Origin of the sequence: [Empedobacter] haloabium (assembly GCA_008011715.2) — a bacterium.
GTDB classification, from domain to species: Bacteria; Pseudomonadota; Gammaproteobacteria; order Burkholderiales; family Burkholderiaceae_D; genus Rugamonas; species Rugamonas haloabia.
On the sequence record CP136508.1, the window covers coordinates 2,241,159 to 2,298,282 of the forward strand.

A 57,124-nucleotide genomic window follows, 5' to 3' on the forward strand; every position below is an offset into this window, starting at 1 on the left:
ACCGCAAAGCGTAGAAGCCAGCTGCTCAAAATACCGGTCGTCCAGGCGGCTGCCGTCGTCCGAATGCAGCATCAAGGTTTGGCCCTGCCGGCATGCCGATACCACGAAGCGCAGCGCAAGACGTGTGTAGATTTCCTCGCTGTTGGGTGTCCTCGCCGGCACGAAGGTACGCTGGCTCAAGCGGGATGTTGTATACGGAGACAGGTCGCAGACGGAGTCGTCGCTGGGCTTACCATTGAGCGACACCGCGACCGCGGGACTAATGCCGATCAGAAGGATTGCGGCCGCGATGAGCGATCTTGGCATGGTTGGCCTCTTCAGGTTGATTGCGGCGTCAGACCGGATATGATGTGGAAAGAAGAAAGGATAGGACATGGCTCAATCGCGTTCAAGCGGATCGCTTCAAGCGCTGGCGCTTGGGGGGCTGGTCGGCATAGCGTTCGTGCTACGGGATGACTGGTTCACGCAGTTCGTTGCGGGTGTCATAGGAGCCGCCACAGCTTGGCTCGCATACCAGGTCATTCGTCTCTGCCGTCGCGGCGACTGGCCATGCCATATCGCTCGCAGTGAAATGAAAGACTGTCCTGGCCGAGATGCGGACCTCAGCGCATACCGTGTCGAGCGGGTTTTCATGGATGACGGCAAGCCCTGGTGAGGTCGCTATTTTCTGTCGCGGTGGGGACGGAGCTTCTCCGTGATCGCCCGGATCGTATCTCCTACAGAGTCCGAAACCGGATCGCGTGAATTTTCCATGTTCTTATACACCTTGCCGACCAAAGACTTTCCTTTTGCCGCGTGCGGCTGACCGTCGGCGTCTCGTTCGATGCCGTTGCGTTCGTCGAACTGCAGGTGCTGCCTCGTCACTTCGGTCTCGGTGTTGGTGCCTTGAATACCCATTTCCTTGCGCTGTTGGGCCAACTTTTCGGTTGTCGCGTCGTGCTCATCGGAGAACTGCTTTTCCACCGTCGTGCGGCTCGCAGCACCGTTGCGTACGCTGGGATGCGGGCCGGAATTTACTTTGCCGTCCACCGTTCCCTTCTGGGGGGCGTCAATGTGCAGCTCGCGCTTGTTCGCCGTGTGCTGCTTCGTCAAGCCGTCAAAGCCATTCGGCACGCTGTCTGGCGATACCCGTGTGGGCGGCAGCGCCTCGTTGCCGAGATAGCTCTCGAACCGCCTCATCATTGCACCGCTCGGCACTTGCTGGTCGCGTAGAAGTTCAAGGAAGAATGCGGAATGATGCGGGTCCTTCGCCATGTCCACGACGATATTGTCGCCGCGGGCAAACATGGACGAGATGCGTTCCGAGTATGCTTGTTCTGAACGCAGGGATGCCTCGGCGCGGGCGGCTCGTGCCGACGTGGTCGCGATGCGCTTGCTGTGTTCCTCGGCGACTTTGGTGTCGGAAAATATCGATGACAGCGCGCGGCTGTCCTTCGATAGGGACTGCGAAAAGTCTCGGAATTTGCTGATGTCCTGGGTGGAAAGCGAGCTGCGGACCTTCTGGTCCAACTGATCGAGCGTGGCTGAGTTTCCCGTCTGCGCCTTGAGCGCTCCGTGCCCACCCAGCATCGCTCCGGCACCCGCAGTAAGCGAACCACCGAGCGCGACCTCCGTGACCTGGCGCGTGGAGGCACCGGTCTGCTTGGACACGTTTGCGGCGATTTGCTGCAGCTCTCCCGCGCGCTCTGCTGCCGTACTGCTCTGGGACTGTACAGTGCCGTCGGAATGCATCACGCTATTGCCGGAGCTGTGCGCGTGCGCAATCACGTCCGCCACGGCAGTGGCGTGTTCGCGTGTCAATGCCAGGGATTCGGCCTTTGCTGCTGTCACGGAGCGCTGCGCATCGACGACCTCGTTCTTTGTCACCCCCACCGACATCTGCCGCGAAGCTGGGCCCTCGTTCATCAGGGCCTTGATGGCTGTCAGCCCGGAATTTACGTTCGTCGTGGCGACATTGCCTGTCACATCATTCTGGCGCGCGCTGAAGAAGGGCGACGACCGGTTGGGTGCAAGGGCCATCTGGTCCATGCTGACATTGCCCATGTTGGTGTTGCCGACCGCGGCGGCGTTCGTATTTGCGGTGAGCGTCGCCTGCAAGGTGGACCAGCCGGACACCAGGGCCGAGCCGAAGTTCTCCATTCGCTTCACGGCGAACCACGCGAACAGCGGAATGCTGGCCGTGAGGTAGCCGACCACTGCTTCGGTCGAGACGGCGTTGGAGTAGATCGCGCTGGACGTTGACAGAGACAGGGCTTTGAGGCCGCCCCCCACATCGGCCGCCGCTGCTAGTTCCTTGGCAGCGTAGATCGTCGCCAGGTAGTTGAGAATCGCGTACAGCACCGGCCACAGCTGGATAAAAATGAGCACTGCGCAGTAGTTCTTCAGGGCGACGATCGTATCCCTGCCGCTTGTCAGAAGGATCGCAAGCAGCAAGACAGGGAACAGGCCGTAGACGAAGGCCTCTAGCACGTTACGGATGATAGGCAGGCCTTGTTCTGCGACCTTGCCAGAATTGATCCAAGCCGCGTTTGTTTGCGCCAGGGCCTGCGCCCGACCCACGGCCAGCATCATGGCGGGAGCATCGTTGATCTTCTGGCCGACGAGAAGGCTGCTGTCGTTTACTGCGTTGATCAATGCGTTCTGCCGCACGATGTCGGCGGCGTTGGTCGCCGCGTCGGCTATGCGCGCCTTGATATACGTTTGCTCGATCTGCCCCGTCAGCACGGAGGCTACCACCGTCGCGGGCAGCGTCGGGTTGAGCTCCAGCGCCAGACCGCCATGCACGCGTTCCACCTGCGCTGGCATGTGCCTATCGAGCGTGCGATACACTTCGGGGCACGGCATCACGTGCGTCTCCCCGGATGCATCAGTGATCGTGCTGAAGCGTGCCGGATTCGGGTTTGCCATCAGGGGCCATACGTTACCGCTGTTTGCAAATGCCGCCGGCGATACAGTCCCATCGGCTAGGTCGTACATCGTGCAGCTGCCGATGAAATTGATCAGGTCGGTGCGGAAGCGCGGGTCGTTAAACACGACGGCCGACGCCTTGCGGATCAGCCGGTTGCCGAACATTAGGCCATTTTTCTGGTAGGTCAGCTCCGCAGTTAGCCCCGCGGAGCCTGGTATGGCCTGGAACGCGGTCTCGAATAGGCTGGTGACCGTATTGCCCACTGTACTGGTCAGCGAGGCCAGTACGGCCAGCCCAAGGGGGACATTATCGATCACACGCTCCGCGTCGCCACCAGTCTTGTCGATAATCCCGACCTGCACGCGCGGCACGAAAAGTACCGACATCGCCAGCGTCACCGATGCCAGCCATTGCCATCCGGCGAGCTTGTGCGGTGCGAATGCATATGCGCAGAACGCAGCGAAGAAACCACAAATCGCGCTGATCGCGAGAGCGCTCTTGAAGTCGTTGGCGCCGGCGATGGCCGCAATCGCGTTAAACACGCCGGCCAACGCATCGGCATCCTGGTACGCGTAGATTTCCCACATGGCTGGCTCCGAGTCTCCGCTAGCGAAGCCAGGCTACTTTCCGCCCGAGCATGTCGAGTACGTGTTGGGGCATGCCGCTGCGAAGCTGTCGCTCAAGCTGTTCGATCTGCGTGGAGATCGCTGTCATCGACGTGACTTTTTGGTAATACAACGATTTCTCGCGTGACAGTTGAGTGAGCAGGGCGATGGTTCGGTCGCGCAACTCGCGGGCCTTGGTCTCCTGCTTCTGGTCGAGTAAGAAGTCCTTGTCCAGGGCGTTCAGGCCCACCCGCAGGTTCTTGTCGAGGAACACGTAAGCGTAATCCGCGGCGATCACTTCCCGATAGCGCGCGATGAGGTCCTCGGACAGGTTCTTGGACTGGCTGATCGCCGCCACGGACAACATCCGATACACCGGTTCGGAGGTCTGATTGACGAAGCCAACTTCAGGCGAATCGTTCGGTATCGGCGTCCTGGTGAGGATCTTCTCGGCGATGGAGCGCATCAGCCTCTCGACGCGAGCCGTAAACGGGGTGTGCTTGTATGCTTCGTCGACTGTGACCACGTCGCAGGTGTCGTAGTTGTTGCACGCCAGGAGCTGCTGGGTGACCTGCCCAGCGCCGGCATCCGATTGCCCGTGCAAGAGGCTGGCAATCGAGAGCAATGTCGGTGCCACCGGTTCCGGATCCTGACCGTCCCTGTAGATGACGGTCCCAACCATGCTCATGATCAGTTCTCGCTCCTTGTCGTCGAGCTTGTTGCCCGTTCGCTTCAGTGCCTCCCACGTGAGGTTGCCCGTGAATGGGACTTTGTTCCGCACGCCCGGATTGTCGGATCTTTTGGCGGTGTCGAGGATCGACGATTTTTCGGTCTTGCATCGCTGCTCCGCATCCGCATAGTCCGACGCGACGCCGAGATTGACGGCGATATCCTGACATGCCTTGTTCGTGCTGAAGTTGGTCGCTTCCGCGGCGTTGCGCACCAGCGCGGTCGCGATCGAACACGAGTTCTTGTTCTGGCCGTTGATGATCTCCGCCAGATGATGGAAGCGTGAAGCGACGCTGCCTAGAAGTGGCGAAACCGAGTCCAGCGCGAGTTGGAAGGCGACGCCGGGCAGGGCGGAGGTCACGCTCTTCAGCATGTCTTTCAGCTGGGCCGACGAGATGTGGGAAAACGCTCCGCCGAACGCATCGATACCGCCGCACCCACCACGGGCCTCTGGCAGCGCTATCGCCACCAGCTGGTACGTCTTGTTGGGTGCCCGCAGCATCAGGTTGCCGCCACTGTATGTGTTAAACACCTGGCCGCGGAACGCGCCCGGCTGGGTGTAGTTGCCGATCATGCCCAGGTCCTTGAACATTTTTTCCGTCTCGGCGTTCAAGTCACCCGCAGCGAGCGGCAGATGGAGAGTGGCGGCTGCGGTCGCCGCCGCTATTTGACGAGAGATATGCATGTTCACTCCTGACGAGATGCGGCCACGGGTTTGTCAAGCTCCGGCCCAGACACCGTGGCGATGCGCTCCAGCAGTTCGCTTTCGGACAGCACACCGAAGCCCAGGGGCACGATCCGGCCGCTGGCAGGATGGGCCAGGAACAGCGCCGGCACCTGCTTCACGCCAAGCGTCAGCGCTATGCCGTTGTCCTTCCGTGGCCTGGGAAACTCGAGCAGGCTGCCGCCATCGGTACTCACGGCCGCAACCTGCAGGCCAAAGCGCTGGAACTCCTTTAGGACGGGCGCGAAAGCATGGCAATACGGGCAGTCGCTACGGAAGAAGAACAGGACGATGTGATCCTGGCCGAGGCTGGCGACACGAGCCTGCCGTGCCTCCATCTGCTGGCGCTCGTGCGCTTCTACGGCGTACGTTGCAGTTGGCCGGCTCTGCGCGCTCGGGTCCAGTTCGGGAGACATCCAGGCAACGCGTCGCGATACGTCCGCAAAGCGGGACGCCTTCCGAAGCACGCTGGCCTCCAGTTCGAGGTACGCTCGTACATTGCTTGCCGACGGCGCCATGATTGCGACAACCCGCGCGTCCTCGACAGCCTTCTGCAGCGCCTTATAGCGCGCAATGTGGGGGGCTAAGGAGCGTGCATCGCCTGCGAGAGGTCGAGGTGACGGCGGTTGTACAGGGTCCTCGTAGAAATGCCAGCCACGGCGTGGTTCGTCCATCAGCTGTTGGGCCACCGCTGGCATGCAACAGCACAACGGAACAAGTAGCAGCAGATGCCGGCTCATGGCTTGCTTTCGGTTCTAGAAGAGGGCGGACGGCCGTCCCTGCAGTAGTCGATGCCGAAATCGATCGGTTTTGGCGGCTCACCATCCGGTACGCTCAGGGCCGCGGGATCCGCCGTAAATCGCACATTGAGTCGGCGGCATCCTGCCTGGCGATATCGCTTCAATGTAGAGACCTCGATCTTCAGGGGCGCCCCGTGGGTGAAGGCGCGCGCAATCTCATCCGCCAGTTCGCCCACGAGTACGCCCCGCGCCGCGCCGTCGGGCGCGTCGATCGCCTCCACCATCAGTTCGCGCGGGCTGGCGACGCTCTTCAGCTCGGACGCTTCAGTCAGCGCGACGGGGATAGCTAGCAGCAGCGTCTTCAGCATTTGCCGCCTCCACGGATGCAATTCGCCGCCCGGCCTTTGTTCGTGGCACGCAACGCGGCGATGTCGGGCAGGGTGGGAACGATCGATGCATAGAATTCGGTCAGGTCCATCCGCGAGAAGTCGAGTGCCTGCAGCTGGGCAACGGTGAAGCCTTCACAGGCCGGCCTTTTTGGCTTGCCCCAGCCGATGCCCAGCTGTTCCCGGCCCTGCTCGTTGATTAGCCGTGCCAGCGTGGAGTTGAAACAGCACTTCGAAGTCGTCCTCTCGATGCAAGCGACGCATTTCCCTAGCACGCGGATGCAGCGCGAGCAAAAGCTGCCGATCCGATGACACAATTTGGCGCCTTCCTTCATCGCTAGCTTTCCCTCTTCTTCATTGCAGGACATCATGGACAGCGCCACGTACATCACAATGGCGATCGCCAGAGAGTACGGGTCAACCGCAATGCTGATGCCAGGGCCGCTATACAGCGGAACGGTGCCGGCCGGCAGGGGCGTCCCGCTTACAGCAATCGACACGCCGTAACTCTTGAATGTGCCCGAGAATCCCGCTCCCGTGAACAGGGCATTGAGGCCCTGCGTGAGGAAGCGGCGATTGTTCGAGTTCATCAGGATATCGAAGACGAGCCTTGATCCGATGCCGAACAGTGACTGGTTCGTAAAGCCGGCGCCAGCGCTGTCCGCATGGCAGCAGTTCTTGAGCAGGCGTTCCCTGCAGCGGTTGTCTTCACCGGTGAATACCCGCACCGTGGCGGGGTCGATATAGACTGCTGCCTCGCGCGCGGCCTCCATGTACGTCATGGCCTGCGCGAAATCGGGATCGTTTTTGTTGGTGATGTCAAAGCAGCGCTCGCCCACGCAGAATAGCCCGGGCGTGCAAATGCCGGTGGATGCGCAGCCGCTGTACAGGTCTTGCAGGCTGCTCGCCACGCCGAACGGGTTTCGTCTGATCGCTGTCGCCTGTTCGACTGCGGGGTCGGTCGGAGCGATCGTTTCCCGGGGGGCGTTGGCCAGCGCCGACGCGGCGACTTGGGCCTGGCACACGGGGTCCTCAACCGACACCGCGCAATGGGCGAGCCGTGACCGCGCCGCCGCGCGCAAGTCTGGGTCGCCGCTGAAGGCGGCCTCTGGAGGATTGGCGGTATAGCCAGGAACGACGGCCTGTGCGCGTTCCGTGGTGACCTGCCCATGGGCGAACGCGTTAGCCGCGCGTGCTGCGCCCAGGTCGTCAACCTGGCCGGCCGCTGTCGCCTGCTGTTCGAACAGCATGGCGGCCGCGGTGGCGACTACGATCAGCGTGCGCATCATTTCTCCATCTGCAGGCGCATCGTATCTGTCAGAGGCTTCCATCCTGGCCGCACCGCAGCGATCTGCTCAAGGGCGTAGCCGACGGACACGTCGCCAACAGCCATGGCGTATTCATCAGCAGGGCACTGCTCGGTCGCGCACGGCGGCTGGCTGACGCTGGCCCGCCGTAATAAGAAAGCCGGCACGGCTGTCACCCCATAGTGCTTGAACACCCGGGGATCGATCTGAAGCGGTGCCCCGGCGGCGCCGAAAACCTGACGGACGGCTTGCGCGGTCGCTGTCAACGAGTCTTCTTTCAAGCCGTTCAGCACGAGGACCGCACCGACTCGCCTGGCTTGCTCGGCCAGCCTTACCAGGGAGGCCGGGGGCATCGAGAAGCTCACCAGGATTAACAGGGCAGGGCCCGTTTCTTGAGATGCCACCGTGCCAGCAGCACGTTCATATACCGCTGCCAAAGCGGAAAGGTCGGTCGAGGACACACGTGCGGCATCGGCTGAAGATTGCTGCGAAGAGTCGTTGTACTGACGCGTGAGTCCCGCCTGTGCGCGTGCTGATTCGCAGATAACGACGGAGGCCGTTGTGAGAAGTGTGGTGAGCAGGTTGGCGGCTGCTGCCCGCATGAGCCTAATATCCAACACAGCAGTTCCTTTTACGAAAAAGCATGAAAGCGAAGTCTTCGCCCTTGATCGGATATTCTTTGCCAGCACCCCACAGCACCGTTGTTCGTCCGAAAGGCTGACAGCATTTCCCGCCGAGCTTGCCCGTATCGGCAATCGGATGGGTGAGCTGCAGTTTGTACGCGGTCTTGTCCATGATCGGTAAAAAGTACGGCCCGCACAGGCCCCGTTTGCCATGCCATCCCCAAGCCAGGAGCTCCCGGTGCATTTTCGCCGTCAGCCTCTGGGTAAGCAGCTCGCTTGTACGAACGCCGCCACCGTGCGTGCGCACGTGCCCGTCCAGCGGTAACACACTGCCTTGGCATCCAGCACACCAAAACAACTGTGGTAACGAAAAACCCGTAGTCGCGGCCACGCAGTCGGCGGCGCAGGCTGCGACGGCGACAGGGTTTGCGAACAGCACCGCTTCCGGGTTGAGGATCAGTGACAGCTCGTCGTCGTTCCACAGCGGATCAACCTCCGTCAGGTAGGCGAGATCGAAACTGCCCCGCTCCATGCACGGGAAATCAGCGATCACTCTCAGCCAATACATCACCGGGTTGGTGTAGAAGTGTGCCTGGTAGAAGGAGGAAGACTGGCCGCCGGCATCGGGCACCAACGCGGCGCTGGGCGACGGGATGCCCGGGTTCAGGTCAAGTCCTCCAAGAGAGACCAGGCAGAAGGGGCGGCGCACGACTTCCACATGCCGAGCCGGTTCCCAATACCCGATGGACAGTCCGATGGCCGGATTGACACCGCAACTGCAGACAGGATTTGACGGGTTGGCGATATCCTCCTGCTTTGCCAGGTTCGCCATCGTAGTGCCGCCAAGCGAGATGGGCAGGATGCAGCTCCAACAGATATCCGTGACCGGATTGGGGAACTTACCAATACACGTAGTGGCCAAGTCTCCAGCCACGCCATGGCAGTGGATAATGGCCGCCGTCCAGAAGGCGATCAAGTGGGCGCGCTTCATGGCACCACCTTCAGTTCTTCGATCCGCAGCCGGCTGCCGTCCTGGGCGACCAAGGCGGGTACCTGCTTGAGCCCGAGCTGGCGCGACAGCAGGCCGCGCTGGTCGTAGAACACTGGTATCCGCCACTCGCGCATGAGCTCCACATAGGATCCGCCGACCAGCACGACCTTCGGCGGTATCGGTTGCTGCAGCATGAGGCGGGCGATATCGCGCTGTCGTATATCTCGCGCATCGAAAAACAACAGCGGTCGGCGCATAGAGACCAGATCCAGCGGATTCTTGCGTGTTCCCCTGGCGAACAGCAGCCGGCCTGCGTGGTCCCGGACATCCTGCGAAAGCACGACGGACGGATCGAAGAAAAACGTGCGAGGCTGGACGCATGCGACGAGGCCAGGAACTGGTGGCGGATCATTGACGCTGCTTCTGGCCCGCGCACCGGCCTCATTGAAAAGTCGGGCTATCTCGCCCGTGGCGTCCTTCGCCTTCAGTCTCGATTCGATCATGACAAGAAGGTCCTGCTCGATGACAGGGTACGTCGGTCCCAGCGGCTGCGTACTGGCGGATGCCGCAGCTGACGGGAGCGTGATCACAGCACTCGCCAGGGCGGCGATCAGGATCTGCGCTCCCGGGGGCGGGAGTACGGTTCCAGTAAAAGTCATATCACACCTCACAAAAGTGGTCGAACGCGCGCCAGGATCTGTCGCCGTGCGACCAGTCCTGCGATGGCATAGCGCGAGTCGAAGCTGTCCGCATGCGTGCCGACGACGTAGAAGAACCCTGGCGGGATGGTGCCGGGCGATATCGGCTGCAGCGCCATCCGCGTTGAAGTCTGGCGCTTCGCATATCCGACTGGCCGGCCATTGACCAGGACCTGGCGCCCGACGACACTGACGGTGTCGCCCTGGATGCCGACGATCCGCTTGAACAGCGCTTGCCGGCGCAAACCTGGAAAGTACGCAACAGCCCTACCGTCGCACGCATAGATTATGTAGTCGCCGCGATGTAGTTCTGTGACCGAGTAGTCGGCGAGCACGATCATGAATGGCAGGCTGGGGCTGAAATTGAACAGGACGGGCAACCGTGGCATGGGATCCGCAAACAGCCTGACTAGCGCGAATGCCCAGGCGATGAGCATGGCAAGGAATGCCACCCAGGAGTTCCGGGCGTGTGTAAGCAGGGCCTTCATTGCTGTCCCATCCTCTTCCTGAGTTCTGGCGTCAGGTCCACCAGGTGGGGCGGCGTGCCGATGAGGGCAGTGCGCTCGATCACGACGCAACGACAATGTGCGGCGATCTGTTCCAGCGCTGCAGGGAACGCGCTCGCGAATCGCTGCGCGTCCGCCGAAATCCGTTCCCGCTGCTGGGACGACATTTCGCTTGTCATCAATGCGGCCAGCCTTTCTTCCTCAGCTCGGAACACGGCCAGCGTGTCGACCACGCCGATGGTACGGGCGGGACGCGCCACGAGGGTGTCATACGCTGCCAGCAGTCCGGCACTGCACGCAAGCGACGCGGCAATGCAGGTAAGGTGCGCATTCATGCCAGGCCCCTTTGCAGCAGCAGTTGCTCGATTGCCTCGTCGATGGAATGGCCTTGCCGTCGCAGCTCGTCGATCGGCTTGTTGTCCTCGAGCCGGTTGGAGAAAAGAAGGTGCGTGGCGGGATCGAGCACCAGGCGCATTATGCCTTCGCCAACCGGCGAGGACACGTACATCTCGGAATAGGCGCCGTCTTCTTTTCGCAGCGAGTTGAGAAGACGCTTCTTTGCCTCGTCGATGCAAAGCCGCTTCTTTTCCGCCAGCAGATTGATGGACTCCGGCTTCTGCCGCAGTAGGAAAATCCAGTCCGCGCATTTGAATGCGGCCTCCATCTGTACCGAGCCATAGTAGTCATCGCCATCTTGGGTCGCAGTCACGAGCCCGCCGCCGTATTTGCGGGCCCGTCTCGAAGCCTCGTCCAGTACGGCAGCCAGCACCGGGTCGTCCTGCCCTGTGTCGGCGAGCTGCTGCTTCAGCTCGTCGACGATCAAGAGCTTCTTTGAATTCCGTGTCAGGTACATCTGGCCGGTGATCTGGTACAGCAGCAGTATGCTGGCGACCACCTGCAAGTCGGGCTTGCGCTTGAGCCATTCGGTTTCGATCACGACGAGTGGGTTGGACAGGTCGATATTGTTGCGACCTTCGAAGAACCGCTCGTACTGGCCGCCGCGGCAGAATGGATTCAACATGACCGCCAGGTCGCGCACCCGCTGGTCGCTCTCGATGCCCAGCTCCCTGATCGTTCCGCTGACGAGTCGGTCGCGCAGCGCCGTGACCGTCATGTCCCGCCCGTATTGCGACCACAGCGACAGGATCGTCTTCGAGATTGCCTTGTACTGGACCTCTTCGAGCTGACGCGTGCGCGAGCACATCTTCGAGATCGCCGGCACGAGCATGTCCATGTCCTCATGGATGTCGATGACGTGCGTGAAGGGATTCAGGTTCGGATTGGCGTCCGGGCAGAACTCCACGAAGCAGCCATTGGCCTTGCGACACAGCTTCTCCGTGGATCGGCCCAGATCAAGAAAGCTGACGTGTGCCCCGATCGATAGATAGGCCGATGTCATCTCCTGCAGCAGGGTGGACTTGCCCGAGCCGGAAGTACCGGCAACCGCGGCGTTGTAGTTACCCTGCTCGTTGTCATACAGGTCCAGCTTGATGACCTGGCCCCGTCGTCCTACCCCTATGAGAACTGGCGTTTTGGTGCCACGCCACTCGCCTATGACAGGCGCAAGATGAATGGCGTTCGGCGCGAGCTTGCGCGAGACCCGCCGCATGCGCTTCAGGTCCTCATGAAGGCTGGGCGAGAGCGTCATCGGTAGACTAGCGAGGAGTGCTTGCCGGTGCATGTACACGTCGGCGTTCAATGTAAAGCCGCGTGCGCGCCAGATCGCCTTTGCCGTTTCGGTCGCTGCGGTCATCTGGTCAGGGTGGGTAAATAGACCCAATTGGTGATACATCGATACCAGTGATGCTCCCTCGTCGCTTGCATCGGCCGCGGCACTCCAATCCTTGCGCTTCCTCTCGACATCCGGCATCACTTTCGCCAGCTTGCTTTCCGCATTCTGGGTCGCGCGCATGTGATTGCCGGTGATGGCCGTCTTGACTTCGTTCGCGTCGAGTACGTGCACACCCAGAGTGAGCATGAATGGGCCGTCGAACTGCAGCGCGGGCTGCATCAGGTCGCCGATCAGGGCGCCCATCCGCCACAGAGGGAACTGTTTCGGGTATGCCTTTACCGATAAGAAGCAGGCGTCAAGTTCGCCGGCGGCGCCCGGCTTGGAGAATCTCAGCCGGTCGGGAAGCGCCTCCTGCACGGTATCGAAATCGACGATTTGGTCGCGTATCTCGCGCCCCTCGTCGTGCGACTGTGTAGAGCTGGTGCACGTGAAGAGCCGGTCAGGGTTGGTCAGTGCGGCGCACCAGTTGATCAGGTCATCGGCTGAAAACACAATGTTCGGCATCGATGCGGCCCGCAAAGTCGCCGACATTGCATCCCGCAGGCAGAGTGCATCGTCGCACTTTCCGCGGTCCTCGGGGGTGCCGTCGACGTTCACGCTGATCAGGAGCCGGAAGTCGCGCACGCCGCAGTAATAGCCAGCCGTCAAAGACCTTTGGGTGCCTCGCTGCAAGTGCTCGAAGCGATGCCTTGCCAAGCGACGGTAAAGATTGCTGTTGCGGACGGGGCGGCCAGTATCACGTGATTTGGTGAACTGGTCTTCGTCCTCGGGCCGCAGATTGGCGTAGTCGACGAGGACATCCCGCACATGCGGCGAACCGAAGAGGTTGATCTGGATGCCCGTGCCGGCCTTGCAGTTGGCATACAGGCTGGCCAACACGTCGATCATCGCCTGGTCCGCTCCGGACTGCGGCATGGCCTCCAGAACGAAGCCGAGGCGCCTTCCCGCAAGTCGGAACAGGCCTTCATTTTCCATGTAGGCGAGGTAGGGCAGCCAGGTGCCGAATCGCGTGGGGTCGCCGTCGTCCCCGTGGGGAAGGCCGACCAGAGAGCGCAGGCCGAATATGGTCTGCGACCAGGTACGGCCGGTTTCGTGCAGAAGTCCAAGCATGGCGCGCGCTCCGCTATTTGCCCGAACTATCGAGCTCTTGCACCTGTGCAGGGCTTGTTGGTAGTTCGTCCCGTGTGATAGCGGGCTCGCCCGACGGCGAGACCGGAGCTTTAGGTGCTGTAGTAGACGAATGCAGCGACGGCGGCGGCTTGATCCGAGGTGTCCTCGCGCTCTCCCTGCGCTGCACGTGCGCCAGCCGCCACTGCGGCTCCGATACCACGACATAAACAAAGGACTGATCGACCAAGTCTTTGTCTTCGTCCTGCCATGCCTTGATCCAGATACGCAGCTCACGACCGGGGCTGCGCAGGGGCGAAAGCTGATTGCCTGCGTCCGTAGTGGGTAACGCAAAATGTGCTGGGTCAGCGATGGTGCCAGCGCGTCCCGCCCTCCCAGAACCGGTCTCATTGCGTTGCGAAGGCAGCTTGTTCGCTAGCGAGTTGTAGTAAGTTCCGGACAGCGACTCGCAGTGCACACCCTCGGGAGCCTTGCATGCGAACTTGGTCGAACCCCCAAGTCCGGAAAGATCGCTGCAGGCGGTAAGAGCGGCCAGGACCAACAGTACGCGTGCGCTATTCATGGTTCACTCCGTCGCGACACGGCCGCGGTTTTCCGAATGGCAGCAAGGCTTCGCTTAATGTCTGCAGCGGTAGCGAATCCCTCCATGCGCTCGCCTGAAGGCAGAATGATCGTGGGCGTACCCTGAATGCCCATGCGTGCAGCCAGCTCCTGGTTCCGATCAAGCGGATCGGCGCACCGTCCTGCGGACGACGAAGGTAACTTGCCAAGCATCGCGGCCTGCAGCGAAGCGAGGCGGTCGGACGTGCACCACACTTTGCGCGGCAAATCCGCTCCGAGGAAGGGAACCATGAAGCGGTAGATGGTCACGTCGGCGAGCGTTGACAATTCGGCCTCCAGGCGCTGGCAGAACGGGCAGGCGGGATCGGTGAAGACGACTAGGACATCGGTACCTTTGCCGTGGCGGCTCGCGATCGCATCGCTCAGGGGCAGGTCAGCTATGCCGAGGGCAGCCTGCTGGGAGCTAGGCCCGAGGCGTACCGCGATGGCACCGGTAAGGTCTTTTCCGTTTAGCGTATCGTACAGGTGCCCGAACAGAAAATACCCAGGCTGTTTTGCTGACACGTAAGCCACGCTCGGGCCCATCCTGACTTCATAGAGGCCCGGGATTGGCGAGGGATGAATTGTGTCGAAGCGTGTGGACGGATGAGCGTGCCGAAGCTTGTCAAGCAGGACGTCCGCTTCTGTGCCCTGTGCGGTTTGGCCGCATACCAGCAGGGCGATGCCGACGGCAATAAAATCAGTTTTCCTCATGATCCTGTTCCTCCATATCGGCGGTATCGATGTCGTCCACGGCCGGCATGCCGGCTCCCTTGGTGATCGCTACTTCGATCGACCGGCCCGCATCCACTTCGATAACGGGGAAGGTCTGCTCTGCCAGGCGGATGTAGTAGTTCGCGAGGTTATCCAGGGCTCGCCCGACGCCACCGGCCATCCCGCGGCGAAACTGCTCGGCGGTGCCATTCGGTCCGGTCGCGAGTGTGCCAAAAGGGGACGTGGTGTAAGTGGTGCCGCCTTGCGCGAAACCTTGGCCGATGCCGCCGACGATGCCCGCTCGCAGCGCATTGGCGAGAATCTGCCCCTGCTTCGTCACAAGCCGGCCGCGTATGCCGAGCTTGCCGTCCTCGCCGAACAGATTGCCCTGGATCGGGATTTCAAGTGCCGACCCGTCATGCCGTACGCAGGAGAGCGAGACCGTCCTAGCATATACGCGTTCCGAGCTGATGTCGCCATAGCCAGAGGCCACCACAAAGCATTCCTTGATTTGCGATCGGAAGCGATTAGGCAGCACGGCGTTGTCGGTGAGCCGCACCAATATTGGCAGGGGATTGCTCTGAGCCTGCCCGCCGGTTGGGGCATCGATACCGCCGAGCAGGAGCCCCGGTGTGAAGCCGACTGGAAGGAAGCTGTCGATCCTGAGGTCTTTTTCGCCGGTAGCAGACGGCGCCGGGGAGTCGGCGGCGCCGGGTTTGACCGGTGCACCCTTGGCAGCGGTGTCGGACAGACTTACCTGAACGATCGCTGCGTCCAAGGCGGCCGACGCTGGGCCGGCCTCAGTCGCAGTACGGATTGCCGGGACGTGGGCGGTGACCGGCGTGGCGGGCGGGAAGGTAGTCACTTGCGTCGGATTATGGTACTCGCCGGAGGACATAGGCGTCCCCGCGTTTGTCGGTTCGTGCTTGTGGCGATCAGCGGACGCGTTTGACTCACTGGCACCTTCTTCTAGTTGTCTAAGCCGCTTAAGCAACGCAGCCTCCGTCGCCGCGCGTTCCCTCTCCTTTCGCTGCTGGGCCTCGACGTCGGCCTTGAGGATGGCCACGTCACGGCCCGCAGTCCCAAGCCAGGCTTCGCGCGGGTCGATCTCCCCCTGAACTTTGATACCGAGGTTGGTGGGCGTAAGCTTGGCGGGCTTTCGTTGTCGGTCCGTCCGCGGCTTGGAGTCGCCGATGGCGAAAATCATCCATAGAAGGCTGAAGCCCAAGACCAATACGACGCCCAAGTGGATGAACTGTCTGCGCCGGTGGGGCATCTCTTTGTATGCGGACCGTAGCCGTGTCATGATGCTCATGGCTGCACCTCGCTTCGCACGATGTAGACGGCGGTGGACTCGTATGGTCGCAGGTTATGATTCGCGATAGCGATGGCGAGTACCTCCGAACCAGTGCGATCGAACTCCTGCTCGGCCAGTGAGAGCGTGGTCTCGCTCGTATTGGTCAGCACATACCGCTCGCCAATCAGATTCCTTCCTTGATATTTGTTCACCATCCTGAGGGAGGCTTCCTGCCATAGTGGCAGTACCAGATTCACGCTTTCCGAGCGCACATCGTCGGGAGTGCGGTCGCCCACCATCGCGCGCATAAAGGTCTTGATCTTCTTGATATAGCTATCGTGACGTGATCGTGTGGCGGATTGAGACGCGGCCGTGCGTCCAGCCAAAGCATCCACCAGTACGATGGTGTCGGATGGCACATCGGCCTTGCGCAGTATCAGCGCATAGGTGGCGCGGTTAGTCGAAACAAAGAGATTGATGGGTTTCTTGTCGCGGCCTTTGACCTGGAGGTAGATCTCGCCCTTCGTCATGTCGCAGGTGACGATTGCCTCGGCGGCAGTTGACACTGCTGCCAGTTGCGCGGTGGCCGCCGCGCTGGACTCCCGGGGCGCGCCGCACCCGCTCGCCGGATGGACTTTGCCGACCACGCCCGTGATCATGCTGTCTTCGACTCTTATCCGAGTTATTTCACGCAGCGAGACGACCGCTTCGACCGACAGGCCGTCGTGCACTTCCTTGCGTTGCACGGCGCAGCAGTCAACGCTCGCCATCATCGATGTGGCCAACAGCATCGGCGCCAGCCAGGCTCGATTTTCCATGGTCCTTTACCTCCTCAAATCCGGTCAGGTGCAGCCTGCCTCCGTTGCTGGCGAAGGTCGCCTCGTAGGTCTTCGGAACCGGTGGTGTGTCTTGTCCGTTGATCTGCGTGCGGAGCAGTCCTATGATCCTGACGCGCTGGTGCTCTTCGTCGGGTACCAGCTGCCTGGGAAGAAAGTAGGTGCTGGCATTCAGCCTCTTCAACCGCGCCGCCTCGATTTCCTGGCGCTGCTTCAATTTGCCGACCAGGTCAGGTGCGACGAAGCCGAGGAGCGCATTCTTCTTCCAGTCCAGTGACGAGGGGGCCACGTCAAGAATCAACCAGGCAACATAGCCACCCATCTGCTCCAGGTAGGCGTTACTGTACTTGTCACCCTTCACGGAAAATGGCCCAGTCAGATTAGGCGGGGACACAATCGTCCGCTCGGTTCCGATGACATGGTAGAGCGCCGACAGCGCGAGCAGTAGGGCCGCCGAGAGCATGCCTATCACGGTGGATCGGCTCCGAATCGCGCGGCGCAGATCCGACAGCGTCGCTTCGTAGTCATCATTTCTCATGCTGCACCCCGCTAGCCGATCATGCGCAGGATGTGCGCAGGTGGCGTCACCCGCAGCGCCGTCAAAGGAAGCGGAGGCAGCATCCAATACATCCAGTGGATGGCATAGGCGTGATGCTTGTCCGCCTTTACTTTGTTCAGTTTCCTGCTGAGATAAATCCCCCCGGCCAGGCAGGCGCCGAATGCTAGGTAGTTACCCGCAAGCCAGCCGAGAAACAGCGCCAGCATGACTGGCGCGGCGACATCGACGTCCCACAGGCCGATCTTCCATTGGTCGTCGAGCCGGCGTGGAATATATGTATCGTCGTCGGACATGCTTGCTCCACCAGGATCGGTCAGATCACCGCGCCGAGGATAGCCCCGCCCATTACCAGTCCGACAGAACCGAAAATCGCCATGCCGATGTAGTAGAGGACCGGGCTAAAGTTGCGCAACGCCGCCAAGGAAATGAAGGCAACGGCGAAGCCGATGAATCCAACGAGCGCCTTCAGGCCGGGCGTGAGCTCCGCCAGTTTTGTTAAGGCGGACAGGAGCGGGCCTTCCAGGCCTGTGAATGCTTCCAGGTCTACCGCAAGCGCGGTGCCCGTCATAAGGCTTGCGAATAGTACGACTGCCGCTCTGTTTGTGACCACCGAGCGGCCACAGAAGCGGCAGAGATGGGTAACTGCGGCGGGATTGTTCAAGGTGTTCATGCTGGCTCCACGGGGGCTGGAAGATTGGAAATCGAGCGTCTATTTGGACGATCTGGTGGGCCCCTGGCATGCGCAGCGCGGGCGCGACTGGCGCGAGTGCGCCACGTCTCGCCGGTAGCGATGGCGCGCGCCCGTGGGCCGCTTCGCGGGCGCTGCCGCTGTCGGGGGGATTGTGTGTTCATGGCGAAGGACTGGCACTCGGAAAGGTCAGTTGGATGTCCACGCGTCGATCGCGAGAACGCTCGGACGGCCCAGTCTTGCCGGTGCGCTGGCAGCACAGAACCGCGGTATCGATAGCGACAGACGCCAACGGTACGATCGCACGCTCGCGAAGATAGGTGGCCACACGTGCAGCTCGCAGTTGTGCGATATGTTGGTTGACGCGCGCGGAACCGCTTGCATCCGTTCGCGCAACCACGTTCACTCGTGCTGCCGGTTTCCCGGTAAGGAACGCATCAATCGAGCGCTGGCGGGCCTCGTCCAGCTGGGTATCACCCGGACGGTAATAGAGTGACAGGTGGGCGGGGGGAGCAGGTTCAGGCGGATACGTAAGTGCCCAATCGACCCTACTATGCGTTTGCCAGGGTAAGCCCGACTGACTAGATGCTGCGGCCACGATTGACCGCTTAGTCGTCGGTAGGGGGCAAGTGGGCTTTCGACAGATCGCGAAGCGCGCACTCGAACCAAAACCCGTCTGGACGATACTGTAGTCATCTCTTACCGGCCGAGGTGGAGCGGGCGAGTCGTCCGTTCGTAGCCGGTTGAGCGAACATCCGCCCAATTGAGCAAGGGGCGCGATGACGAGGATGGCGGTGAGCAGTGGGTTCATCGCAGGCTCATGATCGATGCAGGTGATTCGATGGTATTGGCGCGAGCCCTAGCCGTGCTGGCGATGTGGCGTGGGCCGCCTGCGTTTGCGTGCTTGCCCATGGCTCGATAGACACGCCAGGCGTACGCTGCTCGCGCTGCGCGACATTCGTCGCCCTTGAGCCGTGTGCATGAAACGCAATATGCACCGACGGCTTCCCAAGTCATGCCGTGCCGGGCGATCTTTTCACGAAGTATCCGCGCACCGGCCCGCAAGTTGATGCATGCATCGAACAGATCCGATTCCGAGACGCCGAGGTTGCGCAGCACCCGGGGAGCGGTGTTGATACCGACGAGTCCGATGTCGCGTGTGCCCGTCTTGTGCCTGTGCGTGTCGTTGACGGCGCTCGGATTCATGGACGATTCTGTCCAGGCGATCGCCTGTAGCAGTTCGACGGTAACACCGCCTTCGATTGCGGCGAGATGCCAGCATGGGGCCGACGCGTGCGCGTGCAGAGCGACAGGGGCGAGAAGCAGGGCGAGCAAGATTCGCATGACGAACGGTTAACCCGAGAGCGGCGACGAAGCCGCGTTCACCCGCAGTTGGCGGGACACTGGTCAAACGGGTGTGGCGGGCGGCGCGAGCGGTCGGCCAATTGTTCGGGTTTAGGTGATCGCGGATGCGCGTTTGGCAGTGTTTCGCCGCGCATGTTCGAAGATCGTGTGCTTTGCGTCGCTGCGATCGAGCGCAAGATGAACGCAGGCGGTAGTGAAGTGATCCAGGTTGAACTGAGGGTTTGGCTGGCGGTTCCGAGGCGATCGCTGTAGTGCCAGCAGCAGCTCGTACTGAGAGCGCCAGATCGCGGCAGTGTGTTTCGGGGTATCTGTAGGACGTAGAAGAAGCGCCGTGTGGATGTAGTGGAAGATCCGGTCTGCGGCGGCGACGTCATCGAAGACGACCGATACGCACGCGCTGATCAGATCGGGCGTATGAAACCGCGGCGATTGGTTCTCGGGTTCGTGATACAGCTGCTCCAACCGTCCAAATTCCGTCATGTGAACGAGTGTCACCACGGTTGGACTTGCCGCCTGGGTAGACGGCGAACGAGGCCCTTGAGTACGTCCCGAGTCTCTAGGTTCGGATGGCTGGCGATCGGCGTTCATGGTTTAGCACTGGGATGACGGAAGCTGGAAGTATCCTACGCCCCTGGAACCCACTGCGGCACGCCGGTATGCCGCGTAATCAGTGCACTCATTTCGAATCGGCTGATACCAGCCTTTGTTTGGCGCGCGCACTCTTGCGAGCTGATGAAATTCTGGCGCGCTAAACGGGCGAACAGCGCAGCCGGGACCTGATCGAACGCGTCAGCATCACCTAACGACATCAGGCGTCGCAGGAAGACAAGCATCTGCACGCGCGCGAGGTGCTGGAAAACTTCCGCACTGCAGTGAAAGAGCAGCGCCAACAGGAGGCCAGGCCGCGTGAGCACCAGCTGCAAGCGGGACAGGCCGAGTTCCAGCAGGTCCAGCAAGCCGCGGCGCTCAGGCAGGGGCAGATGACCCGATTGAACAAGGAGGCAGGCGCCGTGGCGGCCGACTGGCAGCGGGCAAGCAAGGCGTATATCTGGATACTGAATCAGTCGCGGTCTGCAGCGCAAGATCGAGCAGTTGGATATGGTCGAGTCGCATCCTGCTACTATCGGAAGCCAAGCGGCCGATGTCCGGCGGCGCTCCGAGCTCGCCGAAGCGGCATCGGCCGCCACCCTGGAAGCGTGCAGTGTGCCACGCGAACGGAAGGCAGGCCAGGAGGCCCAGTTGACCGGCATGGGCCCCGCCAGCGCATTGGCACGGCAAATCAGCGAACTACAGCTGGCTGTTTTAGGCCCGCCTGGGCCAGCGTCGGCGCCCGCGCCCAGGAGATGCGACCTGCGGCGGCGGGACCCCGTCAGGATCAAATCTTGCTGATCTGCCGGTCGATCGCTTTCATCGCGCGCTCGCTGCGTTCGCTGTAGCGGTCGGTCAGGTAGGCGCTACGCCCACGCGTCAACAGCGTGAACTTGTACAGCTCTTCCATCACGTCGACCATACGGTCGTAGTAGGCGGAAGGCCGCATGCGGCCGGCATCATCGAACTCCTTGTACGCCATCGGCACCGACGACTGGTTCGGAATGGTGAACATGCGCATCCACCGCCCCAGCAAGCGCAGGGTATTGACCACGTTGAACGACTGCGAACCGCCGCACACCTGCATCACGGCCAGGGTGCGGCCCTGGCTCGGCCGCACTGCACCCTGTTCCAGCGGAATCCAGTCGATCTGGTTCTTCATGACCGCCGTGATGGCGCCATGGCGCTCGGGGCTGCACCAGACCTGGCCCTCGGACCACAGCGAAAGCGCGCGCAGCTCGACGACCTTGGGGTGGTCCTCAGGCACGCTACCGGCCATGGGCAGCTCGGTCGGATCGAAGATTTTGACCTCGCCGCCGAAGTGTTCGAGAACGCGCGCCGCCTCTTCGATAAGAAAGCGGCTGAACGAGCGTTCGCGCAGCGACCCGTAGAGCAGCAGGAAGCGCGGCGGATGGTCCATGTCGCCGGCCGGTTCCAGCCTGTGTACAGACGGTATGTCGAGCTGGTCCGCGCGAATATTGGGCAGGTCCGGGATATTAGTCATGGTGAATACGCTTTCCTTGTTCATCAATCACCTGTTCGCCGTCTTCCTTGGTGAACGCTCCGCGTTGAGGCATGGAAAGAATGTCGAGCACCACCTCGGAAGGGCGGCACAGCCGCACGCCGTCAGGTGTGACAACGAAAGGGCGGTTGATCAGGATCGGGTGCGCCAGCATCGCGTCGAGCAGCTGGTCGTCCGTCATGGCGGGATCATCCAGGCCCAGTTCGGCGTATGGCGTGCCGTTCTGGCGGATCGCCTGCCGCACAGTCAAGCCGGCTTGTGCGATCAGCCCGGCCAGCGTGGCGCGGTCCGGCGGGTGCCGCAGGTAGTCGATGACGAGCGGCTCGATGCCGGCGTTGCGGATCAGGCCCAGCGTGTTGCGCGACGTACCGCAGGCGGGATTGTGATAGATGGTAACGCTCATGATGTCTCCTTAAGCTAAGCGAACGGCCAGGGCGGCCAGGGTAACTAGCAGGACCGGCAGGGTGAGCACGATACCGACGCGGAAGTAATAGCCCCACGAGATATGGATGCCTTTGCTGTCCAGCACGTGCAGCCACAGCAAGGTGGCCAGGCTGCCGATCGGCGTAATTTTCGGCCCCAGGTCGCTGCCGATCACGTTTGCGTAGACCATCGCCTCGCGCACGATGCCTTGCGTGCTCGTCGCATCGATCGACAAGGCGCCGACCAGCACGGTAGGCATATTGTTCATGATGGACGACAGGATGGCGGTAATGAATCCTGTCCCCAGTGCGGCACCCCAAACGCCATATTCGGCGCAGCGGTTCAGCAGCGTCGTCAGGTAATCGGTGAGGCCCGCATTGCGCAACCCGTACACGACGAGGTACATGCCGAGCGAGAAGATGACGACCTGCCAGGGCGCGCCGCGCAGCACTTCGCGGGTAGAGATGCGATGGCCGCGGGCGGCGACGACCAGCAGCAGCACGGCGCCCGCTGCCGCAACTGCGCTGATGGGCACACCCATCGACTCGAGCCAGAAGAAGCCAATCAGGAGCAAGGCCAGCACCCACCAGCCGGTCACGAACGTGGCGCGGTCATGGATGGCCTCATCAGGGCGCTTCAGTTGCGCCAGGTCGTAATCTGCGGGGATGTCTTTGCGGAAGAACAGCAGCAGACCGCAGAGCGTGGCAGCGACCGAGACGAAGTTCACCGGCACCATGACGGCCGCGTAACGGGCGAAGCCGATATCGAAGTAATCGGCGGAGACGATATTGACCAGGTTCGACACGACCAGCGGCAGGCTCGCCGTATCGGCGATGAAGCCGGCCGCCATCACGAATGCCAGGGTCGAGCGGTCATTGAAGCGCAGTGCGCGCAGCATGGCGATGACGATCGGTGTCAGGATCAGCGCCGCGCCATCGTTGGCAAACACGGCGGCGACGGCCGCGCCGAGCAGGACCAGCATCGCGAACAGACGCCTGCCATTGCCCTTGCCCCAGCGTGCCACGTGCAGCGCAGCCCATTCGAAGAAGCCGGCCTTGTCGAGCAGCAGGCTGATGATGATCACCGCCACGAAGGCGCCGGTCGCGTTCCAGACGATGTGCCACACCACGGGAATATCGCCGACGTGTATAACGCCCGCCAGCAGGGCGAGGAGGGCGCCGGCGGCAGCGCTCCAGCCGATGCCGAGGCCGCGCGGCTGCCAGATGACGAAAATTAGTGTTGCGAGAAAGATCAGAAACGCAATCAGCACGGGTGCATCCTAAAAGAAGGTCGGTAAAGGCGCACACGGGCGCCCGTAAGAAAGAGTCAGCGGCGGTGGGCCGGTATCAGGGCACAAGGGTGCCGATGCGGTCCAACTCGGCTTTGAAGCGTGCCTTGTCATTGCGCAGCTCTTGCAGCGGCAGCGCAAGGAACGCCTGCAGGCGCGCGATGATGATGTCGTAGGTGCGCTCGAATGCCGCCTCGATTTCTGCCTCAGTACCGACCACGTGGCTCGGATCGTCCAGCCCCCAGTGCGCGCGCAGCACAGGCCCCAGGTACGCCGGGCACGTCTCGCGGGCTGCGCTGCCGCACACTGTGATGACGATATCGGGCGTGACCGGCAGGTCGTCCCACGACTTGCTGTAATAACCCTCGGTGGAAATGCCCTTGCGGTGCAGTATGGCGACGGCGCGCGGGTGCAATTGGCCAGCCGGCTGGCTGCCCGCGCTGATCGCCTTCAGGCCGGCTGGCGCGAAATGGTTGAACGTCCCTTCGGACAGGACGGAGCGGCACGAATTGCCGGTGCAGAGAAACAGTACGTTCATGGTGTCGTTCGGGTGGGTAGGTAGATAGTCAGACAGCGGTACGGCCGATCGCCGCCACTTCATGCTGGATTGCGTTCTTCTCGAGCATATGCAGTGGAAGACTCACGAAAATGCTCATGCGGGCGCGGATCTGGCGGAACACCTTCTGGAACACGGCGCGTCGTTGATCCGCCGTGCCGACGAAGGCTGCAGGATCTTCAGAACCCCAGTGGGCCGACATCGGGTGCCCGGGCCAGTGGGGGCATACCTCGCCAGCGGCGTTGTCGCAGACCGTGAAAATGAAGTCCATCACCGGTGCGCCTGCCTGGCCGAACTCGTCCCAGCTCTTGCTGCGCAGCTGTTCGAGCGGATACCCTGTTGTGGCAATCTGCTCAAGCGCCAGCGGGTTGACTGCGCCGGTAGGGTGGCTGCCGGCAGAAAAGCCGCGGAACCGGCCTTGCCCCATCGTTGTAACCAGTGCTTCAGCCATCACGCTGCGCGCGGAATTGCCCGTGCATAGAAACAGCACGTTATAAACCTTGTCTTCCATAAGGACTCCTAGTTAGCTGGACGAACTTCAGTGATTGCAGTGTTCCCTTGGCGGCGTTAGCCGCGCTTGGGCGCGCATGGGATGCCGCCGCAGCAGTTTTCAGTGAGAAAGCCGATGAGGCCATTCATGGTTTGGATGTCTGCGGAGTAGATCACGAAGCGACCGTCTTGCTTAGACGTGAGCAGTTTCGCGTGCGTCAGCTCCTTTAAGTGGAACGACAGCGAGGAGGGCGCGATGTCGAGCTGCTCGCCGATCTTGCTGGCTGCGAGCCCGTCGGGTCCGGCCTGTACAAGCAATCGGAACACTGCCAGCCTGCTCTCCTGGGCCAACGCCGCCAACGCCGCCAATACATCATTCGTCTGCATGGTCGCACTCCATTCGATGTTTCGAGAATCGTGGAAATATAATACCGTAGTCGGTGCGACATTTCAAATAATCTCGAATCACCTTGACGACTTGATGACACACGTCGCGAGGTTTATTGCCAAGCGGAGAACCCTACTGACCGACTAGGGTGCTGGCGGCAGAGTCGCAAGTCCACGCAAGATTTCGCACTCCCGTACCGATGCACCGTGGCGACAGCTTGCACGCAAGCGCGCGAGTTCCTCCTGTAAAGCCAGGAGCTCCGCCATTTGTTGCTGGATCTGACTCATGTGCTGATCCACCAATGCGTCGACGCCTAAGCAAGGCTGATCCGGGTTGTCCTGGAATAGCAGTAACGATTTGACTTCGCCCAGCGACATGCCGAGCGACCGGCACCGGCGGATAAAGGTCAGACGGGCCTCATGCGACCGGTCGTAGAGCCGATAATTGCCGGCGGATCGCCCCGGCGCGGGCAATAAGCCTTGCTGCTCGTAGAAGCGAATCGTCTCCGGCAGGCACCCGGCGCGAGCCGCCAACTCACCAATTTTCAAGTACATCGCCGTCTCCGCTTGACCTTGTAGTTACTAGAGGAATTCTAATCGGATTTTGGAAGGAGAATGCCATGGCCGATTGCTGCTCGAACGCATGTGGCGCAGCCCAGGTCTTGAACAGGCGCTACCGGCGAGTCCTGTGGATTGCCTTGTTGATCAATGTCGTGATGTTCGGAATCGAGCTGGCAGCAAGCTTGCATGCCGGATCCGCCGCGCTGCTTGCCGATTCTATAGACTTCTTTGGCGACGCCGGCAACTACGCAGTGTCGCTCTTCGTACTGACTATGGCAGCGGTATGGCGTCCCCGTGCGGCATATGCGAAGGGCATCGTGATGGGCAGCTTCGGCGTGCTCGTCTTATGCAAGGCACTGTGGGCGGGCCTCGAGGGACAGGCTCCAAGCGCAATCACCATGGGCACGGTCAGTATCGTAGCCTTCATGGCGAACGGTGTGGTGGCGATCCTTTTGTACGCCTTTCGCGAAGGCGATGCGAACATGCGCTCTGTGTGGCTTTGCACGCGCAACGATATGATCGGGAACTTGGCCGTGCTACTGGCAGCTGGCGGCGTGTTCGGTACGGGCTCCGCATGGCCGGATATAGCCGTCGCGTCCATCATGGCAGTGCTCGGGCTGACCTCCGCTTGGGAGATCGTCCGGCACGCACGGGTCGAGCTCGATATGTTGCGGGCGCAGCCGCTAGGCGCGTAATTCAATGGTTGCCTCATGCCCTGGAAAGCCATATTGGCGGCCCGGTTGGCGGGTTTGCTATGCCTGCACCGCAGGCGCTCGGTTCTGCTGAGGCCGTCTGCAGGGGCTGCGCAATTCGTGCAAGAGCTCAAAAGTCGCTAGAAGGAGGCCATGAAAGTCATTCTTTTGCTGATCCTGGCCATGGCCCTGTGCACCAGCGCGCTCGTCGCACGACTGCCGTCCGGATCGGCACTGTTCACTGCCATGTCTTAACGTGGGCTGCGCGCCCATCGGGCTGGCCATCGCGCCGCCGCCGGTGCCGGTTGGCTGGATTGCGAGCCGATGCCGGCAGTGCGCAGATGTCCGAAGTCAGCGCGGTCTTACCGTCGCCTAATCCCGCCATTTGGGTTCCGCCCGACTGAAAAATGCGATAGCTCACCGCATTTTTCTAATACTACAGGAAGAACCCATGAAATCCAAACTCATCAAAATCACGGTCGCCGCCGGCTCGCTGCTCACGTCGGCCGACGCCCTCGCTGCGGCGAACGCAGAGGCTACACCGGTGCAAGGGCCGTACTGTTCGACGGCGGTATCGATGGTGAAAGTATCGCTCTATATTTCGAACTCTGGCATTGACATTGGAGTTTCAGCCAGCGCTATGGTGATAATTCGCCAACACGACACACAAGAAGTAGATTATTGTAGCTATAGCAGACCATGCAAATGCTGGGTGTAAATGCAGAGGCGCAACAGTGTACGCTACAAGAGCTGCGCAGGCTATCAGTCCGCCAGCCAACCCGAAAGTGCATCGTTCAGGACAATGTCGCTGGAACTGATGGGTACGAACGGTTCGCCGCACAGCTGCGTCCAACAGGGCTGGACAGAGCAGAATTAACGTTCCAATGACCAGTGAGCGCAGTAGCGCCAGGCGATAGAAGGCGAGAGTCATCATTGCGTTCAGCGCCTTGCTGTAGCGGCCATTGCTAAGACGGGTGCCGATCGCCTCCAGGCCGGCCGCCAGACGTTGTTCCGGCTTGCTCATGCCAACGGTATTCGTCGACGTAGACCGCGCTGCGCTAGACTGGTTCGATGAGAGAGCAAACGCCAAGGCTCGATCGCTGTATGCCTTGCCAAGAGCTGCCCTGCAAGTCATATGGTCAAGTTGGACGGTCTGGTAAAAAGCCTGTGCAGGATAACTGGCCGGTAGCCAGAGCACAAATCCAAGTAGCGCCGTCATCAACGTGACCGCGAGAATGCGGATCATTTCGATAAACCTTGTACGGGGCTCGTAAGGCTGGGGGCGGTATCAAGCAGACGTAACCGACCTTTCATGAGCCTACCGCCCGATACCGAAGCGAAGTATTGGATGTTCGGTAGCTTGCCGAGAATGTCGGCAGGAACCGTCTCTTCCAGCGCTTCGGACAGCTGCGTCGAGGTCGTGGCGGTGAAGTCGCCGACGTGCGTGTCGCTGGCCATTGTTTGTGCCACCCGAAGACTGTGGATTCCAGTCTTGCCGAACGTCTCGACGATGTAATCTTGCGTCAACCTGTCTTTGGTCCTGAACGCAAATATGTTGTTCAGGTTGCCCAGCGCCATGCGCGCCGCGTTCTCACTGCCCAGGCGCTGGGCGAGGTCCGCCAGCGTCTGCAACGCGACGGTCGTGTAAACCCCGCCCTCGGCGCCCTTGTTCAGTATCTCGATCAGTGGCGTATTGATGACGTTTGAGACCTCGTCCACGAATAGGGCAACGCGGCGATATTGGCCTAGGTTGTACAGCATGCCGGCCCGCGCCGCGAAGTCGGCCAGGGCGAGGGCGCCTATAGCCGACGCGACGGAGGAGTCAGGTAATGAATCGAGGCACATATAGAGCACGTGGCCGGCACGTTCGATCTTCTCGAAATTCATGATCGGGCGCTCGTCGTCGCGATCAAGCGGATCAGGCGACAGGGTGCGGCCAAGATCGCCCGAAGTCAGCATTGACAAAATCGGCAGCAGATTGGCCGTGATCTTCTGGTAGTGCTCGCGATTATGACGGAAGACGCGCAGCTGTGAATCGATGACTTTCTCGCGTTGCCCAATGGGGACGTAACGTTCGTAATACTCGACAAGACCCAGCAGTTCCGCAGTTGCCACTGGCGAAGTCGACTTAATCTGTCCCTTATGCCCCCTCTCCAAATGCCTTGCCACCTCGCTCACTTGTCGCCACTGCGTACCGTGCAGCTGCAACATGAGGCGGCGCAGCGTCTCCTCCAGCACTGGTTCGATACCGCCTTCGATATAACGCGTAAGCTTTACCAGATTGGGCCGTTCTTCCAGGTCGACGAGGCCTTGGACGACGACATTGATTGCGTCCCAGCCGAACGCGGAGAATGCCCCCGCCGTGTCGGGCGGAAGAATGGCCTGAATGCGGGAGGCGATCTCGGTCGGCTTTTGCCAGTTGAAGGTGAAGTCGATACGTATCCCAGTTTCGGGAAACGCGGGGTGAAACCACAGGAATGTGTCAGGGCCGCGATAGACCCGGCAGGCGTGCTCCACGATACGCTTGAGGCGCTTCGAATTCTTCGGATCCAGAATGATGACGATGTCACCGCGGCGTATCGCTTGCGCAATCAGCCAGCTGAACATGACGCCTTTGCCGGCCTGCGTCGTGCCGACGACCAGGGTGCCGCCTTCCAGGTTCTGCAGCGGGCGATAGAGCGGTTTTTCGGTTTGCTCGACTCCGTGCACATAGGGCATGCCGATCTCTGCGTCAGGCTGTGCATCGAGTTCGTAGCCGAACAAACGAACCAGTAACGGGGACACCGAGAAATCGCGATAGTCGACCTTGCACAGCTCGTATAGACGCTGCGAGTGCTCCGGTTTCCATTCGAAGCCGTAGCCGAGGAACACCTGGTCGGGATCGGTCGTCAGCCGGTGAAAGTGGCCAAAGCTGATACGCGCCATAGCACGTCCCGATAATGCCGCACGCCGGCGCAGAATGTCTGTGCCTTGAGAAAATCGCCAGGTCGCCATTGTCGCTGCAACAGTACCAATCGCCGCAGCCACGACGTTAGGAATGTAGCCGGGTGAGAGTGCCAGGCAGCCGCAGGCCGATCCGAGCCAGCCGGCGGCGGCATAGAACTCGAACGCCTTTCGCCAAGGCGTTTCAAGTTTGCGCGCCAGCATCGCTACCTCCGCCAGCCGTATCGAGCGGTCCGAGACCCGTTACCGCATCCGTCTTTAGTACGAGCCCCTGGAGTTCGGCACCCTCCAGCACCCTTGTGTGTACCGGGGCGTCCCCTTCCCCTGGGACGAGCATCCCAACCTCGGCGAGGCAGCGGGCTGCGAACCTGACATCGACCTTGGCGGATCGGAACAGTGGCAGAGGAATCAGTATCCCAATGTCCAGCGCATGCGCGCCACCGGCAGCGGAACCCGTTGCCAAGTTGCGCAATGCGGAGCGGATCACACTCGCTACCGCTGCAGGTAGGCGCATGCACGAATGCCGGTCAGGCATGCGTTCAGCCAATTGTCCAGAGAATGCACTCAGGCCCTTTGATCGCTGCGACGGGGCTGTTGATGGGGCGTTCTCCTGCGGCGCCTGAGGGCATTCCTCGATGGAGCATTGAGCGTGAGGAGCCTCGTCGAGCGTTGAGAGCGCGATAGGTGAGAGCACGCTACACGTGACGAGTTGGTTCACCAGTACAAACTCAGGGGCTGCCAGCTTGATCGACTCTATCGGCCCGGAGCACCCCGGAGGTTCGATGTGCCAGATACATCCCGCTTCGTTTTGCACGAGCCAATGTTGCTTGTCCAGAGCAGCCAGCATCTCGTCCGGATCACGCGGCATGCCGTAGAGACGCTCGCGGTCGGCGTAAGCCGACAAGTCGTGCGCGGCGCCTGGCCATGCAACGAAGGTGCCATCTTGGGCGTGCCAGACCCGCGACTTGCCGCTGTTCGGTAGCCAGGTCGCCGAACTGTGGACAAGGTCATGCATACAGTCGATCAGGAGCCTTGCGACGTTTTCGCCTATGGCCGTACCGCCGCGGGCGGCCGACAATCTGCGAATATCTTTGCTGATCGCGCACGCGGCAGCTTTGCGTACCAAAGTGGTGAGGGTATCCGGACAGCCAGGCAGCGGGAGTCTCGCGAGTGCCGCCAGCATCGCTGGGATGACGACGCTATTGTCCGCGCCCAGGTATTCGATGGCTGTAGCAGGCACGATAAGCGGCAAAGCGTAGAAGTTCTGTATGCCATCCAACCTGGGCCGCTCCGACCATACGATATGACAATGGCCGCCGGGGTACCTTTCGAGCCAATCCGATAACGGCAACGAGCAAGGTTGCCAGCAGGAGCCGTCTTGTGCCGTGACCTTTGCGATATTGAGCAGCGGCTGCAGCTCTATGCAAAGCCCCGCGATCAGCGCAGCCAAGCGCCACCTCGGCTCCAGTCCCCGGCGCTTGGTAATGGATGCTCTTCCTTCGAAGATCTGCGCATCGGTGGACTGGAGCGCAAAGAACGCGCATTCCAGCCCTAAGCGAAAGAGTCCGCCCGGCCACGAGAAGTAGTTGTCCGCGGTCGCAGGTAGCCCGTTCACATAATTCGCATATCTCGCGATCACGGTCATGATTTCACTCTCGAACTGACCGTCCTCTCGGCCGTAGCAAAGCTTGAGCCTGCGTAACGCTTCGCCGTTCGCTTCGATGAGCTTGGAGGCCTTGATTGGCGCAAACGGCACGCCTGCTGCCATGTTCTCGCCTGCAGCGGCTTCAGACGGCTGCGGCATACGCTTTCCGCTCGTTTCATCATCGGCTCTGGCAACACCACGCTTGAATATGAACGCCATGAATTTCCCCCGGGAGGAACCTTGATCATCGCGTTAGTCTTGATGGGGCTCCACCCGGAATGAGCGTAGCGGCATATGCTGATTACGTATCTGCTTTCACATGCGCTAACGCGCACACGCTGTGACGAGAGCGTACTGGAACTCGTCGGCAAGGGAACATGGCCTGTATCCGCGGGTCCCTGTCGTACCTTGCGAGCAGTCGGCAAAAGACACATCCGTCCGATGCTGCGCTGAGATTCCCAATGCTCGACAAATAGAGCGAATGGCACTGCGGGCACGGGTAGAGGGCAATGCTTGCCGTCGGATGGGCCCAGATTCCCTTGAGGTGACAAGCCACGTCGAACGCGCGATCAAAGGAGATGCGGGAAGGGCCCGCACACATATTGGCATACATCTTGTAGCCTGCGACAACGGCGTCACTCAGGCCGAAATCGCTGTCGATCAGGCGACAAAAGATGGCTGCGAAGATCGAGAGTTCGGCACGAACCAGTACATTGGTCTTGTCTATTAGCCAGTCCGCAGAGGCGGGCAGGCGGCCGCACTTGAATACTCGTTCGCCAGAAGGGTAGAGCTTTGCGAGCTCAGTGTGCGTCAGACCGGTAATGTATGAGATGGTGCGCATTCGCGCACCGAGCTGCACGCACGCGTGAGCGAGAGAAAGAGCGTGGATATGCCGCTCGACGTATGGGCGGGCCATGCAGTCAGCCTCAGATCGACGCGCGGTTAATCCGACGCTCCACGCGTGCCACAGCAGAGTCGCCCCGGATTTGGCTACTAACGGCTGCAAGTGCGATGGATAGGCCCGGTGGCGCGTCGAGCAGGCGGTCCAAATTGGCGCGGGGAGCGAAGAGGCATTCGGCATGCATGGCAGTCGCCAGCAATTCCAGCCCCTCCAGTGACAGCGATTCGAGCTTCTCTGTTTGGGATCGGGATAGATGAAACTGGTAAGCCGCTGAGATCGGGTCGCGCTGAACGTTGGCATGAATCGCCATCAGCAAATTGAAGTTCACGTACTGTACGTTCGTGAGGTTGAGTTGGTTATCCATGGTTGAGTCCTGTAGCTTGTTGACGCGGTATTCCGCATCTTGGGTGTAAAACGGTTCAAGTCAGAGACAGCACGGTGCTGCTTGTGATTAGGCTAGGCCATGGCTCCTACAATCGCAATAGCAGTTGCTAGCATAATGAAAACTTGGCCGTTTTATTTGTATGAAGACATCAGGACTGCCTGTGGTTGTGGCGTCGAAGCGGATTGGTCTTTGCGCACCGTAGGGTAGCAAGTGCTATGCTATGGGCGTCAAGGGGAACGACATGGTACGAACACACGTGCAGTCCTCGTCGCGGCAGTTGTCCGCGACACTGTCGAAAGCGCCAGACCTTATTCCCGGTTTACGACAGCGGCTGGTCGCCGAACTCGATCGGAGCGGGATCGACGCCACGGAGCGTGTGCGTTACCTGTCGGTAGAGACCGGTCGCGCAGCGCAATCGGTCATGCGCTGGCTGTCGGATCGCTCCCCCGGCCTTCCCGATCTGCGCTCGTTGGCAATCCTGTGCCTGCGACTCGAAGTGGACGCGAACTGGATGCTTGGCCTGGTGCGGCTGCGCCGGCCCTTTCCCAAGGAGAGCGCCCATGCCACCGTGCGCGAACTCGTTCCGCGGATGCCATCGGCAGACTGGACCTCTCGCCTGGACTTTCATATGGACAGACTGGCTCAAGGCTACGATGTGTACCTGATGAAAGGCGATGACATGGCGCCCGTCATTGGTGACGATATGCCGTTTCTGGTCGACGGCAGCGTCAGCGCTATCACTGGAAACGGCATTTACTTTCTCACATTGTCCGGCGTATCAATGGTGCGCTTCGTCGAACGGACCGGAGACACGAAGTATCGCTTGCGTTGCGCGAACGAGCGTTACGAACAAATGACCGTCGACATAGGGAAGTGTAAGAAGGCAGAGTTCGAGGTCATTGGCAAGGTGACGATGGCTTTCGAGCTGAAGAGATTTTAGCTGCTTGGTCACACACGGCGAGAGCCGTGCGTGACCAAGTGTGCTTCAGGCCGGGTCGGCGATCTCGCGCCATTCGCTGTCGCTTAGCGAGACGAGCCGGCCACCCACTGTTTCGAGTTCGGTAGCGCGGTCGTAGTCGAGAACGTCCTGCGAATAGCTTGTGACCGCATTCACGAGTCCGTATCCGGATAGCTGGCTGCCTTCGATCAGGCTGCGCAATACCCCGGAACGTTCGTCCTCCGATAGCGCAAATCGGTGGGCCAGCACTTCCACCGACTTGACGGGATCGTCGGCGAGCTTGATGCCAGCGGTACGGCGCAGCTTGTCCACGATCAGCCTGAACGTCACATCGGATACCGCGGCTTCGACCATGTCGCGCACCTTGAGCAGGATCGCCCGGTCATCTGCCTGCAGCGTGTCTTCCTTGTATAGTTCGACTGCTGCTTCCTGCAGCTGCATGGTCTTACCCAAGTGCTTTTTGCGCAGAACCAGGTCCTTCGCGATCAGACCATTACTGCAAACGAGCCGGTAAAGTAGCGGTTCCACTGTGAGGTGTCCCCATCCGACTTCCGAGTTGCTCACGACGACGCCCGCACAGACCATATCGCCGGGTGCGACTTCGCACTGCAGGCGCCGGCAGATGTACTTGATATACATCCGCGATTCGGTAAGTTCGGTCGAAGCCGGCACCGCCCCAGGCAGACGCTCGAGAATGGGCAGAACAAACTCCGCGACATCGTAGTTGTCCAGCCGGCGATATCGGTCGGACAGGAATGCGCGAACCCTGCCATCGAGCGTCCGGACGAGCCTGTTCTCGTTTCCCGAAGCCTGCAGCCAGGTGTTGACGTTTTCGTCAAGTAGTTCTGGCCGCTCGCGGCGCATGCGTTCGAAATAGCCGAAGGGGATCTTCAGCTTTTCCGCGAGCTGGTGCATCGCAATGTCGCTGACGATATACGCGCGCCGATCTCCCGCCACATCGAGCGCTAATTCGCACGTGCCACCCGGTCCGGTATCGCATTGAATCAGCCGGGATGGTGCAAGCAGGTCCTGTTTGGCGTTGAGCTGACGGCGCAGCTCCACCGCCAAGTCACGCAGATTGCGTCCTGATTTCATTTGATTCTCCTGGAAAGGATTAATAGTGCCAAGCCGGTGAGACTTGGCTATACGGCTCTCGGACGAGCGGATGCGCGTACGGAGCGTTACGGATAGCTCAGACGACTCTGACGAGATGCGCCGAGCGGGCATACCACACATCGGCCCAGTCGCTGCCGGCTCGATGTGGGACAAAAACCTTGACGTCGATCTTCCGCTTACGGGCTGCGCGTGCCAATGTGAATGCTGCCACCTGGCCAGCAAAATCAGAGTCGGCATCGTTATCCGCGTAGATCCTGAGGAAGCGAACACCTGGGGGTATCCATAGGCTTTGCATATTGCTCGCTGATATGGCCGACCACACTGGTTCGCCACTACTGCGCTTAAACACCGCCAGCGCGTTCTCGAGCCCTTCGCACACGTTCAGAACTTCCGTGGCCGGGGCCAGACGAATCGCGCCACCTTCAAAGTTCGCGCACAGGGTCTTTTTCGGCGCAGCGACACTCGCTTTCGAGCCATTCTCCAGATAAATTCTGTGGAGAGCCACGAGCGCGTCGGTCGGGCTGTCTATCCTGGCCAGCAGGGCAGGGTAGTCCCTTACGTGAACGCATCGGTCATCACAAGTGCGCTCGTAGTATCCCAGCGCCGCATGAAACCGCAACGTTGCGGGATAGGTATCCAGCTGCAGCCTGCGTGCGAGCAGGTAGCGATGTGCTTGGTCCGACACTTGTATCGGCCGCGCTTCCGACCAGATCCGGTGCGCCATGTCCAATGCCTTGGCATTGGGCCGCGACGGATCGTGTCGAATCCCGTTTGGGAGCATGCCGATACATTGTTCAACTCGCTCAAGGGTCTCTACAGCGCTCCAACCCATGGTGCCACGCAGAAGCTTGAAACCTCCACCAGCGCCACAGTACCGGCAGTGATAATTCCCCTCGCCGAACTTGTCGGTGTACTGAAAGCGGTCGCGTCCACCGCATCCCGGCAGCGGGCAAGGCTGGTTACGCTTGTTGAGAATCCGCTCGTTCACACCGAGCTGTCGCAGAATTGTGGTCCAACGGCCGTGGGCCAACTGGAGCATCTTCCGATACCTGGTCTCGAATTCGAGCTTGTCCATAAGGTACCTCCAACCAGCTACGTGAAAAGGTCGCCTTCGACATAGCTGCGGCGCAACTGCTCATTGAGCCACTGCGGGTTTCGTTCCAACTGCGAAGCGATCCAATCCGGGCGGGCGGCGATGGCTTGTTGCACCCATGCCGGGTAGGAATCCACTGAAATAGTGAGCCAAACGCCGATCCTTCGGCGAATCCAGTCGCGCACCTCTTCCGAATCGACCATGCCGATGAAGTAGGGTGCCGGGGACAGGGGGCTCAAGCTGACGACTTTCACGCAGTTGACGAAGGAAAATGGCTGCGTATCTAGCGCTGGGTCAGTAAATACCCAGCGTAGCAGGTCCAGCTTTTCTTCGAGCGGTGTTCGCGCGTCTGAAAGGGCCTCAATGCGCTTCAACAGGCGCCAGTGCAGCGAGACGATTTCCTCCTCGGACCATTCACCATCTGGTGAGTCATCGGCGGCTGCTGATTGCAGCAGCGAGCTGTGCTGTGATGCCGCAGCTATTTTTAATGGCCTAAGCCACGCGCGACGCACGAGCTCCTCACGGAATTCTCGGCGCCACGATACCTTGGATGTCATGCTGTTCTCCTTTGTATGGAGGAACGGCAGTCCCCTGCAGGGACCGCGTCCCGGCTTGGGAAATGCGCCGTGTGTGAACGGTGCGTGTGAATGCTGGCGAACTGTCGGCGCGTGCCGATCGGACGGGGTGCCAGCTACCGTCGCGAAAACGCTTCTTGATGCACGCTTGCTGCAGCAGGAATGTTCTCGGAACGACGAAGAGCGGATGGATGCGTGGTGCCGCGAGGAGGGTTCGAAGGCTTGCCTTGATACGCAGGGCTAGCTGCTGCCATATCAAATTATGCCGCCGGTGCACGGTTGTCAATGATTCGCGGGAAACGCGGGTTGGATCCGCCGCGCTGACGCTATGGCATACGATGCGGTCCGGCCCCTCGGACCACTGTTGACGAATTCCGCGCGCACTGGTTCTGATTTCGGGTGGCAAATCGAATAGGACGAATTGAAGATGGATCCGCATACGGCCCATGCGGGAGGAAAAAATGAGCGAGCCCACCAATGCCGAGCCGATCGGTGTCACTACGACGCAGAGCGATAACGGCGAAACCAACCAGCGGCTCTTGTCGAGAGAAGTCAAGACTGACTTCCGCAGGGTCGAGTCTGCTAGCCGCAAGATCCGCACGACATTGCAGAGCCCCGAAGGAAAACGCCTCTTCCTGAGGTTTTTCGATGGGGCCTCGCTGAACATGCACTTCATCACGGTAATCGCGCCGATCAACCTGCCCTCTGCTGAAATCGAAAGCGCAGTGGCCGCACTTGAGGAATTGGTGGAGAAGAACACTGCGCTTCTCAACGATGCATTGGTGCATGCCGAGCAACTCTGTCACCGAAATGGGATCACTGATCTAGCCACTTACGACATCGCTCCGCTGATAGTCGATGCCCGGGTTCACTCGCGCTTCGGCCGACGCTACCTCGAACTCATTTGCAAGGTCGACCAGCTGATGCAAATTCTCGAGACACTCGTTATTGACGAGGTGATGCCGAATGGTGAAATGGCTGTGCGGAAGGCCAAGGCGAAGCGTGCTGTAAGGTCGATCGGTAGCGCAATGCGTCAGACGCGTTTCGGGTTACACAAGCGGATCAACGCACAACAGCTAAAGCAAGGGGCTGCCGAGACTGTCGATCAACAGGATGCAGCGCAGACTGACTCCGAGCAGTTATCGTCCGAAGTAGTTACCGAAGTCTCTGCTGATGCACCCCAAGCCGAGGTCGAGGGGGCGCGGCAATTGGAAGCCGTAGCAGAAAAATAGCAGTCGCAGCTGCAGCGCTCGGCCAGCCTTCGCATCTGCGACGGCTATGGACCAGCGCGAAAAGCATCGTACACAGACAGGCTTTGACTTCAGGAAGATACAGACTAGATTGTACATAGCAGCAGCTGGCCCTGCGTTTCCCGGCCAGCCATCGATCACGGTGCGGCTTCCCGCTGTCACCGTCCCCCTGCAGCAGTTCCATTCCAGTGTGCCAGCTGCGGCTGTGCTCTCAAATCACCATCGAGTATCGTGATCTGAGAGTGCATCCCAACGCGAGCTGGCGCGTGATCACTTCGCAACCAGTCATCTACATAGGCCATCCTGGCCTGTAGGCGCATAGCGCGCCATTTCCATCTTCTTTACGACCATCCGGAGCTGCGCCTACGCGTTGGCACGGCCAAGACTCGCGCGAGCGCGTCACACTCATTTGTTATCACAGGAGGCAACAATGAACAGCATCTTTATGGACGATGACGACGGGTATTTCATGTCGATGGCTGTCTTCTCTGCGTTCATCGACCGGGGCATCCGCACATCGCCTGCGTTCTATGTACTTGGACATACTGGCTCACGCGCGCGTGACCTGGTAGAACGCACGAGCGCGTACCTGCCGATGGCCGTGCGTATCGAACGTGCGATCCTCGAGCTTGACGGCCCGAAACCGCAGTCTGGCAAGACCTTGGAAGAAGCGGTGTGCGTGCCTTTCGGCGCGTGGTTCGTACAGCACTGTTACGACCAGAACAGAAGCCCGTCCGACGCCGCTTGCCGGCACCGACTGGCGAACAGTATCGTCGAACACTTTGCCAAAGGGCAGACGCCGGCACATGCATGGGCTGTCGTCCGCGCGGCAAAATGCGTCGAACCCAGCATCACCTTGCCTGAGGTTGTGGTCAAGGAATCGATCAACTGGGAATGGACCCATGGGATGCCGACCTTCAGCGGTACCCGGCCTCCCGCGGAGCACCCACAATATCCGCGCGCGGCATGGCTCGCGCAAGGGGAACTTTTACATGTTCGCGACTATTGGTCCTGGGTCGACTATCGGCTGCACGCAGCACACGTCATGGCCCAGTATGAGGAGTTGGCAACAATGTCGAACGTATTCGTCGATCTGCTACAGGCGTCGCAGGTGCAGGTTGACGGCCGCGAGGTTACCGACATGATCCGACGCATGGATTTGATCGGCCAGGAGTGCATCGATATCCTGCCAAGCAGTACGGCTTTTACCGCCGGTCTCTTCTCTGCATTGCCGTACATGCAGGGAGTTTTCGCCGCCCTTGACATCAATTTCGAGATGGCGACCTGGATTGCGCGGCCTGTCGCGGATTTCATATCCGAGCACGTCAGGAGCGCCGATCCCGACAACGAGCCGATCATGTCTGGCGCCATCGCAGACTGCGGCGCTTCGTTTCCGATTGTTCTGACGCTGCGCCAGCTATGGCGTGCTGAGTGGCAGGGGGCTGGCGTCTGGGTGCTCGAGGATGGAACCGCGTTGCGCTGTTCCTCGACACGGGGCGGCTCGCCATCCGTTGTTCAGGAACTGTTAGCGATGATTCGATAACGCGGTCCTGTAGTGGTCACGATGGTAAGGGTTACGGTTGCGGAGTAAGACTTCGCAACCGTGACGTTTTGATGGCGCTTTGCACGCCGAAAGGTAAAACCCATGCCGCCTGGCTGGCGGTCAACGATAGAATTGTCGGAGGTCGCAATGAATTCACGCCCAAGCGCTCCCACCGAACTGAGCATCATGAGGCTGCCGGAGGTTGCCGCGGTTTGCGGCAAATCGCGGGCGGCAATCTACAAGGCGATTCGCGCTGGCGAGTTCCCGAAACAGGTAAAAATTTCCGCTCGGTCCTCGGGGTGGGTTCGCTGCGAGATCGAAGAGTGGGTCCGTTCACGCATGGCGTCGAGGTAAGCAGCGGGCGATTCTGTGCGGCTACGGCCGCGAGGGTGGCGCAGTGCTGGAGGCGAAGAAGGACACAGCTCCACCGCGAAGGTGCGCTCACTCAGCAGGAGGCTTCGTTGCAGCCTGGGTCTCGGCGACACAATATGCGGCCCACGCTCCCATCAGCTCGCGCCTCTTGTCAAACAGATCGCTGCGAAAATATGCTGCTTCGGTGGGATTCTTAAGCGCGTGCGCCAGCGCTGCCTCGCAAACTTCCGCGGGAAAAGCGGTCTGCTCCGCGGCCCAGTCTCGGAAGGTCGATCGGAAACCATGCATGGTAAAGGCCAGTCCCAAGCGCCGGAGCTGCATCGTGAAGACCATATCGCTATGAGGCTTGTTGCGAGGAGTGGGGAAGATCAGTCCTTCAGGCTCCGATTTCTGACGTTGAGCTTCAAGAATCTCCATGGCCCGATGCGGTAGCGGAATCCGGTGTTCAACCCCTGTCTTCATACGTTCTGCGGGTATTGTCCACTGGTGTTTCGACCAATCGATTTCTTCCCATCGCGCCATCCGTACCATACCCGTTCTTGCCGCAGTAAGAACGATGAATTCCATAGCGCACCTGACGCACATAGACGCGCCGCAAGTTCGAATCGCAGCAAGAGCCATACCGACGCGCTCATAGGAGCAGGAGCGATAGTGCTTCGGCTTACGAAGTTGCCTGGTCTTCGGAAGGGCAGTAGACATTTGGTCCCAGAGGCCGTGCTCGCGTTCGGTTCGATACTCGCGCGCCGAGGCCCAGTCTAGTACAAGCTTGATCCGCTGGCGAACCCTGCTGGCAGTTTCGTGCTTCGTCAGCCAGATAGGTTCAAGAACCGTCAGGATATCGGCTCTCGTCACCTCGTCAACGTCCCTGTCGCCAATGGCAGGGAAGACATAGAGAGCAAGTGTGTTGATCCACTGGGCCACGTGCTTCACATTGCGCCATCCCTCGCTATGCATTGCATGGAATTGCTCGGCGCACTCGCGAAAACTATGCGCAGTTCTGGGCACGGTCGGCGCCTTTAGTTGCAAGCCGCGTCGATGCTCTATGGGATCGATTCCTTCGATGAGTAGCTGTCTGTAGCTTGCCACGTCAGCTCGTGCCGCGGCTAGCGACTTGCTTTGAACCGAACCCAATCCCATCTCGCGAGCGCGTCCGCGCAGCATGAAGCGAAAGATCCACGACTTCGACCCGCTAGCGGAAACTTGCAAATACAAGCCATTACCGTCGGCATAGTAGCCCTTCGTCTTTTTCGATGTCACGCTTACCGTCGTAAGCATGTGCTTGCCTCGGGTGTTCATTGAAAGCTCCCTCACGAACAAAGTATATAGCGGTAATGCCAACCGGCCCGCGAGTTATGGGTGTCGTAGTTGCCGTCACGGGCCTTCGTCGCTGAAGCATTGTTGCTACGGCTAGTGGGCGGCTAAAACAAAAAGGGAGCGTCTAATAAGACGCTCTCAGGCACATCGATGCATCAGTCCAGTGCATGCCAGTTTGCAGAGAGCCGGCGCGAATCAGCGAATTCCTCGTCCAGCGTGCCGAGGAATTCGCCGCAATTGAAGTTGGGTTCCCCGCCCATGCGAGAAATCGTTAACTGTGCCCTGAACGCGTCCCCCGACTGGACGACTTCACGCCGGGTTTCATAGTCTCCATCGCAGTTGGATTGCCAGTCGCCTCGCCACACAACCGGCGGGTGGTCGTACTCGTATGATTCTGCCCACCGCCGGTCACTGCGGCCGGCAGAAAAAAACGACATCAGTTCTGGCTCGTCCAGAATGAAGAGCGAAACCGCTCTTCGACTGGAGTGCGCCATCCTAGTTCGAGTGCGATATTGCATGCCTGTTGCCGCAGTAATTCGGCCGCTTCGGTATCGAATAGCTCATAGACGTTCGCTGTTGCATAGAGGGCTCTAGCGTTGAGAGGCGTGACGCGGCCGTCAAACCAGTGCATGATTTGCTCCGTAATTGATGAGTTAAAGTCTGTACGTCAAACATCGATATCCCCGACGCCATATGGCCAAGTGGATGTTTGATGTAGGTGTCTGGCCCGGTAGGCCAATCGAGGCGTCACTATGCCCGCGCATCGGTGAGCGGATGGGCGACATGACGCAGCATTGAGGTACTGCGATACGATCATGCGTTAGACGAGGAAGGTCGCGTCCCTGTGTGCTTACCTGCAGCGATATCGATTTACTCTGAGCAACAAGCTGGATCGCGAGCAAATGATGAGTTGACAGAGGAGATGGGGTCCTCAACTGAAGAGGCGCGTTACGTGCGCGACGCTTACGCCGCAAGTAGCGTAAGTTGGAAGCCAGACTAAATGCGCAGTGTGTTGCTGCATAAAGATTTTGGAAATTCTTGCACTTGGAAGTTTTTATTGCAAGCAGCCTGTACGGCTATAAGCTCTCCTTCAGCGACGGCAAATATATCGACTTGCGATTCGTAATCGTTCTTTATCTTGTCCTTCGATTGTCGCATGCTGAGCCGCGTTGATGACGTCGAAAAGGCACAACGATATTTCGCGGAAGCCAGCAATCGAAATGCCGGCCTGGCTCATGATAACGACAGACTACGCACCGAGACCGAGAAGCTCGAAGCTGGCCAGCGGGGCAGCCAGTGAAGCCGAGCAGTTGCAGGTGAACCGCAAGGGAGTAGTGGTACGCGTACGGCCCAAGCCTTGACCATTGCCATGTTCATCGCCGGGTTGATCCCGGTAATCGTCGGCAGTCACATGGGGCTCGTAGCAATGCAGCGCATCGCGGCCCCTACCGTGGAGGCCACGCTCTCAGCGCCGCGGTTGTCGACGCTTGTCGTTCCCGGCGCGTGTTCGCTCTTGCGCAAACGTGCGTTGCTTCCGGCGTCGAGTAAGGCGATATCGCCGCAAGTAACCAGAGGCTGAGCCAAAGCCTGCTGGATGTGACGGTAGAGACAGCATGTGATACCACCAGCAGCTGCTACAGAACTGCGGTATTGCCAGCTATGATGACTGAATCGATGGAACCAGACGTTGTCTGGCGGCGGTTCGCCACACGCCCCTCAGAGGAACCAATTACCGGGCTGCCCATAGCATTCAGCACGATAGGCATCACACCAGTCGTCTGTTCCTCTTCTCGGGATACTCGCGTATCAGAGATAACTGCCCCGACAGGCTGCGTTGCAGCACCCAAGTCAGGAGCAGGGGATTTCGGTCGCGCAGCGGACAGGTAGCGCTCAGCGACCATGGCTGGCGACAAAAACGATCGAGCAGCAAGATCGAAGATCTTATCTGCGGAGCAGATCGTCTCAGGGCGGTGTGCAATGATAATCCTCGTGATCTTCATCTCTTTCAAGAACGCATTTATCCGCTTTTCGTTTAGTGTATCCAAATGCGATGTGGCCTCATCAAGGAGCAGAATGCAGGGATTCTTATAAAGTGCTCGAGCTAACAAGAGACGCTGCTTTTGTCCTCCGGATATGGAGCCACCCATATCCCCAATGAACGTATCCTCTTTCATAGGCATCGACAGTACTTCATCCTTCATTCCGACTGCATCTAGAACCTTAAGGACAAGATGACGGTCGCAGTCAGAAGAAAAAAATGTCACATTTTCCAGTACGGTGCCTGACAGGAGCTCATCGTCTTGAAGGACGACACCAATGTTTTTGCGCACCGCTTTCAATCCCCAGGTTGCGATAGGTCGCTTGTCGAGTCTAACCTCCCCGGTCGCGGGCATGTATAACCCAGCAATTACTTTCATGAATGTGCTTTTGCCGATACCAGATGGCCCAACAATCGCCAGAGACTCGCCTGGCTGGATGCGAAGGCTAACATTTCTCAGCACAAAAGGTTCTGTAGGCCCATATCTGAACGATATGTTATCGATCTCGATATGCCCGGAGGGACGAACGCCGCTATCTTGAATTTCCAGTCCAGGCTCCACTTGGCTTAGAACAATGTCTGCGAGCCGGTGGGAATAAATGTCCGTCAGTCGCCATTGGATGATTTGCGCTATGAGACTGGACGATGCGTTCTTGAACTGCGTTTGGTAAGCCACGAACGCGAAAAGCAGCCCCACTGTCATAGTTGCATCCATGACTTGACGGGCACCGAAATATACAATGATTGTCGAGACGATAACGTGAACTGCCTGCTGTAGGGACGTTATGGCTATCGTATAGCGACCATTCGCGACGTTGGTCCTTAACACCTCGTTATACCTGTTCGACCACTGCTGCTCTAGGACGCCCTCGGCGGACATGGTTTTGACGGTTTGGATAGAGCGGAGTATCTCCATTCTCTTCTCTGACTCGGCAATCTTTGCCGTCAGTGCCTCTCCTCCCATTCGAAGCGAGTTGGGTAAGCTGAGCAACGAGATGCATATGCTCGCGAACACACCGACAATAGCGATCAATGCCAGCATAGGTGAAAAAACCAGCATCATAATGGCAGTGGTAATCGCTAAGACGCCATCGATGAGTGAGGCGATCAATGACCCAGATATAAGATCGCGAATTGGGTTCACAGCCTCAAAGCGGGAAATAGAATCCGCAAGTCGTCTTTTCTGAAACCACGGGAGCGGAAGCCGGATCATGTGCCGAAACAGGCGGACACTCATGTCCCAGCTCATCCAAGCGGACATCTGTTGAGTGACATATCCCCGCAATAGCATTGCTACTGCATTGAAAAGACCGTATGCGCCGAACCCGATCGCCAGCAAAGATAACAGGCCCAAGTCGCCCTTGAGTGCCGCTTGGTCCATCGCGAGCTGCATATAAAATGGGCTCGCAAGAATATACAGTTGGAGCAGGATCGAGAGTACTGCAACTTGGATCATTCCGCGGTAGAGCTCGGGTCCCAGCCGTACCCAGGACAGTATGGATAGCGGACTAGGCTCCTTGCGACGTTTGAAGCCCTGGGCGCGGCTGATCTCCAGCGCGACACCAGTGAAGCACTTCGAGACTTGTTCATATTTGAGTGTTTGCCGCCCCTTGCTAGGGTCAAATATACGTACGGTATTTCGAGAAACACGTTCCAGGACGACGAAATGTTTCAAGCCCCAATGTAGGACAGCCGGCAGCGCCAAATCCTTGAGTTCATCGACGCTGCACTGTACACCGCGAGCATGAAGGTGGAGGCTCGCCGCCAACTCCGCCATTTGCTGGAAATTAAGTCCGCGACTGGATGCATCGAAGCGACGCCGCAAATCGATCAAGTCATGTTGCGCCCCGAGCTTTGCTGCCGCGTAGGCGATACACACCAACCCGCACTCTGCGACTTCGACCTGTTGATAGTACATAGTGTTCTTATCCGTGGGGCCGGCGCGATTGCTCGCGCCGGCGATAACGAGGTATTACTTGGCTCGACTAGAATTCAATCTGTTGCTATTAAAGTCAACGAGATTTACATCTTCAACCTTGATCGGGGCATCGGATATTACTTCGACGCTCTTGTCAACGGTAATCGTGCCAATCGCCGTCCTAACTGGGCCGTTAGCTGGAATCGCTGCGCCGAAGAAGTTAAAGATGAATTTTCCATCATCCTTCGCGCATGAGGCAACAAACCGGCCTAAATAGCTACCAGTGAGATACGACTTATAGAACTGCGTGCTCGAAAGATCGCGCTCTTTCTTTCCTACTACAAGCGTCAATCGGCCATTCGCCTCGATTGCTCTTAGTGTGTTATCTCGACATTTTGCTTCATATGTCATGGATTCAACGCTGGGTATATAGTAGCCATCAGCGCTGGTGACGGCGACTTGAACAACTTGAGCAAGTTCTAATAGCATGACGGGCCCTCAAGACGGTTCATGAAGCATTAGGAAATGTACTCCCTTACCAGCCACAGGATACGCCCCACTGTTTCAGGTCGTCCGTAATATTGTTGCGGTTGTTGACGCTGATGTTGAAGGGGTCGTACTCATGCATTTGCCCGGAAGCATTGTCAATGATGTAGACTAGACCGTTAGGATCCATGAAGCCTTGAGCAATCAGATCTTTCGTACTCTTCTCATCATTCGGTTGATTACCATTGGACTGATAAGTAGATGGCAAGGACTGGTCAGTTCCAGGAGTCGATGGATGCGAATGCACTGTCGCTACGATCTTGTCCCCAGGGGCGAGTCCACCTTGCATTTTGACCTCACCCTTGTCACCCTTGTTTATCTCACCAACCCGTACGTCGCCGTACTGATTTCGAATGATGAGCGCACCCCATTCGATACTTTGATCTTGTCCCTTGATATAGTCCTGCACCATCAGCGCTGCCTGGCGAATGTCGGTTACATCCGCACCAGGGGCATGCTTCAATCCTGGATCGCCGTTCACCAGGAAACAAGCATGATGGTCATCGTTGGGATCACTTGCATCTGGCGGTACATAATACAGGCGCTCCATCAACAAATCCCACATGCCGGTATCGTAACTGTCACGGGTACGCTGTCCCTCGATAATAACCCTCGGCATTTCAATATCTTTCTTCGGGTTATCTGGGTCGTGGCCGCCCGCGATGAATGTCATTTCCGCTTCACATAATGCACGCATGATATCTCCAAAAAATACTTATAAAAATCACGAACCATTCCGTTTAGTCACGGCCGTGAGGGGCTCCAGCACCCAGTCGAGGAGTGACCTCTCCATGAGTACGAGATCTGCTGATAGACGCATTCCTGGCGATAATGGCCATTTACGTCCAAATGCTGTAAGTGAATCCTGATGCAGTCCTACCACGACTCTGTAGAGCTGCTCTCCCTCCTTGATCGGCATTGGTACTTCTGCTGGCATTAACGGAGCAGTTGCGACCTCGGTAACAATGCCGTTGACGACACCAAAGGTCTGATACGGGAATGCGTCCAGCATCAAACGAACGCGAACACCTTTCTCAACGAAGCCGATAGCCTTCGAAGGCACCCAAAGGTGTACTTGTTGCATAGACTTTGAAGCGTGCGGTACGATGAAGCCCATGGTTTGGCCGGCAGAAACTAGATCTCCCTCCCGCACCTGTACCGCCGTCACTTGTCCCGATTTTGGGGCTATGAGTTGTGTTGCTTGAGCAGACATGGCTTGCAATCGCCTTTCGGCAAGCTGCGCTTTACTTATCTGGAGGCTATTTGTCGTATCCTGAATTTCAAGCTCGACATCAGGGAGTTGTGCAGTGGCTGCAGCAATAGCGCTTTTGGTCTTCGCTATGTTTTGGCCGATTTGCACGAGTTCTAACTTGGCCTTGATAAGATCATCCTCACGCTGCCGCACTTGCGCAGGGCTGATGAAGTTCTGCATTTGAAGTGATTTCAAGGATGCTTGCGTTTGCTCTAATAAGGTAACCCGTTCAGCTTGTAGTTTTTGCTGCTGTGTATATTGCTCTGCCTCGGCAAGCAGCCCGGCAATACGTTCCGTGATCTGCGCTTTGGACTGTGCCAATTGCTGCTTTTTTATCTGCGCCTGTCGGTCGACAAACCCACTCTGCCGTGCTGTCACATCCGCGATTCCCTCGGAAAATGCGGACCCGTTCTCCAGAACGCTATCATAGGTCAGTAGGAATAGGGATTGCTCGGCGGCCACCGTATCCCCACTTTTAACGAACACCTTTTTTACCACCCCGGCCTTTAGTGGTGCAATTCGCGCAACCCCTTGTGCGGGGACGACAAGACCCAAAACTGTTTCGCGTTTTGCATAGTGGGCATTTGCGACAAATATTAAGGCGCTTGCAAAAACGACAGCCAGAAACGCTGTGATCACCCAACTGGGCACGCCGAGGATCGCTGACGGTGCTCCATAGCGATTTTTTGCCGCTTCGAGCGCTTCATTTCGAAAGATGCTGCTCAGATCCAATTGAATTGCTCTCTTATTACTCAGTGCGTGCAAGTTGGTGCTTCGGCCGCAGCCTCAGAGCCAGCCACCGTAGTGGAAGGCTCAATCGTTGCTGGCTGTTCGTTTGATATTCTAGGGGGCTTGCCGATACGGTTACTGCCCGGGCCAGGTGTACCGTGGCAGTGTCGGCGGTAATGGGCCTATGACGATAATGATGCTTTCGCCTGCCGTGATAGGCATTAACACAGGGTCATCTAGATACTCTGCTACTCGACCATTATTCACACGGAAAAACCTGATCTCATCAGATTGTAGGTATGCAACGTTTTTTCTTGATAGTGGCATGCCCCAGACGGAATAAAACTGGCCTAAGGTGAACTGCTTTTGACGATCGGTCTCCACGTGGAGAACGCCCGACCAGTCGTGGGTGTGCAGCTCATAGGCGCATCCAGTTAGTCCTATATTCTTAGGAATACGTAAGGTCTCACCGTTATAGATAATAGTAAGGTGAGCATGTATGTGATAATCCTCGTTTAAAAGACAGCCGACGCCATCTAAGGTCTTGCCGGCGCCACCATTAATCGTTGAACGGTCCGGCCATTTCATCTGAGCACCTTGGCTCGCTGGGCCAATCACTACTTCCGTTTGCGCAAGTGGTGGAATGAGTGGTGCCTTTGCTTGGTCTGAATCGTCTCCTCCCCCGCAACCTGTCAATAGCAGACTAGTAAGGATGGGAAGCGTGAAGATTGATTGCAACTTGGAAGTCATCGTAACTTTATGCATTTGAATGGTTGGCGGCCCTTCGAGTAAAGGGCGGAAGACTGAATATCAGGTACCCAGAACTTAATGAAATTTTAACATCGACAGATCGTTAAAAACTCACCAAATATCACGACTGTCAGATTTGACAGTTCGGCTTCGTCTTGAAATAAATGGAATCTGTGATAAATGCCCTATGGACTGTATGGGTATAGCGGACTAATACAGCCGACTAGGGGTTATCGCGTTGGCATGGTTGGCGTTTAGGGGATGGATGCAATTTCTTAGCCGAGGAACCTTCGCATCGCAGTGTAGAAAGCTTGGAACTGGATAGAACAGACCATCAGTATGGTCATGCTGGCAGTCAAGGATGGCAAGCAGGTCGCGACTGACAACGCAAGTCAATGCAGTGTCCATGTGATCATGCCCTGCCTGTGGGCACTGGGGCCTGGCGACGCCGATGTCCGTCATAGTGGCAGCCACGGGCCCTGGCGCAACGCAAGGCATACTGTTCAGGGATGCTGCGGCGATCGAGAGCTTGCGCAAGGTCGATGCGCTCATCATCGACAAGACGGGCACGCGTCCCTAACCCTTGCGCGTACATGTCGAGGTGTAGTGGAAACCAGACCGCCAAATTCGACGGTGCGCAGTCGAATGCCTTCTTGAAAGGTGGGGTTTTTTGTCCGATTACAGCTCAGTATCTAGCTTTGCCCGACAATGGCAATGGGCATCGGGCAGCAGCGGAGCTACGAGGCAAGGCGCACTTGCGGCTGTTGGCGAAAGCACCGCCGCAGCGGGTTGCTGAAGTCATAAATTCTGTGGCGACTGCGCCGGGGAATCAAACGAGATTCCTGTCGCCATAACGGTACCGCTACTTCCTGAAGAGCCCGTGGCTCGCCATGGTTGGCCCTCACTGCAAGTCATGAGGCAAGAAGGAACAAGTGACGGTTCCGATACCGATAGATTACGGGCATAGTCAGCAACGAGATTTAACCGTTGAACTTTGACTGCGGCGGGCCCTGAGAGGGGCAATCTGTCCAATACGCAGATCTGGCATAGCCGAAGCACGTGCCGCCGCTGGCTACCACGTTAGCCATGTGTTCGTACGCCATGATGGCACATGAGCAGGATGACGGCCAGCACGACACGGTCTCGTAGCATACCGGTCACGTCGCCGCGTTGGTGCAAAATCCTCACTACCGTCTCCCAGAGCAGTTAGGACGACGCCTGCTCTAACGGACTCAGCTTGATCGGCTGGGATCGTCAGCGGGTCGCACACTGCCAGCTGCGGATTGCCGGCGAGGTAGCGCACTCGCTCCAGGTAGTTGTTAGCCGTCGCGCACAATCCTGAAGACGCATCGCAACGAGTGCAGCTACAGCACCCTCAGGTCGTACAGCTCAAATTGATTTGGCGAGCTTGTCTGTTTGTCAAAGTAGACAACCGCCGTTAGGTCGGAGCGGTTTCCATCTACCCATAGGTCGACGTCGGCCCGGAATCGCCCCTCTTGCTTGGTCGGGTACAGCTCAATATTTTTTAACACTGCTTCGGGTATTGCTGTAACTGATTGCCCACTGAGGTAGTCGTTCAAAGCCGTTAAGTACTCGGCCGCAGTGCTTGGGTCAAGAAAACCGGACTTTTCTAAGGCAGCGTGATCTTTCTTTGCTAGGATTTCTGTCAAGCGTCGAACTGCTGCCACAAACGTTGGAGCTTCTTCTGCTTTCATTTCCGATTTCCTGGAATCCGAGTTGTTGTTGAGCCACTGACACCGATGCTCGAGAAGTGAGCATCAGCCCCCATAATGAGGCATCTTGATTGTTCGGAATTCAAACCCGCTCTGCGCATCGCCTTGTAGCCTATACGTCTCTCGCTCGCGTAGTCGCCGCCCCCTGCTTGACGCTGCGTTTGCGTTGCCGTGTAGTGCTCTGACCCAATCTTTGTTGAAGGCCCTAGCAGCTGAACCGCAGGTGCGCTTGATCGGCTATAACCTGGTAGATCGCGAACTGCGGCGTCCTGGATAATGTGATGCGAATCAGGGTCCACTTTGGAATATGGCCCAAAGTCGCGGCCCGATTTGCGCATTTCTTCAAGGATGCGCTCGCAGTCTTGCGGACATACACGGCACCGTTGCAAGCCGCTGGGATCAATCCAGCCAGTTGGGTTTGGCGCGTACTGGTGAGAATTCAGTCCGCCAACAAGGCCGATTGGATCTCTAGAGACGAAGCGCCCACTGATTGGGTCGTAGTACCTGAATCGATTGTAGTGCAGCCCAGTTTCGTCGTCCAGATACTGGCCTTGAAACCGAATTAGACTCCGGATCCCGGCCTTGTACGCCGCGTCGCTGATCGCTTCTTTTGCCTTCCCCCACGCCTTGTACTGCGCCGACCAGGCGACCTTGCCCTCGCAATCCGTCAACTCCTGCGGTGTACCCAACTGGTCGCATTGATAGAAGGCGATCTTCTCCGTTTCGAACGGCTCGGCTTCCTGTTCGTATTCACCGTTCCATAGCGGGTCAAGCGCAATATCGTACCGGCCGTCGTTGCCAGCCATTAGCGCTTTGATGTCGGTGGTGGGTGCCAGCTGAAGTGCTTGGTGTCGCGTTGCCTGTACTAGCGGGACGAAGCTGCCTCGCTCGTACACATAGTGCACCGTCTGCTCGTGGTGCGCATGGCCGTAGTGAACGCTGCTCTCCAATGCCAGTGTGTCGCCATCCCAGCCGTACATGGTGTGGGCTGATTTACGCAGCGTCGTGCCTCCTGTCGCCTGACCATGCTTGGCAATGCGCCTTCCAAGCGGATCGTAGGCAAACGTGGTGACGCCAAGCCGGGTTATGGCGCGAGCCATCCGATTAAACGCGTCCCACTCGAACGTATCGCGCTGGCCGTTCTGCCGCCTTTCAATAAGGTTACCGCGATCGTCGTAGCGGTAGCTGGTCCCGGCGTATTCCTTGAGCAGGTTGTCCAGAACCTTTGGCAGCGGGGCGCGGGTTGCTATGCTCTGGTACTGTTGCGCAGTGTTGGGCACCTGGATGTTGCCAGCCGGGTCAAATGCGAAGGTCTCATGACCCATCGCACTGTTTGCCGCAAGTAGCCGGCCGATCGGATCGTAGCGGTATTCGATATGCCCGCGCCGGGTGTCGTCGATGCTTGTCAGTTGACCAGCAGCTTGTCCATCTTGAAGAACTCGGCCGCAGGTCCTTCCAGCGGAATCTGCAATGTATAGCGCCGCGCGATTGAGGTGCGCATTGTACAAGCCGTATTGCCAAACGACGCTCGAAATAGCCCATGCCGCTGGATCAGCTCGATCGCCGCAGACGGGCCCACTAGGAGCAGTAGTACACGTGCAGCGGAAAGCGCTCGACCGACGTGGTGGCGCGTGATCGCGTTCGATAACGCCATGATTGCTTCGCGTTCAGCCTGTTTATCGCGCAAATGGCTGGTTCGCTGCAAATGTGCAAATACAGTAATGGGGGCCCTGGCGCCATGAATCTGCCGAAATAGGTTTTGGAAGGTCACTGCTTCATTCCTTGCCGCCCGGAGCCTGGCATGCTCGTGAAGCGGCCGAGCTGGGCGCAAAATGCCAGCTTGAAATTGATCGGGTGCATTATTACGCATGTCACGCCAACGAGGGCGCTCTGCGGCAGGTTGGGGTGTCTGCACTGGTGAGGGTGTTTGCTCGGCAGATATGGTGCTGGACCGCGGCGAACGCGGCGCCGTCCCGTCGGCGAGCGGCGCACTATACTTTCATCAAGAGTGATCTAAGGCAGTCAAAGACCATACTTTCGCTTGCGGTTCTTGAACGCGGGTTCCGTTCCCTCAAGGATCTCGACAACGCATTTCTTGATCTCGGGCGATTCTACCGCACCGGCCACGTAGGCGAAACGATTACTTGCCTTATCGTGAGTCGCATAAATGATTTGCTCGGCGTCGCAGACCACTGCCAAGTTGGGATTGTGCGTGACCATGATGACTTGGCGGCGCTGCTTGGCTGCCTTGATGCAGGTAACGAGCACTCGATAGATCGTTTGGTTGTCGAGGTTCTCCTCGGGCTGGTCAATCACGAGCGGAATGTCGTCCTTGTCCACCAGGAGATAAAATACCAGCAGGAGTAAGCCCCGCTCGCCAGGCGAAAGCTGGCCGATCTCTTGTCCGTTGTAGGTCAACGAATACCGCGGCGCCAAGTAGCCAAGCCCGTGGATGAAGTCCAAGACCTCGTTCGGCTGGCGCCCTTTTTTCAATTGATCGGCAAACTTCGTCGGCCGCTGCTCGCCGATCTCCCGGTAGTCGGCTCGGAGCATGCGATCGATCTTGTCCACGAACTCGACAGCCCCTTCAGCCGAGGAGAAATCGGCCTCGCGCAGTAAGCTGCGCACCAGCGCGGAGCTCTCGTCCACGCCGGCAAACGAGCCGCGGGATTGGCGGTTGACGTTGTCCAAAAAATGTTCTTGGAAGCTCGCTTCTTCGATCCTCACGTCGAAACCGAGGGGAAGGGGCATCTCCATGCTTTCGATGGACTTTACGAACGCCTGGACGGGCGCGTAAAGCCGCCGGTATTCTTCGACCGTCCGCGCGATGAGCGCGTGAATGGCCTTTGTCGTCTCGCTTCTGGCAGCAGTCTGCGCGTGAAGCCGAGCGGGCAAGTCGACGAGGCCGTCGAGCTCAGCCTGCAGGCCAGTCCAAGTGCCCGGTCTGTCGGGGGCGCCAACCAGTTCGGCGCGGCGGCGCTCCCAAGAGCCAAGCTCTTCCTTGTAAAGAATGAAGAGTCGCGCGCTTTCGCCGAGTTTGCTCTTTGCCGCTTGGATGTCGCTCTCCAAAGCCTCTTTGCGCTTCGGGATGCTGTCCGCCGAGTCGCCGCCCAATTTCTTGTTCAGCGCGTTGGTCTCCTCTTTTGCCGACGTTAGCAATCCTTGGAGCGGCGCGGCGTTGATCGAGAACTCGACCATGTCCGCGGCATGCAAACGTGCGTCCGCTTCTCCGAGCAGGCGGTCCAACTCCGCCACGAATTGAGCGTGGGCGCTGCGATGGTTGTCGATCGCCTGCTCAGCCCTGGACAGTGTGGCGTGTTGTTTCGCCAAGGCCGCCTTGCGGTTTCGCGCTGCAGCCTCCTCTTCGCGCAGGTTGGCGGCGAGCTCCTCCAGCTCTTGGATACGCTTGGACGCGGCGCTGGACTCGGCTTGATGGGCCTCTGAGGTGCTCGGATCTTCGACCTCGGCGGGTCTGGAAGCGTCGTGGGCCGCCAGCTCACCCTTCTTCGCGGCGAGCTTGGCAAGGAGCGCTTCTCGGAACTCGTCTGACATTCGCGCCTCGGTCGCCATGATCTCGGCGTTCGCCTTGGCCAAGTCTCGCAGCAAGCGTGCCCTCTCTTGTTCGATCTCCGCGACTTTGAACGCGAGATAGTCGTCCATTGACGTGTGACCCAGGCGGTCCTCTTCCGGAATGTGGGTGTAGATGATCTTGCGAAGCTCCGTGTCGAACGTACCGGAGCCCAGCTCTCCCAATTCATTGCAGAGCGTGTCCACGTATTTCTGCGGCAGGTACTTGACTCGCTCGACTGCGGCGCCTGATGGGTCGAGATCCAGATGCTGCTCGGTGGAGGTTCCATCGTGCCAGACCAGCTCCGTAGTGAAATGCGCCGCGAACTTAGTCTTGGGGTTTCGAAAGCGATCGGGGGTCAGGAACGAAAACCCTGCGCCATTCTTTGTCCCGCCGGCCAAGGACAGGATGTCCACCATGGCGCTCTTGCCGCTTCCCTTGTTGCCAATAATGGCGACCAGGTCGTGGCTGAGGGGGATATCCGCGTCGAACCAGCGGTGAGCGGCAGTGGAGTTCGGTTTCTTTCCGATCTTGATCCTCGACACATACTTAGTGCGGTGCTGATCGGTCAAGCGCAGCTTCGGGGGCCGGTCGCCCACGTAGACGCGGTCGTTAAATTCGGTGAGGGCGTGTCGAAGGCCCTCGAAGGTCGCGTCCGCCTTAATCCAGGTAAAGCAGTTACCAACACGGTCCTTGTGCTGGTTGCCGCTAGCGGCGTGGGCATCCGAGCAATCCAGCAAAAGATCGTTGACGTTGGCCTCGGTCAGCTTGCGGCGCGCCTGCGCGTATTTGGCCGGGCTTTCGGCGGCGGTGAAGACGATGTTCGCGCGATTGATTACATGCTTCTTCTCGGCGATCGACTGGTCGTCCCACTTCATGTTGTCCCACTCGGTTTTGCCCACCGCGATCAGGTGACGATCCTGCAGATTGTGGTTGTTCAGCGCACCCAAGATTTTTTCCATGCTCACGCACAGGTTGTTGAAGCCCTCATGCAAGGCGGAACCGTAGGCCGATCGCTTGTCCTCGGGCACGGAGTCGATGATCAGTTGGCCGAGCTCGGCGATGCTCTGCGGCGTGATCACGGCGTTCCAGCGGCCGCGGTACTCCTGCGCCGAAGGTATCAGGTCATACGACGGCGCCAAGGCAGACAGGAACTGCTGCCGGATCGTGTCAGGTTCGAGCTCGTCGAAAATCACGTGCAGGTTGATGCGATTCCAGTCAGATTTGGAATATAAGCCGTCCTCGCCCTTTTTAACCACACCGGCGAATTTGTCAAGCCGTAGTTCGATTACTGGTAGGAACAGGTCGATGTTGGACAGGCGCCCATTGGCCTTCTCGCGACGGATACGCTCGTAGCCATCGACGAACAGGTAGTCATTGACGCCAATCACTTTGAAATCCGACGGGAGCGCCTCAAGGTCGGCCAGAAACGCTTCCCATGCCTCCTCCTGATTTCCCTCGTAGTTGTGCACGATGGAGGAGGGGGTGTGGACGTGTAGATCCCACTTCTTCCAAGTCGAGCCCACAGAAAGGTTGCCCATTTTTTCTCCGAGAAGGCGACCATTCGCGCGCGGTCACATCGGAGCGACGCACGAATATTGATGGAAGTAAACTATTCGCTTGATTATATATTCATATCTTTCGGAAAATGCGAGAAATGGCAGGGGTATGTAAGTTCTCTACAACGCCGCCATACTCGGGAGCACGGCTTCAGTCCTTGCCTTGTTGCGCGCATGTCGTATTCCGAACGATTGCAGATCCGAAGCGATGCTCATCGGAGTGCGTTGCGGAGGTTTCTGTGCAATCTCGACTTTGTCTACCCACAAAGCTACCCACAAATGCCTGCGAGCTGTCCGAACACGGCGGGAGACTTGGGGAGACGATCCACAGTTGCATAGCCGCTTTGCCCTAGGAACGGTGGCCTCGCTTGGACGTACGGAGACGCAGGTGGACAACCAGTTCGACAGACACCGTCTCCGCCAGAACAAATAAAAAAGCCTCCCGTGCGGGATGCTTTTAACAGTCTGGACGGAAGACGGTGGGATTCGAAGCCCCACGCCGGCCAGTGCGGGGGCTCTCCGAATCGCCCATTTGCTGGCGCTTCGCGCCAGCGCCGTGCGCCGAGGACGCGCGACGTAACCCACTCCACCGCGAGAGACGAGCGCGGCAGCGCAAGGCGCTCGCAGCGCAGGCGCCTGCGCAAGAGCCTCCCCTGCGCAAGAGCCACCCCTGCCGCAGGCCGCAGTGCAGCCCGATTGCGAGAACGTACCCCTATTGGACAATAGGCGCAGCCGTCAGCAATAAGGAACGCCAACCGTATGCGTAGCAAGTCCACGAAGTGGTCAGTCGCAGCGAAGCTGTTGCCGCCAATCGCAGTGTGGCTGACAGGCGAGGCAGTCGGCTATCCGCTGTGGGACCGAAAGGTCATGCAGACCGGGAGCCCGGATGTGTTGGCGGCGATGCTGATTACGATCGTCACGTTGGCAAGGTTCGCCGCTGCGATCTGGTTGCTGTTGTCTGTGATCGTACTTCGGCAGGGACCTCACGAAAAAACGCCGTGCTGGATGAAGCGGCCCACTTCAAACGGCCGGGATAGGTAACTCAAGCGGAGTCGATAGGCCTGTCAGCAATTGCGCGTGTGGCGCTGGAATATTGTTCTCGATGGCGCGATATCCGTCGCGGGGCAACGAAAGCACGGGCTGAGAACGGAGCGGCTGCCGGAGCTGGCCTGAGCTGGAACACGGCGCCGCACACAAATCCCCAGACCAATGTATCCTAGTCAATTCCGCAATCTTTTCCAGAACACCATGACCACGTCAGCACAAACCACCCCCGGCCTGCCCCTCGACATGATCATCTTCGGCGGCATGGGCGACCTCGCGGTACGCAAACTGCTTCCCGCCCTCTACATGGCCCACCTGCACGGCAACCTGCCGCCCGGCACGCGCATCGTGTCCACCGGCCGCCAGGAGTTCGACCGCGCCGCCTACCTGGCCTTCGTCGAAGAGAAGTCGCGCCCCTTCATTACCGACGCCAACTTCGCCGAGGAAGCCTGGCGCGGCTTCCTGCAGTTGCTCGAATTTGTCCGTGTCGACGTCCAACAGGACGACCTGACGGCGCTGGCCGCCGCATCACGTGCGGGGGCCGAGCGCGTGTTCTACCTGGCCACCGCGCCGTCGCTGTTCACGACCATCTGCGACAAGCTGGCCGCCGCCGGCCTGGTCGATCGCCATGCCCGCGTCGTGCTGGAAAAGCCGCTGGGCCGCGACCTGGCATCCGCGGTGGAAATCAACGAGGCGGTCGGCCGGCATTTCGAGGAATCGCAGATCTACCGCATCGACCATTACCTGGGCAAGGAAACGGTGCAGAACCTGATGGTGCTGCGCTTCGGGAACTCGATCCTGGAACCGCTGTGGCGCGCGCCGAACATCTCCAGCGTGCAGATCACCGTGGCCGAGGAGGTGGGCGTGGGCAGCCGTGCCGGCTTCTACGACAGCGCCGGCGCCATGCGCGACATGGTGCAGAACCACCTGCTGCAGCTGCTGTGCATCGTGGCCATGGAGCCGCCCACCTCGCTGGCGCCGGACGCCGTGCGCGACGAGAAGCTCAAGGTGCTGCGCTCGCTGCGACGTTTCAACCTCGCTTCCATCGCCCGCGATACCGTACGCGGGCAGTACACCCGTGGCGTCAGCGGCAACCAGGAAGTGCAGGGCTATCTGGAGGAGCCGAACGTGCCGGCCGACAGCGCTACCGAAACCTTCGTCGCGCTGCGCGCCTTCATCGACACGTGGCGCTGGTCGAAAGTGCCGTTCTACCTGCGCACCGGCAAGCGCATGGCGCGGCGTTCGTCGAAGATCGTCATCGAGTTCGCCAACCCGCCGTTCTCGCTGTTCCCCGAATACCAGCATGGCGGCGCCGCCAACCGGCTCGTCATCGAACTGCAACCGGAAGAGGCCATCAAGCTGCAGCTGATGGCCAAGGAGCCCGGCAGCGGCATGCACATGCAACAGGTGGCCCTGAACCTCGACCTGCAATCGGCGTTCTCGCAGCGCCGTGCCGAGGCCTATGAGCGCCTGCTGATCGACGTGGTGCGCGGGCGCCTGACGCACTTCATGCGCCGCGACGAGCTCGAGGCGGCGTGGGAGTGGGCGGACCCGATCATCGACGGCTGGAGCACGCTGGCCGAGCATCCACGGCCGTACGCCGCCGGCACATGGGGGCCGGCCGAGTCGTTCGCGCTGCTGGCGCGTGACGGAGCGAGCTGGGTGGCCTGACCGGCACCCATTGGCGGTCACGCGCTGTCCGTCTACCTGACGACGCGACAGCGTGATCGCCGATCGGCCGGGCTGGCCGGGCACGGTGCCCGGTCGTCTGACTCGGGCGCGTCGATCAACGGCGCCCTTATGCGCCACGCGCAAAAAAACTGATACGCCGATTGCGCGCCATTCGTTCGATAAGGCGCATCAATCCATCGTGCGCTGCACGCGTCACATTATCCCGGCTGCGTAAATCGCCGCATTCCAATTCATTCTCCTATCGAGCCGGTCGCGTCCCCACGCCTCTGATACCAGTAACGTGCCGGGCCGGCCTCCAGGCTGCCGGAAATGGCAGTCCGTGCGCATTATTGCGCCCGGCGCGTCAATACCACTTCTTCGATAAACAGGCCGTGCCAGTTAATTCGATGCAGGGGTGATTGGCTTTGCAGCAGGCTGATAAGGGATTATGTCCACATTACCTCCATATTTCGAGAGTTAGCTTATCCCGACGGTCCATCTCCACGGAACGCCCGTCTC

Annotated in this window: 55 protein-coding genes (1 of these 55 running past the window's edge); 8 read left to right on the forward strand and 47 right to left on the reverse strand. The window is 59.2% G+C overall.

Translation table 11 applies throughout. The annotated features are described in order from the left end of the window. From E7V67_009850 to cadR, 29 genes are all read right to left on the reverse strand, one after another. A protein-coding gene (locus E7V67_009850) for a hypothetical protein (GenBank protein ID WUR15381.1) crosses the window boundary here: on the reverse strand, window positions 1-375 show its 5' portion. Its footprint begins 273 nt before the window's first position; 375 of the gene's 648 nt are visible here — the first part of the coding sequence; the start codon lies at window positions 373-375; its stop codon lies off the left edge, out of view. 285 nt (window positions 376-660) lie between these two features. Beyond that, window positions 661-3,495, reverse strand: coding sequence for a conjugal transfer protein TraG N-terminal domain-containing protein (locus E7V67_009855; protein ID WUR15382.1), 2,835 nt, complete (start codon window positions 3,493-3,495; stop codon window positions 661-663). A gap of 19 nt (window positions 3,496-3,514) precedes the next feature. After that, window positions 3,515-4,927 (reverse strand): conjugal transfer protein TraH, encoded by a 1,413-nt coding sequence (locus E7V67_009860; protein ID WUR15383.1) that lies wholly within the window; start codon window positions 4,925-4,927, stop codon window positions 3,515-3,517. Between the two features lie 2 nt (window positions 4,928-4,929). Next, the gene (locus E7V67_009865; GenBank protein WUR15384.1) at window positions 4,930-5,640 is read right to left on the reverse strand and encodes a conjugal transfer protein TraF; all 711 of its coding nucleotides are present in this window, start codon (window positions 5,638-5,640) and stop codon (window positions 4,930-4,932) included. Between the two features lie 62 nt (window positions 5,641-5,702). Next, complete coding sequence (locus E7V67_009870) at window positions 5,703-6,074, reverse strand: hypothetical protein (protein WUR15385.1); 372 nt, start codon at window positions 6,072-6,074, stop codon at window positions 5,703-5,705. Next, window positions 6,068-7,378, reverse strand: coding sequence for a conjugal transfer protein TraN (gene traN, locus E7V67_009875; protein WUR15386.1), 1,311 nt, complete (start codon window positions 7,376-7,378; stop codon window positions 6,068-6,070). The genes E7V67_009870 and traN overlap by 7 nt, the downstream gene beginning before the upstream one ends. Next, complete coding sequence (gene trbC, locus E7V67_009880; protein ID WUR15387.1) at window positions 7,378-8,001, reverse strand: type-F conjugative transfer system pilin assembly protein TrbC; 624 nt, start codon at window positions 7,999-8,001, stop codon at window positions 7,378-7,380. Before trbC ends, traN begins: the two co-directional genes overlap by 1 nt. 4 nt (window positions 8,002-8,005) lie before the next feature. Next, window positions 8,006-9,013: a TraU family protein gene (locus E7V67_009885; GenBank protein ID WUR15388.1), complete on the reverse strand. Its 1,008-nt coding sequence runs from the start codon at window positions 9,011-9,013 to the stop codon at window positions 8,006-8,008. After that, window positions 9,010-9,672 (reverse strand): type-F conjugative transfer system protein TraW, encoded by a 663-nt coding sequence (traW, locus tag E7V67_009890; GenBank protein WUR15389.1) that lies wholly within the window; start codon window positions 9,670-9,672, stop codon window positions 9,010-9,012. Before traW ends, E7V67_009885 begins: the two co-directional genes overlap by 4 nt. Before the next feature lie 8 nt (window positions 9,673-9,680). Further along, on the reverse strand, window positions 9,681-10,199 hold the full coding sequence (gene traF, locus E7V67_009895; protein WUR15390.1) for a conjugative transfer signal peptidase TraF: 519 nt from the start codon (window positions 10,197-10,199) through the stop codon (window positions 9,681-9,683). Beyond that, window positions 10,196-10,552: a hypothetical protein gene (locus E7V67_009900; GenBank protein ID WUR15391.1), complete on the reverse strand. Its 357-nt coding sequence runs from the start codon at window positions 10,550-10,552 to the stop codon at window positions 10,196-10,198. Before E7V67_009900 ends, traF begins: the two co-directional genes overlap by 4 nt. Further along, the gene (gene traC / locus E7V67_009905; protein WUR15392.1) at window positions 10,549-13,119 is read right to left on the reverse strand and encodes a type IV secretion system protein TraC; all 2,571 of its coding nucleotides are present in this window, start codon (window positions 13,117-13,119) and stop codon (window positions 10,549-10,551) included. Before traC ends, E7V67_009900 begins: the two co-directional genes overlap by 4 nt. 13 nt (window positions 13,120-13,132) lie before the next feature. Further along, window positions 13,133-13,699, reverse strand: a complete 567-nt coding sequence (locus E7V67_009910; protein WUR15393.1) for a TraV family lipoprotein — start codon at window positions 13,697-13,699, stop codon at window positions 13,133-13,135. Then, window positions 13,696-14,451, reverse strand: coding sequence for a DsbC family protein (locus E7V67_009915; protein ID WUR15394.1), 756 nt, complete (start codon window positions 14,449-14,451; stop codon window positions 13,696-13,698). Before E7V67_009915 ends, E7V67_009910 begins: the two co-directional genes overlap by 4 nt. Next, window positions 14,438-15,766 (reverse strand): TrbI/VirB10 family protein, encoded by a 1,329-nt coding sequence (locus E7V67_009920; protein ID WUR15395.1) that lies wholly within the window; start codon window positions 15,764-15,766, stop codon window positions 14,438-14,440. The genes E7V67_009915 and E7V67_009920 overlap by 14 nt, the downstream gene beginning before the upstream one ends. Beyond that, window positions 15,763-16,566, reverse strand: a complete 804-nt coding sequence (locus tag E7V67_009925) for a type-F conjugative transfer system secretin TraK (GenBank protein ID WUR15396.1) — start codon at window positions 16,564-16,566, stop codon at window positions 15,763-15,765. Before E7V67_009925 ends, E7V67_009920 begins: the two co-directional genes overlap by 4 nt. Then, window positions 16,505-17,122 carry a type IV conjugative transfer system protein TraE gene (traE, locus tag E7V67_009930; protein ID WUR15397.1) on the reverse strand — a complete coding sequence of 206 codons (618 nt, stop codon included), beginning with the start codon at window positions 17,120-17,122 and terminating at the stop codon, window positions 16,505-16,507. Before traE ends, E7V67_009925 begins: the two co-directional genes overlap by 62 nt. A gap of 11 nt (window positions 17,123-17,133) precedes the next feature. Next, the gene (traL, locus tag E7V67_009935; protein ID WUR15398.1) at window positions 17,134-17,436 is read right to left on the reverse strand and encodes a type IV conjugative transfer system protein TraL; all 303 of its coding nucleotides are present in this window, start codon (window positions 17,434-17,436) and stop codon (window positions 17,134-17,136) included. 20 nt (window positions 17,437-17,456) lie between these two features. After that, window positions 17,457-17,813, reverse strand: coding sequence for a hypothetical protein (locus tag E7V67_009940; GenBank protein WUR15399.1), 357 nt, complete (start codon window positions 17,811-17,813; stop codon window positions 17,457-17,459). Between the two features lie 825 nt (window positions 17,814-18,638). Next, window positions 18,639-19,175, reverse strand: a complete 537-nt coding sequence (locus E7V67_009945) for a lytic transglycosylase domain-containing protein (protein WUR15400.1) — start codon at window positions 19,173-19,175, stop codon at window positions 18,639-18,641. Window positions 19,176-19,286: 111 nt separating this feature from the next. Beyond that, on the reverse strand, window positions 19,287-19,676 hold the full coding sequence (locus E7V67_009950) for a hypothetical protein (GenBank protein ID WUR15401.1): 390 nt from the start codon (window positions 19,674-19,676) through the stop codon (window positions 19,287-19,289). 143 nt (window positions 19,677-19,819) lie between these two features. Next, window positions 19,820-20,152 (reverse strand): hypothetical protein, encoded by a 333-nt coding sequence (locus E7V67_009955; GenBank protein ID WUR15402.1) that lies wholly within the window; start codon window positions 20,150-20,152, stop codon window positions 19,820-19,822. A 419-nt stretch (window positions 20,153-20,571) separates the two neighbouring features. After that, window positions 20,572-21,288 carry an arsenical resistance protein ArsH gene (gene arsH, locus E7V67_009960; GenBank protein ID WUR16257.1) on the reverse strand — a complete coding sequence of 239 codons (717 nt, stop codon included), beginning with the start codon at window positions 21,286-21,288 and terminating at the stop codon, window positions 20,572-20,574. Beyond that, entirely contained in the window at window positions 21,281-21,709 is a 429-nt protein-coding gene (gene arsC / locus E7V67_009965) for an arsenate reductase (glutaredoxin) (protein WUR15403.1), read from the reverse strand. Before arsC ends, arsH begins: the two co-directional genes overlap by 8 nt. Window positions 21,710-21,718: 9 nt before the next feature. Continuing rightward, window positions 21,719-22,999, reverse strand: a complete 1,281-nt coding sequence (locus tag E7V67_009970) for an arsenic transporter (protein WUR15404.1) — start codon at window positions 22,997-22,999, stop codon at window positions 21,719-21,721. 76 nt (window positions 23,000-23,075) lie between these two features. Continuing rightward, window positions 23,076-23,555: an arsenate reductase ArsC gene (locus tag E7V67_009975; GenBank protein ID WUR15405.1), complete on the reverse strand. Its 480-nt coding sequence runs from the start codon at window positions 23,553-23,555 to the stop codon at window positions 23,076-23,078. Window positions 23,556-23,583: 28 nt separating this feature from the next. After that, on the reverse strand, window positions 23,584-24,084 hold the full coding sequence (locus E7V67_009980; GenBank protein WUR15406.1) for an arsenate reductase ArsC: 501 nt from the start codon (window positions 24,082-24,084) through the stop codon (window positions 23,584-23,586). A 56-nt stretch (window positions 24,085-24,140) separates the two neighbouring features. Continuing rightward, window positions 24,141-24,449: a helix-turn-helix transcriptional regulator gene (locus tag E7V67_009985; protein ID WUR15407.1), complete on the reverse strand. Its 309-nt coding sequence runs from the start codon at window positions 24,447-24,449 to the stop codon at window positions 24,141-24,143. A 144-nt stretch (window positions 24,450-24,593) separates the two neighbouring features. After that, on the reverse strand, window positions 24,594-25,004 hold the full coding sequence (gene cadR, locus E7V67_009990; GenBank protein ID WUR15408.1) for a Cd(II)/Pb(II)-responsive transcriptional regulator: 411 nt from the start codon (window positions 25,002-25,004) through the stop codon (window positions 24,594-24,596). A 65-nt stretch (window positions 25,005-25,069) separates the two neighbouring features. Between cadR and E7V67_009995 the strand changes: the two genes are divergently transcribed. Beyond that, complete coding sequence (locus tag E7V67_009995) at window positions 25,070-25,705, forward strand: cation transporter (protein WUR15409.1); 636 nt, start codon at window positions 25,070-25,072, stop codon at window positions 25,703-25,705. Between the two features lie 448 nt (window positions 25,706-26,153). Then, entirely contained in the window at window positions 26,154-26,420 is a 267-nt protein-coding gene (locus E7V67_010000; GenBank protein WUR15410.1) for a hypothetical protein, read from the forward strand. A gap of 524 nt (window positions 26,421-26,944) precedes the next feature. Here the strand turns inward: E7V67_010000 and traD are convergent. The 4 genes from traD to E7V67_010020 form a co-directional block, all read right to left on the reverse strand. Beyond that, window positions 26,945-28,849 (reverse strand): conjugative transfer system coupling protein TraD, encoded by a 1,905-nt coding sequence (gene traD, locus E7V67_010005; GenBank protein ID WUR15411.1) that lies wholly within the window; start codon window positions 28,847-28,849, stop codon window positions 26,945-26,947. Beyond that, window positions 28,830-30,509 (reverse strand): MobH family relaxase, encoded by a 1,680-nt coding sequence (gene mobH, locus E7V67_010010; protein WUR15412.1) that lies wholly within the window; start codon window positions 30,507-30,509, stop codon window positions 28,830-28,832. Before mobH ends, traD begins: the two co-directional genes overlap by 20 nt. A gap of 82 nt (window positions 30,510-30,591) precedes the next feature. Next, the gene (locus tag E7V67_010015) at window positions 30,592-31,206 is read right to left on the reverse strand and encodes a FlhC family transcriptional regulator (GenBank protein WUR15413.1); all 615 of its coding nucleotides are present in this window, start codon (window positions 31,204-31,206) and stop codon (window positions 30,592-30,594) included. 10 nt (window positions 31,207-31,216) lie between these two features. Next, the gene (locus E7V67_010020) at window positions 31,217-31,555 is read right to left on the reverse strand and encodes a hypothetical protein (GenBank protein WUR15414.1); all 339 of its coding nucleotides are present in this window, start codon (window positions 31,553-31,555) and stop codon (window positions 31,217-31,219) included. A 262-nt stretch (window positions 31,556-31,817) separates the two neighbouring features. Between E7V67_010020 and E7V67_010025 the strand changes: the two genes are divergently transcribed. Continuing rightward, window positions 31,818-32,516: a S24 family peptidase gene (locus E7V67_010025; protein WUR15415.1), complete on the forward strand. Its 699-nt coding sequence runs from the start codon at window positions 31,818-31,820 to the stop codon at window positions 32,514-32,516. 45 nt (window positions 32,517-32,561) lie between these two features. Here E7V67_010025 and E7V67_010030 read toward each other — a convergent pair whose 3' ends face one another. The 3 genes from E7V67_010030 to E7V67_010040 all read right to left on the reverse strand — a co-directional run bounded on the left by E7V67_010030 (window position 32,562) and on the right by E7V67_010040 (window position 35,300). Further along, window positions 32,562-33,629, reverse strand: a complete 1,068-nt coding sequence (locus E7V67_010030) for a DUF932 domain-containing protein (GenBank protein ID WUR15416.1) — start codon at window positions 33,627-33,629, stop codon at window positions 32,562-32,564. A gap of 97 nt (window positions 33,630-33,726) precedes the next feature. After that, a complete protein-coding gene (locus E7V67_010035) occupies window positions 33,727-34,725 on the reverse strand; it encodes a toprim domain-containing protein (GenBank protein ID WUR15417.1) in 999 nt (332 codons plus the stop codon). Between the two features lie 17 nt (window positions 34,726-34,742). After that, a complete protein-coding gene (locus tag E7V67_010040; GenBank protein WUR15418.1) occupies window positions 34,743-35,300 on the reverse strand; it encodes a hypothetical protein in 558 nt (185 codons plus the stop codon). 479 nt (window positions 35,301-35,779) lie between these two features. On the opposite strand from E7V67_010040, the gene E7V67_010045 reads away from it, so the two are divergent. From E7V67_010045 to E7V67_010055, 3 genes are all read left to right on the forward strand, one after another. Continuing rightward, window positions 35,780-36,550: an AcaB family transcriptional regulator gene (locus E7V67_010045; protein WUR15419.1), complete on the forward strand. Its 771-nt coding sequence runs from the start codon at window positions 35,780-35,782 to the stop codon at window positions 36,548-36,550. Window positions 36,551-36,998: 448 nt separating this feature from the next. Further along, window positions 36,999-38,111 (forward strand): hypothetical protein, encoded by a 1,113-nt coding sequence (locus E7V67_010050; GenBank protein ID WUR15420.1) that lies wholly within the window; start codon window positions 36,999-37,001, stop codon window positions 38,109-38,111. A 186-nt stretch (window positions 38,112-38,297) separates the two neighbouring features. Beyond that, a complete protein-coding gene (locus tag E7V67_010055) occupies window positions 38,298-38,465 on the forward strand; it encodes an AlpA family phage regulatory protein (GenBank protein ID WUR16258.1) in 168 nt (55 codons plus the stop codon). Window positions 38,466-38,552: 87 nt separating this feature from the next. Here E7V67_010055 and E7V67_010060 read toward each other — a convergent pair whose 3' ends face one another. Beyond that, the gene (locus tag E7V67_010060; protein ID WUR15421.1) at window positions 38,553-39,779 is read right to left on the reverse strand and encodes an integrase arm-type DNA-binding domain-containing protein; all 1,227 of its coding nucleotides are present in this window, start codon (window positions 39,777-39,779) and stop codon (window positions 38,553-38,555) included. 173 nt (window positions 39,780-39,952) lie between these two features. After that, the gene (locus E7V67_010065; GenBank protein WUR15422.1) at window positions 39,953-40,291 is read right to left on the reverse strand and encodes a hypothetical protein; all 339 of its coding nucleotides are present in this window, start codon (window positions 40,289-40,291) and stop codon (window positions 39,953-39,955) included. Between the two features lie 662 nt (window positions 40,292-40,953). Here E7V67_010065 and E7V67_010070 point away from each other — a divergent pair. After that, entirely contained in the window at window positions 40,954-41,097 is a 144-nt protein-coding gene (locus E7V67_010070) for a hypothetical protein (protein ID WUR15423.1), read from the forward strand. Between the two features lie 334 nt (window positions 41,098-41,431). Here the strand turns inward: E7V67_010070 and E7V67_010075 are convergent, their stop codons facing one another. The 9 genes from E7V67_010075 to E7V67_010115 all read right to left on the reverse strand — a co-directional run bounded on the left by E7V67_010075 (window position 41,432) and on the right by E7V67_010115 (window position 53,872). Further along, a complete protein-coding gene (locus tag E7V67_010075) occupies window positions 41,432-43,753 on the reverse strand; it encodes a peptidase domain-containing ABC transporter (protein WUR15424.1) in 2,322 nt (773 codons plus the stop codon). Between the two features lie 54 nt (window positions 43,754-43,807). Next, window positions 43,808-44,242, reverse strand: a complete 435-nt coding sequence (locus E7V67_010080; protein WUR15425.1) for a hypothetical protein — start codon at window positions 44,240-44,242, stop codon at window positions 43,808-43,810. 46 nt (window positions 44,243-44,288) lie between these two features. Then, window positions 44,289-44,996 (reverse strand): hypothetical protein, encoded by a 708-nt coding sequence (locus E7V67_010085; protein WUR15426.1) that lies wholly within the window; start codon window positions 44,994-44,996, stop codon window positions 44,289-44,291. Window positions 44,997-45,023: 27 nt separating this feature from the next. Next, complete coding sequence (locus tag E7V67_010090; protein WUR15427.1) at window positions 45,024-46,283, reverse strand: HlyD family efflux transporter periplasmic adaptor subunit; 1,260 nt, start codon at window positions 46,281-46,283, stop codon at window positions 45,024-45,026. 132 nt (window positions 46,284-46,415) lie between these two features. Continuing rightward, window positions 46,416-47,030, reverse strand: a complete 615-nt coding sequence (locus E7V67_010095) for a hypothetical protein (protein ID WUR15428.1) — start codon at window positions 47,028-47,030, stop codon at window positions 46,416-46,418. Between the two features lie 1,364 nt (window positions 47,031-48,394). Beyond that, on the reverse strand, window positions 48,395-48,745 hold the full coding sequence (locus E7V67_010100) for a hypothetical protein (protein ID WUR15429.1): 351 nt from the start codon (window positions 48,743-48,745) through the stop codon (window positions 48,395-48,397). Next, window positions 48,742-50,271 carry an RHS repeat-associated core domain-containing protein gene (locus E7V67_010105; GenBank protein WUR15430.1) on the reverse strand — a complete coding sequence of 510 codons (1,530 nt, stop codon included), beginning with the start codon at window positions 50,269-50,271 and terminating at the stop codon, window positions 48,742-48,744. The genes E7V67_010100 and E7V67_010105 overlap by 4 nt, the downstream gene beginning before the upstream one ends. Further along, entirely contained in the window at window positions 50,169-50,534 is a 366-nt protein-coding gene (locus E7V67_010110; protein ID WUR15431.1) for a hypothetical protein, read from the reverse strand. The genes E7V67_010105 and E7V67_010110 overlap by 103 nt, the downstream gene beginning before the upstream one ends. Window positions 50,535-50,785: 251 nt before the next feature. Beyond that, window positions 50,786-53,872 (reverse strand): AAA family ATPase, encoded by a 3,087-nt coding sequence (locus tag E7V67_010115; GenBank protein ID WUR15432.1) that lies wholly within the window; start codon window positions 53,870-53,872, stop codon window positions 50,786-50,788. Between the two features lie 1,266 nt (window positions 53,873-55,138). Between E7V67_010115 and zwf the strand changes: the two genes are divergently transcribed. Further along, complete coding sequence (gene zwf / locus E7V67_010120; protein WUR15433.1) at window positions 55,139-56,605, forward strand: glucose-6-phosphate dehydrogenase; 1,467 nt, start codon at window positions 55,139-55,141, stop codon at window positions 56,603-56,605. Window positions 56,606-57,124: the final 519 nt, after the last annotated feature.

Bases quoted from the DNA above. Each gene is read 5' to 3' on its own strand.
- E7V67_010095 (WUR15428.1), bottom strand. From the start codon at position 47,030: ATGACTTCCAAGTTGCAATCAATCTTCACGCTTCCCATCCTTACTAGT.
- E7V67_010000 (WUR15410.1), top strand. From the start codon at position 26,154: ATGAAATCCAAACTCATCAAAATCACGGTCGCCGCCGGCTCGCTGCTC.
- traC (WUR15392.1), bottom strand. From the start codon at position 13,119: ATGCTTGGACTTCTGCACGAAACCGGCCGTACCTGGTCGCAGACCATA.
- E7V67_009995 (WUR15409.1), top strand. From the start codon at position 25,070: ATGGCCGATTGCTGCTCGAACGCATGTGGCGCAGCCCAGGTCTTGAAC.
- E7V67_009870 (WUR15385.1), bottom strand. From the start codon at position 6,074: ATGCTGAAGACGCTGCTGCTAGCTATCCCCGTCGCGCTGACTGAAGCG.
- E7V67_010025 (WUR15415.1), top strand. From the start codon at position 31,818: ATGGTACGAACACACGTGCAGTCCTCGTCGCGGCAGTTGTCCGCGACA.
- E7V67_009940 (WUR15399.1), bottom strand. From the start codon at position 17,813: ATGAACACCTTGAACAATCCCGCCGCAGTTACCCATCTCTGCCGCTTC.
- traD (WUR15411.1), bottom strand. From the start codon at position 28,849: ATGCTGGCGCGCAAACTTGAAACGCCTTGGCGAAAGGCGTTCGAGTTC.
- E7V67_010045 (WUR15419.1), top strand. From the start codon at position 35,780: ATGAGCGAGCCCACCAATGCCGAGCCGATCGGTGTCACTACGACGCAG.
- traW (WUR15389.1), bottom strand. From the start codon at position 9,672: ATGACTTTTACTGGAACCGTACTCCCGCCCCCGGGAGCGCAGATCCTG.
- cadR (WUR15408.1), bottom strand. From the start codon at position 25,004: ATGTACTTGAAAATTGGTGAGTTGGCGGCTCGCGCCGGGTGCCTGCCG.
- E7V67_010050 (WUR15420.1), top strand. From the start codon at position 36,999: ATGAACAGCATCTTTATGGACGATGACGACGGGTATTTCATGTCGATG.
- E7V67_009885 (WUR15388.1), bottom strand. From the start codon at position 9,013: ATGAAGCGCGCCCACTTGATCGCCTTCTGGACGGCGGCCATTATCCAC.
- E7V67_010075 (WUR15424.1), bottom strand. From the start codon at position 43,753: ATGTACTATCAACAGGTCGAAGTCGCAGAGTGCGGGTTGGTGTGTATC.
- E7V67_010100 (WUR15429.1), bottom strand. From the start codon at position 48,745: ATGAAAGCAGAAGAAGCTCCAACGTTTGTGGCAGCAGTTCGACGCTTG.
- E7V67_009980 (WUR15406.1), bottom strand. From the start codon at position 24,084: ATGGAAGACAAGGTTTATAACGTGCTGTTTCTATGCACGGGCAATTCC.
- E7V67_009920 (WUR15395.1), bottom strand. From the start codon at position 15,766: ATGAGCATCATGACACGGCTACGGTCCGCATACAAAGAGATGCCCCAC.
- arsC (WUR15403.1), bottom strand. From the start codon at position 21,709: ATGAGCGTTACCATCTATCACAATCCCGCCTGCGGTACGTCGCGCAAC.
- E7V67_009945 (WUR15400.1), bottom strand. From the start codon at position 19,175: ATGCGAATCTTGCTCGCCCTGCTTCTCGCCCCTGTCGCTCTGCACGCG.
- E7V67_009950 (WUR15401.1), bottom strand. From the start codon at position 19,676: ATGACGGAATTTGGACGGTTGGAGCAGCTGTATCACGAACCCGAGAAC.
- E7V67_010040 (WUR15418.1), bottom strand. From the start codon at position 35,300: ATGACATCCAAGGTATCGTGGCGCCGAGAATTCCGTGAGGAGCTCGTG.
- E7V67_010015 (WUR15413.1), bottom strand. From the start codon at position 31,206: ATGGCCCGCCCATACGTCGAGCGGCATATCCACGCTCTTTCTCTCGCT.
- E7V67_009925 (WUR15396.1), bottom strand. From the start codon at position 16,566: ATGGAAAATCGAGCCTGGCTGGCGCCGATGCTGTTGGCCACATCGATG.
- mobH (WUR15412.1), bottom strand. From the start codon at position 30,509: ATGGCGTTCATATTCAAGCGTGGTGTTGCCAGAGCCGATGATGAAACG.
- zwf (WUR15433.1), top strand. From the start codon at position 55,139: ATGACCACGTCAGCACAAACCACCCCCGGCCTGCCCCTCGACATGATC.
- arsH (WUR16257.1), bottom strand. From the start codon at position 21,288: ATGACTAATATCCCGGACCTGCCCAATATTCGCGCGGACCAGCTCGAC.
- E7V67_010060 (WUR15421.1), bottom strand. From the start codon at position 39,779: ATGAACACCCGAGGCAAGCACATGCTTACGACGGTAAGCGTGACATCG.
- E7V67_009865 (WUR15384.1), bottom strand. From the start codon at position 5,640: ATGGACGAACCACGCCGTGGCTGGCATTTCTACGAGGACCCTGTACAA.
- E7V67_009985 (WUR15407.1), bottom strand. From the start codon at position 24,449: ATGCAGACGAATGATGTATTGGCGGCGTTGGCGGCGTTGGCCCAGGAG.
- traL (WUR15398.1), bottom strand. From the start codon at position 17,436: ATGTCCGACGACGATACATATATTCCACGCCGGCTCGACGACCAATGG.
- traE (WUR15397.1), bottom strand. From the start codon at position 17,122: ATGAGAAATGATGACTACGAAGCGACGCTGTCGGATCTGCGCCGCGCG.
- E7V67_010055 (WUR16258.1), top strand. From the start codon at position 38,298: ATGAGGCTGCCGGAGGTTGCCGCGGTTTGCGGCAAATCGCGGGCGGCA.
- E7V67_009900 (WUR15391.1), bottom strand. From the start codon at position 10,552: ATGAATGCGCACCTTACCTGCATTGCCGCGTCGCTTGCGTGCAGTGCC.
- E7V67_010070 (WUR15423.1), top strand. From the start codon at position 40,954: ATGCTGAGCCGCGTTGATGACGTCGAAAAGGCACAACGATATTTCGCG.
- E7V67_010065 (WUR15422.1), bottom strand. From the start codon at position 40,291: ATGGCGCACTCCAGTCGAAGAGCGGTTTCGCTCTTCATTCTGGACGAG.
- E7V67_009910 (WUR15393.1), bottom strand. From the start codon at position 13,699: ATGAATAGCGCACGCGTACTGTTGGTCCTGGCCGCTCTTACCGCCTGC.
- traF (WUR15390.1), bottom strand. From the start codon at position 10,199: ATGAAGGCCCTGCTTACACACGCCCGGAACTCCTGGGTGGCATTCCTT.
- traN (WUR15386.1), bottom strand. From the start codon at position 7,378: ATGCGCACGCTGATCGTAGTCGCCACCGCGGCCGCCATGCTGTTCGAA.
- trbC (WUR15387.1), bottom strand. From the start codon at position 8,001: ATGCGGGCAGCAGCCGCCAACCTGCTCACCACACTTCTCACAACGGCC.
- E7V67_009860 (WUR15383.1), bottom strand. From the start codon at position 4,927: ATGCATATCTCTCGTCAAATAGCGGCGGCGACCGCAGCCGCCACTCTC.
- E7V67_010115 (WUR15432.1), bottom strand. From the start codon at position 53,872: ATGGGCAACCTTTCTGTGGGCTCGACTTGGAAGAAGTGGGATCTACAC.
- E7V67_009915 (WUR15394.1), bottom strand. From the start codon at position 14,451: ATGAGGAAAACTGATTTTATTGCCGTCGGCATCGCCCTGCTGGTATGC.
- E7V67_010030 (WUR15416.1), bottom strand. From the start codon at position 33,629: ATGAAATCAGGACGCAATCTGCGTGACTTGGCGGTGGAGCTGCGCCGT.
- E7V67_010085 (WUR15426.1), bottom strand. From the start codon at position 44,996: ATGCGTGCATTATGTGAAGCGGAAATGACATTCATCGCGGGCGGCCAC.
- E7V67_009855 (WUR15382.1), bottom strand. From the start codon at position 3,495: ATGTGGGAAATCTACGCGTACCAGGATGCCGATGCGTTGGCCGGCGTG.
- E7V67_010035 (WUR15417.1), bottom strand. From the start codon at position 34,725: ATGGACAAGCTCGAATTCGAGACCAGGTATCGGAAGATGCTCCAGTTG.
- E7V67_009975 (WUR15405.1), bottom strand. From the start codon at position 23,555: ATGAACGTACTGTTTCTCTGCACCGGCAATTCGTGCCGCTCCGTCCTG.
- E7V67_010080 (WUR15425.1), bottom strand. From the start codon at position 44,242: ATGCTATTAGAACTTGCTCAAGTTGTTCAAGTCGCCGTCACCAGCGCT.
- E7V67_010020 (WUR15414.1), bottom strand. From the start codon at position 31,555: ATGGATAACCAACTCAACCTCACGAACGTACAGTACGTGAACTTCAAT.